Annotated in this window: 50 protein-coding genes (2 of these 50 running past the window's edge); 23 read left to right on the plus strand and 27 right to left on the minus strand. The window is 39.5% G+C overall.

Translation table 11 applies throughout. The annotated features are described in order from the left end of the window. The 9 genes from cmr5 to ACK4EX_RS03795 form a co-directional block, all read right to left on the minus strand. A protein-coding gene (gene cmr5 / locus ACK4EX_RS03755; protein WP_409769853.1) for a type III-B CRISPR module-associated protein Cmr5 crosses the window boundary here: on the minus strand, positions 1 to 176 show its start. It extends 238 nt beyond the left edge of the window; the window shows 176 of its 414 coding nt (coding positions 1-176); the start codon lies at positions 174 to 176; its stop codon lies beyond the left edge, outside the window. Between the two features lie 18 nt (positions 177 to 194). Then, positions 195 to 1,172 (minus strand): type III-B CRISPR module RAMP protein Cmr4, encoded by a 978-nt coding sequence (gene cmr4 / locus ACK4EX_RS03760; RefSeq protein ID WP_409769855.1) that lies wholly within the window; start codon positions 1,170 to 1,172, stop codon positions 195 to 197. Between the two features lie 4 nt (positions 1,173 to 1,176). Then, entirely contained in the window at positions 1,177 to 1,821 is a 645-nt protein-coding gene (locus ACK4EX_RS03765; RefSeq protein ID WP_409769857.1) for a nucleotidyl transferase AbiEii/AbiGii toxin family protein, read from the minus strand. Beyond that, a complete protein-coding gene (locus ACK4EX_RS03770; protein ID WP_409769859.1) occupies positions 1,793 to 2,119 on the minus strand; it encodes a hypothetical protein in 327 nt (108 codons plus the stop codon). Before ACK4EX_RS03770 ends, ACK4EX_RS03765 begins: the two co-directional genes overlap by 29 nt. 39 nt (positions 2,120 to 2,158) lie before the next feature. Continuing rightward, entirely contained in the window at positions 2,159 to 3,580 is a 1,422-nt protein-coding gene (locus tag ACK4EX_RS03775) for a hypothetical protein (RefSeq protein WP_409769861.1), read from the minus strand. A 5-nt stretch (positions 3,581 to 3,585) separates the two neighbouring features. After that, positions 3,586 to 4,662 (minus strand): type III-B CRISPR module-associated protein Cmr3, encoded by a 1,077-nt coding sequence (gene cmr3 / locus ACK4EX_RS03780; RefSeq protein WP_409769863.1) that lies wholly within the window; start codon positions 4,660 to 4,662, stop codon positions 3,586 to 3,588. Then, a complete protein-coding gene (cas10, locus tag ACK4EX_RS03785) occupies positions 4,655 to 6,490 on the minus strand; it encodes a type III-B CRISPR-associated protein Cas10/Cmr2 (RefSeq protein WP_409769865.1) in 1,836 nt (611 codons plus the stop codon). Before cas10 ends, cmr3 begins: the two co-directional genes overlap by 8 nt. Continuing rightward, positions 6,487 to 7,536, minus strand: coding sequence for a type III-B CRISPR module RAMP protein Cmr1 (cmr1, locus tag ACK4EX_RS03790; RefSeq protein ID WP_409769867.1), 1,050 nt, complete (start codon positions 7,534 to 7,536; stop codon positions 6,487 to 6,489). The genes cas10 and cmr1 overlap by 4 nt, the downstream gene beginning before the upstream one ends. 79 nt (positions 7,537 to 7,615) lie before the next feature. Further along, positions 7,616 to 8,656 (minus strand): helix-turn-helix transcriptional regulator, encoded by a 1,041-nt coding sequence (locus ACK4EX_RS03795; RefSeq protein WP_409769869.1) that lies wholly within the window; start codon positions 8,654 to 8,656, stop codon positions 7,616 to 7,618. Between the two features lie 203 nt (positions 8,657 to 8,859). On the opposite strand from ACK4EX_RS03795, the gene ACK4EX_RS03800 reads away from it, so the two are divergent. The 3 genes from ACK4EX_RS03800 to ACK4EX_RS03810 are packed head-to-tail and all read left to right on the plus strand — an operon-like array spanning position 8,860 to position 10,926. Continuing rightward, entirely contained in the window at positions 8,860 to 9,219 is a 360-nt protein-coding gene (locus tag ACK4EX_RS03800; RefSeq protein WP_409769871.1) for an HNH endonuclease, read from the plus strand. Positions 9,220 to 9,251: 32 nt separating this feature from the next. Continuing rightward, complete coding sequence (locus ACK4EX_RS03805) at positions 9,252 to 9,863, plus strand: hypothetical protein (protein WP_409769873.1); 612 nt, start codon at positions 9,252 to 9,254, stop codon at positions 9,861 to 9,863. Positions 9,864 to 9,918: 55 nt separating this feature from the next. After that, positions 9,919 to 10,926, plus strand: a complete 1,008-nt coding sequence (locus tag ACK4EX_RS03810; RefSeq protein ID WP_409769875.1) for a DUF4407 domain-containing protein — start codon at positions 9,919 to 9,921, stop codon at positions 10,924 to 10,926. 44 nt (positions 10,927 to 10,970) lie between these two features. On the opposite strand, the gene ACK4EX_RS03815 is transcribed toward ACK4EX_RS03810, so the two are convergent. The 12 genes from ACK4EX_RS03815 to ACK4EX_RS03870 form a co-directional block, all read right to left on the minus strand. Continuing rightward, positions 10,971 to 13,433, minus strand: coding sequence for an ATP-dependent RecD-like DNA helicase (locus ACK4EX_RS03815; protein WP_409769877.1), 2,463 nt, complete (start codon positions 13,431 to 13,433; stop codon positions 10,971 to 10,973). After that, positions 13,426 to 13,836 carry a hypothetical protein gene (locus tag ACK4EX_RS03820; RefSeq protein ID WP_409769879.1) on the minus strand — a complete coding sequence of 137 codons (411 nt, stop codon included), beginning with the start codon at positions 13,834 to 13,836 and terminating at the stop codon, positions 13,426 to 13,428. The genes ACK4EX_RS03815 and ACK4EX_RS03820 overlap by 8 nt, the downstream gene beginning before the upstream one ends. 3 nt (positions 13,837 to 13,839) lie before the next feature. Further along, complete coding sequence (locus tag ACK4EX_RS03825; protein WP_409769881.1) at positions 13,840 to 15,201, minus strand: TM1812 family CRISPR-associated protein; 1,362 nt, start codon at positions 15,199 to 15,201, stop codon at positions 13,840 to 13,842. A 3-nt stretch (positions 15,202 to 15,204) separates the two neighbouring features. After that, entirely contained in the window at positions 15,205 to 16,239 is a 1,035-nt protein-coding gene (locus tag ACK4EX_RS03830; protein WP_409769883.1) for a Card1-like endonuclease domain-containing protein, read from the minus strand. A 447-nt stretch (positions 16,240 to 16,686) separates the two neighbouring features. Further along, positions 16,687 to 17,988 (minus strand): cryptochrome/photolyase family protein, encoded by a 1,302-nt coding sequence (locus ACK4EX_RS03835; protein ID WP_409770379.1) that lies wholly within the window; start codon positions 17,986 to 17,988, stop codon positions 16,687 to 16,689. Positions 17,989 to 18,050: 62 nt separating this feature from the next. Further along, a complete protein-coding gene (gene truB, locus ACK4EX_RS03840; protein WP_409769885.1) occupies positions 18,051 to 18,737 on the minus strand; it encodes a tRNA pseudouridine(55) synthase TruB in 687 nt (228 codons plus the stop codon). 10 nt (positions 18,738 to 18,747) lie between these two features. Continuing rightward, a complete protein-coding gene (locus ACK4EX_RS03845) occupies positions 18,748 to 19,560 on the minus strand; it encodes an undecaprenyl-diphosphate phosphatase (RefSeq protein WP_409769887.1) in 813 nt (270 codons plus the stop codon). After that, entirely contained in the window at positions 19,557 to 19,805 is a 249-nt protein-coding gene (locus ACK4EX_RS03850) for a DUF3098 domain-containing protein (RefSeq protein ID WP_409769889.1), read from the minus strand. Before ACK4EX_RS03850 ends, ACK4EX_RS03845 begins: the two co-directional genes overlap by 4 nt. Then, positions 19,802 to 20,671: a cell division protein FtsX gene (locus ACK4EX_RS03855; protein WP_409769891.1), complete on the minus strand. Its 870-nt coding sequence runs from the start codon at positions 20,669 to 20,671 to the stop codon at positions 19,802 to 19,804. The genes ACK4EX_RS03850 and ACK4EX_RS03855 overlap by 4 nt, the downstream gene beginning before the upstream one ends. A gap of 7 nt (positions 20,672 to 20,678) precedes the next feature. Next, a complete protein-coding gene (locus tag ACK4EX_RS03860; protein ID WP_409769893.1) occupies positions 20,679 to 22,949 on the minus strand; it encodes a penicillin-binding protein 1A in 2,271 nt (756 codons plus the stop codon). Positions 22,950 to 22,960: 11 nt separating this feature from the next. Continuing rightward, the gene (locus ACK4EX_RS03865) at positions 22,961 to 23,512 is read right to left on the minus strand and encodes a gliding motility lipoprotein GldH (protein WP_409769894.1); all 552 of its coding nucleotides are present in this window, start codon (positions 23,510 to 23,512) and stop codon (positions 22,961 to 22,963) included. After that, entirely contained in the window at positions 23,509 to 24,675 is a 1,167-nt protein-coding gene (locus ACK4EX_RS03870; RefSeq protein ID WP_409769896.1) for a stage 0 sporulation family protein, read from the minus strand. Before ACK4EX_RS03870 ends, ACK4EX_RS03865 begins: the two co-directional genes overlap by 4 nt. A 174-nt stretch (positions 24,676 to 24,849) precedes the next feature. Between ACK4EX_RS03870 and ACK4EX_RS03875 the strand changes: the two genes are divergently transcribed. The 10 genes from ACK4EX_RS03875 to ACK4EX_RS03920 all read left to right on the plus strand — a co-directional run bounded on the left by ACK4EX_RS03875 (position 24,850) and on the right by ACK4EX_RS03920 (position 36,395). After that, the gene (locus tag ACK4EX_RS03875; RefSeq protein WP_409769898.1) at positions 24,850 to 26,088 is read left to right on the plus strand and encodes a Glu/Leu/Phe/Val dehydrogenase dimerization domain-containing protein; all 1,239 of its coding nucleotides are present in this window, start codon (positions 24,850 to 24,852) and stop codon (positions 26,086 to 26,088) included. Further along, positions 26,085 to 27,470, plus strand: coding sequence for a sodium:proton antiporter NhaD (nhaD, locus tag ACK4EX_RS03880; protein WP_409769900.1), 1,386 nt, complete (start codon positions 26,085 to 26,087; stop codon positions 27,468 to 27,470). Before ACK4EX_RS03875 ends, nhaD begins: the two co-directional genes overlap by 4 nt. A 105-nt stretch (positions 27,471 to 27,575) precedes the next feature. Beyond that, complete coding sequence (locus ACK4EX_RS03885) at positions 27,576 to 28,271, plus strand: MotA/TolQ/ExbB proton channel family protein (RefSeq protein WP_409769902.1); 696 nt, start codon at positions 27,576 to 27,578, stop codon at positions 28,269 to 28,271. Positions 28,272 to 28,283: 12 nt separating this feature from the next. Continuing rightward, positions 28,284 to 28,676 carry an ExbD/TolR family protein gene (locus tag ACK4EX_RS03890; protein ID WP_409769904.1) on the plus strand — a complete coding sequence of 131 codons (393 nt, stop codon included), beginning with the start codon at positions 28,284 to 28,286 and terminating at the stop codon, positions 28,674 to 28,676. A 5-nt stretch (positions 28,677 to 28,681) separates the two neighbouring features. Further along, positions 28,682 to 29,488 carry a hypothetical protein gene (locus ACK4EX_RS03895; RefSeq protein WP_409769906.1) on the plus strand — a complete coding sequence of 269 codons (807 nt, stop codon included), beginning with the start codon at positions 28,682 to 28,684 and terminating at the stop codon, positions 29,486 to 29,488. Positions 29,489 to 29,601: 113 nt separating this feature from the next. After that, the gene (locus ACK4EX_RS03900; RefSeq protein ID WP_409769908.1) at positions 29,602 to 32,403 is read left to right on the plus strand and encodes a TonB-dependent receptor domain-containing protein; all 2,802 of its coding nucleotides are present in this window, start codon (positions 29,602 to 29,604) and stop codon (positions 32,401 to 32,403) included. A gap of 37 nt (positions 32,404 to 32,440) precedes the next feature. After that, entirely contained in the window at positions 32,441 to 33,868 is a 1,428-nt protein-coding gene (locus tag ACK4EX_RS03905; protein WP_409769910.1) for a hypothetical protein, read from the plus strand. A gap of 73 nt (positions 33,869 to 33,941) precedes the next feature. Continuing rightward, entirely contained in the window at positions 33,942 to 34,601 is a 660-nt protein-coding gene (locus tag ACK4EX_RS03910; protein ID WP_409769912.1) for a hypothetical protein, read from the plus strand. Between the two features lie 12 nt (positions 34,602 to 34,613). Next, positions 34,614 to 35,321, plus strand: a complete 708-nt coding sequence (locus tag ACK4EX_RS03915) for a response regulator transcription factor (RefSeq protein WP_409769914.1) — start codon at positions 34,614 to 34,616, stop codon at positions 35,319 to 35,321. Further along, complete coding sequence (locus tag ACK4EX_RS03920) at positions 35,322 to 36,395, plus strand: sensor histidine kinase (protein ID WP_409769916.1); 1,074 nt, start codon at positions 35,322 to 35,324, stop codon at positions 36,393 to 36,395. Positions 36,396 to 36,401: 6 nt separating this feature from the next. Here the strand turns inward: ACK4EX_RS03920 and ACK4EX_RS03925 are convergent, their stop codons facing one another. From ACK4EX_RS03925 to ACK4EX_RS03935, 3 genes are read right to left on the minus strand one after another with little or no spacing between them, the layout of a single operon-like run. Continuing rightward, positions 36,402 to 37,094, minus strand: a complete 693-nt coding sequence (locus ACK4EX_RS03925) for an NUDIX hydrolase (RefSeq protein ID WP_409769917.1) — start codon at positions 37,092 to 37,094, stop codon at positions 36,402 to 36,404. A gap of 11 nt (positions 37,095 to 37,105) precedes the next feature. After that, on the minus strand, positions 37,106 to 37,465 hold the full coding sequence (locus ACK4EX_RS03930; RefSeq protein ID WP_409769919.1) for a MerR family transcriptional regulator: 360 nt from the start codon (positions 37,463 to 37,465) through the stop codon (positions 37,106 to 37,108). After that, positions 37,465 to 38,442 (minus strand): M23 family metallopeptidase, encoded by a 978-nt coding sequence (locus ACK4EX_RS03935; RefSeq protein WP_409769921.1) that lies wholly within the window; start codon positions 38,440 to 38,442, stop codon positions 37,465 to 37,467. The genes ACK4EX_RS03930 and ACK4EX_RS03935 overlap by 1 nt, the downstream gene beginning before the upstream one ends. Positions 38,443 to 38,574: 132 nt before the next feature. On the opposite strand from ACK4EX_RS03935, the gene alaS reads away from it, so the two are divergent. The 3 genes from alaS to ACK4EX_RS03950 are packed head-to-tail and all read left to right on the plus strand — an operon-like array spanning position 38,575 to position 44,451. After that, complete coding sequence (gene alaS / locus ACK4EX_RS03940; RefSeq protein WP_409769923.1) at positions 38,575 to 41,190, plus strand: alanine--tRNA ligase; 2,616 nt, start codon at positions 38,575 to 38,577, stop codon at positions 41,188 to 41,190. Positions 41,191 to 41,227: 37 nt separating this feature from the next. Then, entirely contained in the window at positions 41,228 to 43,036 is a 1,809-nt protein-coding gene (locus ACK4EX_RS03945) for a lysophospholipid acyltransferase family protein (RefSeq protein WP_409769926.1), read from the plus strand. Then, complete coding sequence (locus ACK4EX_RS03950) at positions 43,033 to 44,451, plus strand: hypothetical protein (protein ID WP_409769928.1); 1,419 nt, start codon at positions 43,033 to 43,035, stop codon at positions 44,449 to 44,451. The genes ACK4EX_RS03945 and ACK4EX_RS03950 overlap by 4 nt, the downstream gene beginning before the upstream one ends. A 1-nt stretch (position 44,452) precedes the next feature. On the opposite strand, the gene ACK4EX_RS03955 is transcribed toward ACK4EX_RS03950, so the two are convergent. Both ACK4EX_RS03955 and ACK4EX_RS03960 read right to left on the minus strand, forming a co-directional pair. Continuing rightward, complete coding sequence (locus ACK4EX_RS03955; RefSeq protein ID WP_409769929.1) at positions 44,453 to 45,247, minus strand: LamG domain-containing protein; 795 nt, start codon at positions 45,245 to 45,247, stop codon at positions 44,453 to 44,455. A gap of 71 nt (positions 45,248 to 45,318) precedes the next feature. After that, a complete protein-coding gene (locus tag ACK4EX_RS03960) occupies positions 45,319 to 46,443 on the minus strand; it encodes a glycosyltransferase (protein ID WP_409769931.1) in 1,125 nt (374 codons plus the stop codon). 32 nt (positions 46,444 to 46,475) lie between these two features. On the opposite strand from ACK4EX_RS03960, the gene ACK4EX_RS03965 reads away from it, so the two are divergent. Continuing rightward, a complete protein-coding gene (locus tag ACK4EX_RS03965) occupies positions 46,476 to 47,720 on the plus strand; it encodes an S-adenosylmethionine:tRNA ribosyltransferase-isomerase (RefSeq protein WP_409769933.1) in 1,245 nt (414 codons plus the stop codon). A gap of 73 nt (positions 47,721 to 47,793) precedes the next feature. Continuing rightward, positions 47,794 to 48,588 carry a hypothetical protein gene (locus tag ACK4EX_RS03970; RefSeq protein ID WP_409769935.1) on the plus strand — a complete coding sequence of 265 codons (795 nt, stop codon included), beginning with the start codon at positions 47,794 to 47,796 and terminating at the stop codon, positions 48,586 to 48,588. Here ACK4EX_RS03970 and ACK4EX_RS03975 read toward each other — a convergent pair. Further along, positions 48,585 to 48,830 (minus strand): hypothetical protein, encoded by a 246-nt coding sequence (locus ACK4EX_RS03975; RefSeq protein WP_409769938.1) that lies wholly within the window; start codon positions 48,828 to 48,830, stop codon positions 48,585 to 48,587. The two genes, ACK4EX_RS03970 and ACK4EX_RS03975, sit on opposite strands and share 4 nt — an antisense overlap. 268 nt (positions 48,831 to 49,098) lie before the next feature. Here ACK4EX_RS03975 and uvrB point away from each other — a divergent pair, with 268 nt between their 5' ends. The 5 genes from uvrB to ACK4EX_RS04000 all read left to right on the plus strand — a co-directional run. Next, positions 49,099 to 51,111: an excinuclease ABC subunit UvrB gene (gene uvrB / locus ACK4EX_RS03980; protein WP_409769940.1), complete on the plus strand. Its 2,013-nt coding sequence runs from the start codon at positions 49,099 to 49,101 to the stop codon at positions 51,109 to 51,111. After that, positions 51,111 to 52,202, plus strand: a complete 1,092-nt coding sequence (gene ribD, locus ACK4EX_RS03985; RefSeq protein ID WP_409769941.1) for a bifunctional diaminohydroxyphosphoribosylaminopyrimidine deaminase/5-amino-6-(5-phosphoribosylamino)uracil reductase RibD — start codon at positions 51,111 to 51,113, stop codon at positions 52,200 to 52,202. The genes uvrB and ribD overlap by 1 nt, the downstream gene beginning before the upstream one ends. A 110-nt stretch (positions 52,203 to 52,312) precedes the next feature. Then, positions 52,313 to 54,955: a T9SS type A sorting domain-containing protein gene (locus ACK4EX_RS03990; protein ID WP_409769943.1), complete on the plus strand. Its 2,643-nt coding sequence runs from the start codon at positions 52,313 to 52,315 to the stop codon at positions 54,953 to 54,955. A 284-nt stretch (positions 54,956 to 55,239) separates the two neighbouring features. Further along, positions 55,240 to 56,679, plus strand: coding sequence for a polysaccharide deacetylase family protein (locus ACK4EX_RS03995; RefSeq protein WP_409769944.1), 1,440 nt, complete (start codon positions 55,240 to 55,242; stop codon positions 56,677 to 56,679). Between the two features lie 216 nt (positions 56,680 to 56,895). Further along, positions 56,896 to 57,671, plus strand: partial view of a T9SS type A sorting domain-containing protein gene (locus tag ACK4EX_RS04000; protein ID WP_409769947.1) — the 5' end (the start) only. 3,175 nt of this gene lie beyond the right edge of the window; only the first 776 of its 3,951 coding nucleotides appear in the window; it begins with the start codon at positions 56,896 to 56,898; its stop codon lies off the right edge, out of view.

Raw genomic sequence — 57,671 nt, forward strand, 5'->3', positions numbered from 1 at the left:
TTTTTACTTTTTGAATACAAAAAAGCAAGTGTATTCAAAAGTCCGTTGGTTTTGATGTATGTAGGGATTTTATTGACCAAACTGCCGTATTCCTTGTCTTTTCCGTATGCACATTCCCACGCAAACTTTGCTCTTGCCTGGGCGATGCTTTTCAATGTTGAGACTCCGTTAGCCATGTTGAACCTCCTTCTTTTTTAAGTTAATAATTTTGTTCTCACAATCCCTTTTCCTAAGGTAGCATTGCCGCCGATTTGGACGATTGATGGCAAGCCATTATTGAAAAAATCTAAAACGCCTTCTGCTGTCATTTTATCCTCCTTGGCTGAAAATTCATCAGCAAACATCACCAGAGAATATAGAATACTTTCGGCGGGCAGGTATTCTTCGCTGAAAAGTGCCCCTTGTTGTACTGTGCCCGTCTCGTTGTTAATCTTGGTGCGGGTGATGACTTCGGTTGCAAGGGTTACAAAGTCGCGAAAATCGTCGTCGTCAAGGACTACTATGTCGGTTTTGATTTTTTCTTGCCAATACTTATCTAAACCAACAAAAACATTAGTAGCGAGCCATTCGCCCAATTTGTCTATTTCTTGTTTTTTGTCAGGATTTTGAAAAACAAATTCCTCTAAATAGATTTTGTTTCCGTTTACAATGGTAGATTTTTGTCCTATTGAAACCTTTGCAACATTTATTTCAGGCACATCACTTTTCATTCCCGCTAACTCCAAATCCGCAATAAACTTCTTAATCACTCTTGGACAAGTAATCCACGCAAATACGCCGTACAAAGACTTAACGGGAAACAACAACAAACGGGCATCACTAATCGAAATACAACCGGAAAATTGCGAATTATCTTTGAATATTTCTTTTAAATAGTCTTTGGCTGAAAAGCGATTTTTAACATTGATTCCTAATTCAGCATCGTCAAACCCAAATGTTGTATTAATTTTTATAAGATTTCTTTTCGCTTTATCGTCATCAGTTTTTGATATAACCAATTCACTCTCAAAAGCCTCTCTCAATGCCCCTTTGAGCGATGAAGCTTCTATTTTGGGGAAATTGGTGTGCCTTTCGCGCTGGATAGGCAAGTCTACGATACCTAAGTCAGAACCGCTGCCTACATGCAGGGGCGTTTCGCAGATAAGAAACAAAGGTTTGGCATTTTTGAACATAGTTTTATAATTTTAGTTTGTTCCAATGCTTAATTTGTTTTTGAAAGTGTTTTGAAATTTGCGATAAAGAAATATGCTGTGAAGGATTTAAATGTGCAATATTTTCATCAGCAATGTCATCCGTAAAAATCAAAGCTCTTTGAAATAAAGTTTTACTTAGATTTTTCATTTTTACTGAGGTCATTTCAAAGAGTTCTTCAAGTGAAAAATGTTCTTGATTTAGAACATACAAGTCGTAGTAATCTCTGTATTTTGCCCTTAGAAACAAGGTGTTTACTTTCATTACCGCCAAAGTAGGCAGTTGGGCGATATATAGATAGTCGAATAAATGTATTCGGTTTTTAAGTTCATCCCACCCGTTGGCAAAAAAAGTAACCTTTGTGCCATCTACTACAAAATCGGCTTGCTGTGGCGATAGATTGACAATTCTGACAGATTCAAAACCGCTGTTTTGCAAAGTATTTTGAATTGGCAAGGCTTGCAAATCGGCATGCCAGGATAACAAATCAAGGTATTCGCTTAGGCGATGCCCCAAATAAACTGCCAAAGCCGAGCCGCCCACAAAAGTGAAGCTTTGTAGGAGTGGCAAAGTGGCTAATTTTTGCAGCACTTTTTTGGTATCAGGCAATAAATTGTTTAAGCCTTTCACAGCGGTTATATTTTTTTTGAAATATTGATATATATCTTTTTGGGTTTTTTATATTGAAAAATATAATAGCCAAATAAAAATTATGTCTGTAAATCTGCTCATCGGGCAACATTTTTTCGCGCCAAACCATTTTTATTTTTCTGGTATCAAATATTTTAAATAAAATTTTTAGTTCTTCTACATTTCCCCATCGCAAAGCTTCTTCTATCAATACTTCGTCAGGAATATCGGCGCTGGGGGCATAACTCCAAAATGCTCCAAGTTGGCGTAGAAGAGAGATATAGCATTTTTTTTCCATTTTTTTGCTTTTTGACAGGATTTCAGGATTTACAGGATTTTAGGTAATAGCAATATCTATCACTTGATTGTCTTTAATATCCGATTTAAAAAAGTCTTGATAGATATGTCGTTCCTGGCTTAGTCTACTTTTTTGTACTTTTAGAAACTTACAATTGAAGGTAATATTCGTATCAAACTTTTCTTTTAGTTGCCTAACGGTTTCTACATTCACACTGTTTTGGTTATCCCCGTATAGAATTAACCAAATTTCTCTGATATTTTCTAAGAATTGAATCCTTTTGGGAAATTTCTCTAACAACTGTGTCCAACTATTAAAAGGGTTTTCTAATACGGAAACAGGTTTTACTTCTATCGCTATTTTAGAATTATTCTCCTGCTCAATTAACAAATCGATATCACCGCCATCTTGGGTTTTTACACTTACACTATGTTTTACTTTATAGCAATCAAATTTTGTTTGATAATATTTGAATAGTTTATGCTCTACCAAGTAGCCCATTATTGTACCTGTTAAGGGACTTTCTCTGTCTTTAAGATACTCTCTTAAAATTATACCTAGAGGCGTTAAGTTGGTATTATCCTTAAATACCAAATTAAGTTCACGCATTTCTGCAACTTCTTCTTGTCGTTTTGGATTTGTTCTTTGGTTATCGTTAAACAACAAAATTGTATATTTTTCAATTAACTCCCAATCAAAACCAACAGGCATTGGGGATAAATGAATTATATCAGTGCTATCTTCATACAAATAATAAATGGCCAAATGATATAGTTGTGCCAAAATTGTAATTGGCGGAATAAAGGCTTTGTACCCACCTGTAATATTGAGCAAGGAGTTTTCTGTACCCGTTTTGGCAATAATATTTTTAATTTGTTCAATTAGGTTCAGTAAACCTTGTTCAGAGTAGCCCTTTAAATTTAGGCCTTTGATGATATGATTTGATGAAAAGTTTTGTTCTTTTATTTTCTCAATGATGGTTGTTTGCCCTTCATTTGGCTTGTCAAAAACAACTGTTCTTTTGATGATGACCTTATCACCATCTTTCTCTTCTTTATTTTCTTGATTTTCTTGATTTTCAAAATACCCCGCTATCACCTCTGCACACAAAACCGACAAAATAGTGTCGGTACAAAAAAGATGAATGGTTATATATAAGGCTTTGTCCGCTTTCAGGGACTTTTTTAGTTCCTTTTCAATGGCAAAAATGCTGCTGATTTCTGCGCAGTTAGATGTTTCACTTAAAAATTCAGTAAGCAGTTTAAGAATGCCTTTTTCGCCATATTCGCCTTTTACATAGTTGATATAACTATCTGCAGTAGTAGCTGAATTTTCAAAAAAAGAGCATTTTTCAAGTTCTTTTAATTGTTCTTTAATTTCTTTGGTAAGCCCATAGCTATTAGTTTCTTTCCAGTTGGAAATTAGGGAAGTACCAACTGTGGTAATAATAGTTTTGTTCATAGAATTTAACTGTTTAGAGTTGTGCCGATATAAAATTTACCAAAACCTTGTTCGGCGAAACCTTTCACTTCGTCGAAAGGATTGTTTTGATACAAATACTCAAATACGTGATGGGGATTACGAGCTTTCAGGTAATAAACACTTCCTGCCGGGACAGCTTTATACATCGTTTTTGGGGTTCGATTTGCCATGTCAAATCCTCCTGCATACACTGGTTTTCCTATTGCATAAGTCAATAGTTCAAAATCGTTAGAGTTGAGAAATGCTTTGGGGCAATAGCCATTTTCTAATATCGCAGGCGTGCTCAGATAAACCCTTAGCACATCAGATTTTAATTTCTCTGGTCTTAAATGAAGATCAGGTATTTGATTTTGGTCGATATGTTCATAAAATGCTGATTTATTCTCACCCCCTAAGCGAATGATACCTTTCTCTTCGAGTTCTAAATTTTCATATTCAATTGCTATTCTTATTTTATTTCCTTTATTGTTTTCAAGTCTTTGCATGTTCACCCGGTACATTTTGCCTTCTGCCTCACCAGATGTTGTACGGCTGAAATTGTCCCGGGCTATACCAATTTTAGGCTCAGAAGTTATAAAATTATTTAATGAATCAGCATAAATCTGGCTTTCGTTATAATTCAAATAGTGGACAAAGCGATTTCTTGCTAAAATTCCTTTGCTTAGTTCATCTACTTTTTTTCGCAGTGGAGCATATAAAACTTCCTTTTTTTCATTGGAACCAGTAGTTAATGCTTCTCGTTTAAGAAAATAGATTTTTTTGGCTTCTTCATCATTTTTGTCTTTGAATTTTACCAAATCCAAAGGCATTGTAAAATAGGATGTTTCGTTTATCAAAAGATAGATATTGTGAATTTTAAAATCACGTGTGTTTTCGATTGCTTTTTTAGGATCTGTTATACCTTTTTGAAACATAAAAGCCGTTCGAATTGCCCCATAAATTACAGATGGATATGGTGGAAAAATGCCATCAGCCCAAACTTCTTCGCCCATAGAAAAAGGCTTGCCGTCTCTGAAAAAGAGTGTATCAATTGCCTCAATATGTATCGTTTTCTTAGTCATTTCCTTGCAGTTTACGGTTGATAAAGTCGCAAATGCTTAGTGAAGCATTGAAGTTTTTGATATTGCGTTTATTGGGCTCATAAACTTGCTTCACTTTTTTTGCCATTTCCAGAGCCTCTTCTTTGGTAGCTTTGTTTTTTGCCCGCAATACAAGCCTTTCAATCTCATGATTCAGAATTTGAATTATCGTTGAATCTATTTCTCCGTCAAGCAGCATCGTTTCTCTTTGTAAAACAGTGATGAAATTGCTGCTGAAAAGTGCATCCAACCCTTCTCTAACTTCCTGCAAAAGTTCGGTATACCAAACATCCTCACTGTTTTTAATTGTTTTAAATGGCAAGACCACCTTATGGATCTCCCCCGATTTTTTGAGTACAGCGATGCCAAAACTGTCTTTATTTTCGGTGTCTTTGGCTTCCTCTTCCATTTTTCTTGCCCAATTCAGTACTTCGGAAAGGGGCGTTTTGTAGTGGGCTATGGCAATGCCTGCTGAGAAGGTCATTTCTTTGTTTTCTTTAATTTGAAATCTGCCATCAGAAATTTTATCGCTGACTTGTGCTTTAAATTGCTCTCGCAGGTGCTTTATTACTTCAAACAAGTAATGTAGATTTACAAAACCCAAATAGTCATCACCGCCTGCATACACGGTACGACCTTTTTTAGTTTTATCAGTACCTGAGCCATCTACATAGTTGCTGGCATATCTGGCAAATCCGGATAACAAGTCTGAAAGATGGGTATGGAAATCGTGCAATTTTATTTCTCTTTCGATCAGGTATTCGCCCGAAAGCCAGGCACCCATACTGTCGGCATCAAAAAGCAGAATTGCATAATACTTAGTAAAATACAGGTTATTCTCTTTAGCTTTTTTGTAAATATTTTTGAGTTTTGATTTTGCGACTTCGAGAAAGCCAATGTTGATGTTGTGTTTTTCAAAATATTTTTTAGTGAAATTTTCTTCAAAAAACAATTGACCATCTACTTCATCAATATTTTGGGTCTGATTTTCACTCACACAATATGCAAATTCATTTAAAAACAGGTTTTGTCCTTGCTGGTCTTGTATTTTTTTCAGTTCGGTAAGTGTATGCAGCAATGCAATATCTGCTGTTGAGTCAAATTCTTTTCTTTCTCGGTCACTTCGGAAAGGATAAAAACGCTTGATGAAAGTTATGGCTGAAAGTCCCTCCCCTTCGTTTATGTTGGGATTATCAAATTGAGCGACAAGGGGTATTATTGTTTTTCCATCTTGAGATATTGCGTAAGTATATGCTGGTAAAACGTCAGATTTGTAAAACACCAAAGCATTTTGCTCACCGCTGAGTGAACATTTACGACCTTGTTCGGGATATTGGGTGAAAATACGTGAATTTTTGACCGCACCGAGCAGCCGGTCGGCATTATCGTAAGCGGCCGCATAGTTGTCGTTTTTAACCGGTACAAATACCCAAAAAGAAGAAAAATAGTCTTTGAGTTGGGCTTCAAAGGCATCTTTGATTTTGGCATACTCGGTTGTGCCGATTTTTTCTGCGGCTTTTTTAGTCAGTCTTTGAAGTTCAACAGCTACTTCATTAGCTATTTTTTTACCTAAGTCTTTTAGCTCCTGGTCTGTTTTGTTAAAATTAAAAGAAGCCAAAATGCGATTGGGCATGGATTCGGAATTTTTGGAAGGGAATATCACCGTTCCGCCCTCATCTTTTATTGCCAAATAAACCTTTCGGATAAAATCGGAAAGCATCCGACTCCCCGCCCACAAATCTTGTGTCTTGCGTGCCTGCGAGATAAAACTCTGCACGGGCGTGATGGTAAAAAGGAATAGGTGGGTCATAGGGTGATGAGATTTAATTTTTCTTGAAGTTTTGTGTTGAATTTTTGGGTGGCGTCATTAAATTTAATTATCGCATCTGGCGGAACAGACTTGCCTTTTTTCAAATTTTCATTGCTTATACCAGAAACATACTCGTAGGGAACAAATAAGATGTAGCCCGTGTACCCCCCATTTTCTTCATCTAAAAATAAAAAATATGATTTTGAGTGTCTTTCTAAAAAAGCATTTCTGTCTTGAACAATTGGTGCGGCTATATATCTCCTTGTGTCGTAAGTGTGTCCATCTCCCATATTTTTTCTTGCATGAATATAAGCATCGCCAATTACTTTTAGAGCATTATCGTAAGTACCATTGATTACATCTCTTGCTTTAAAGAGTAGTACTGAACTTGAAAGACTTGTAAACTTTGATTTTGGATTAGTAGTTTTTAGTAAATCTTTCCATTTGGGTAAATTTTGAGTAATGTCTGTTGCAGTATTATCTTCACTTTCTATTGCCTTGATAATTTTTATTTTGCCAAAACCATTTCTACTCTTTGAGCCTAACCCGCCTACGTAACACATCAGTACAAAAGCCTTAATTACCTCATCTACTTTTTTTTCATCAGTAAATCTCAGGCAGATGTTAAACTGTTGCCCTTCATCAAAAAAAGCGTGTGTAAATCCTTCACGATAATCATAAGCACCATAAGCAAGATAATTCAAGATATTAACAGGTGTATTTCTTGAAAGTGGATAGTTTCCTCTATGCTGAGGGAATCTATCTTTTGTGCTTGGTTTTAAAAAGTTTTTATCTCTTGGGCAAGTAATTATCACCTTACTCCTCTGCGCAGGCTCTGTCCCCCCAAAAATCTCACTTTCTTGTTTTTTTAATTCTTCAAGGCTCAGATGTCCATTCAGCGCCCGCCACCAAAAGCGCAAAGCCCCTTTGATGCTGGGTGGACGTAGTTCAGGAATGCTCTGGTCTGCACCCGAGAGAAACATGGGTGTTATGGTTTCGCAGGTGAAGGTGATTGTTTTCATATCTTCTGAGGCTTCTTCTAACATTTATCAAATTGCCTTAATTTAAGGTATTATTCAAATTACATTTAACAAATTTTATATAAAAATATTAATTTTTCAATACCTAACTTCTAGAATTTTCTGGAATTTTAGTGTAGCGATTAAGCATTTTCATGCTTTCTAGCATCATTGTTTGTCGCAGGTGCTCAGGGCTGAGTACCTCAATCTGACCGCCAAAAGATAATAATAGGTTTTTCAACTCTTGATTGATGATGACTTGGAGTTGTATCTCAGCACCGTTTTCATTTTCTGATTTTTGAATGATCTTTTGGCTCTGATGCATAGGCTTGGTCCGAATGTAGGGCAATACATTTTTATCTACCCAAATTCGTATTTTTTCAGGAGTTGCACCTTCAGGGCGCGTCACGCCCACGATGTCTTCGAAATATTCCGTAAAATCGATTTCCGTATTTGGCATAGCTTCTTTTGTAGTCAGTTCATAAGATTCAATGCGGTCTACTGCCAGATTCATTACTTTGAGTTCCGGTCGGTGCATGGCTTTGCCAAATACAAACCAGCGACTGTTGAAATGGCGCATATGCCAGGGATGGAATTCAAAATGTTGCTTTTCGTCGGTGAAGGGTGCATAGAGAACATGTACTGTCAATCCTTTCAGCACTGAATACACGATTCTTGGTATTAGTTTTACATTGTGGTAATCCACATTTAGGTCGTACGTGATTTTGTTGTATTGTTTTGCAACGCGTTCTTCGCGTAACTCGGTCAGGGCAGTAAGTTTTTCAAAGATGTCGGGATCTATTATGGCTTTGTAATCGCCCAAAGTACTGAAGTAGAGTCTAAAGAGCTCTTTGTCGCGCTCGCTGAGATGTCGTGTCCAGGAATCGAATTCCTGAATGTCAGGACTTGTTATTTTGTAGATGATTCTTCGGCCTTTTCGTATTTTATCTAACACGATTTCACCGCTGTTTTCGATTTCTTCTATGTCATTATAAAAAGTCCGCCGAGTGATGGGTTGATAGCCGTTTCGCGTGAGCCAGGTATTGATTTGTTCAACTACTTCATCTACGCTGTATTCGTGAAAAGGATGCCGAAGAATTTCGATGATCTTCTGCTGTCGCTTAAACGCTGGATAAGTATCTGCCATAGGAGTTGTTTTAATGTTTTTATTTTCATTAATGAAACAAAAGTAATTTTGAAGTATTTATTAGAGAGTTAATATAATTCACTGTAAAAGAATTAAAATAATTAAATTTTCTATTATATGTGAAATTTAATTTCATATATTTATAGTATTTTTGCCATGGGTTTTAAGCCTAAAGGGGTTTGATCACTAAAAATGCTAAAAATATGAATAACGGAAGAGAAACATTCAGAAATGGAGCGTATGGAGCTTACAATTCTTTTACTGAACAAGGTAAGCCGATATACGAGGAAGAAGCTACTCACGGAAGTTATGGAGCGCTTCTGTTGCATCCGGAGTGGAAAAAGTGCCGTGAACGCATACTGGTTCGCGACTTTCGCAAGTGTAGAAACTGTGGTTCCCCTGAGGAATTAGAAGTTCACCACCGTCAGTATCACTTCTATGTAAGGCAAAATAAGTATGCCGAGCCTTGGAACTATCCTGATCATCTGATGATTACGCTCTGCAAGCGCTGCCATGCACGAGGACACCAGCTGTATCAGGTTCCTACTTTTTACATCGATTAAGCGGATGTTTAACCTCTTAAATTCTAAATACGATGAAATCTTTTTTTGACTTTTTTAAAAGAAAACCGGATGATTCAAACAATCAAAATCAAGATGACAAAGGATCACAGGATTCGCGTATTACCAGCAATGGTGTCTACGATGTACCCCGCGAAATGTTTATCGAGGAAAATCCACCAAAAGGTGTTCAAACTTCCAATAGTAATGATCAGCAAAAACAAAGTGAAATGAATCAAAGTTATACCGTGCTGAAAGGCATAAGAGCAGTTATTGCTTCTTTTAGTGAAGATTTTGAGAAAAAAGGGTTCGATGATGCTCTAGTGATTCAGGATAGAAACTTCATGAATAAAGGTATCGAACTCCTAAAGCTTAAGTTACATTCAGTGATCGAACAGTTTCTGCTGGATATTTCTAACGAAATAATTTCTCTGGAAAGTCGGATTCAACAGTTAAGAGATTTTAATTTAAATGATTATGCAAATTCTTTATTGAGTAATTTGAACAATTTAAAAAAAGAATTAGAGCACATAAAAGAGTATCAAAAAGACTTTCAAGAAGAAGGGAATCTGACGCAAAAGTGCTTGCTTTCATATGAAAGAGGTTTTATGAAGGGAATCGTTCATTTATATAAAAATAATAACTAAAAATAATTAAATATTTAACTAAAAAATACCGTTTAACTTTTAAATTATTTCTGCCATGAGAAACTTATTACTAGCAATATCTTGCATTCTTACTGGTTACAACTATGATGTAGTAAAAGAGTGTTCACCGGCAATGTCACGGAAGATTTATACGTATGCAATTATCCTAATATTAATCACCGGAATCTGGTTTTTTGTGGGCAAAAATTTTTATATTATGTATGTGAATCAACATGAGACTCCTGAGAGACACATATTTTCAATTTACGTGGGAGCTTTTGCAGCTTTTATGGTATTTGTGATAGAGAGAATAATTTTGTCGACGGAAAAAACTAATGGATGGAATTTTACAATAAGATTTATTATTGGAGTTGTTATTGCTATCATAGGAGCTTTGGTTGTAGATCAGTACATTTTTAAAGGTGATATTGAAATAGAAAGGAATAAGGTTAAAGGAGAACGAATAGATGAATTAGTAGCGTCTCGTTCTAAGGATTTAAAAGATCAACTGATCGCATTAGAAGAAGAAAAAAGTGCTCTGGTAATAAAATCAGACTCTACCAGGTATGAGGTAATGAAAAAACCTTATACAAAAGAAGTAACATTTAAAGAGGAATCAAATGAAAAAAATAATATCGAAAAAAATGATCAAAATCAAACTGAAAAAATAAAGAGAATACAAGTTACTTTGGTTCCACACCCAGGATATAAATTTATTGATGAATTAAATGAAAAAATTGATTTGATAAATTCCCAAATTCAAGAAAAACAAAAGAACATCCAACAATTAAGAGAAAATGTAACCTTGGAAGTAGAAAAATCCTTTGGATTAATTGATGATTTAAAACTTTTATGGAATTTAATTTTTGGCTCTATTATTGCTGGTTTAGTCTATTTTTTGTTCTTTATTTTATTCTTATTTGTTGAGCTTTTAGTTTTGTATTTGAAATGGGAAAATTACAAAAATGGGGGTGAAAATGAATATTCCGATATCGTACAAGAGAAGAGGAATATCAATCGAATGAACCGAACAATAAATTCATTGAATCGAATATTGAATTAAAAAGTTAATGGCCGGCGATCATAGAAATGATCCCGGCCTTTTTTTTAATTAAAGAGATTGTTTACATTCTGATCAAAAATGTCATAAGCAATAGATTGTCCATCCCGGTTTGACTGACCAAATCTAATAGTTGGTATTCGGCTATTCAACCGTAATATTTCAAATTTTTTCAATACTTCAGGACTGATTCGATCTTTTTCTATTAGTACGACATTATCACCAGAGTAAAGTGCCAGATATTCTGTGTTCAGATTCTTTCTGATTGCCTCCGGTAAATGGTATTCTATCGGCAGATCATCAGGAGTCTTGATCAATATTTTGAGCAATTTTACCAGAGTGTCGGAATAATACATCCCAGTGTTGGATACATAACCATTGAAATTTCTGCCAAGCATGAAGATAAGTGGCATTTTGTGTCCTGAAGAGCTTACAACTGCTTTTGGATAAATGTATAAATGTTCCTTTGCCCTTGTGGTGGCGGTATAGAGCCATCTCAGGTCTTTGTTGTTTAAATTGGTCAGGATTACATTTTCCCATTCGCTGCCCTGAGCTTTGTGACACGTAAAGGCATAAGCATATTTTATATACAATGCATTCAGATAAGGATCTATGGCTGCTTTGACGTTTACATAGTTTATAAAATCTTCTTTATTTGAACGGATGATTTCAATTTGTTTTTTGATGTCAAAAACTTTTTCATTCGTTATCTCTTCGCAGAATTTAAACTTTACCCTGTTGTAAAAGTATTTGTAATTAGCCAGACGTTGATTTATTTTAAATTCTTGCCTTACACCTTTTTTCGGGATGCTAAAAAATTTATATACTTCCGTTTCTACATTTGTTTCCATTTGGGTCTTTACTTCCATGTACTTATCATCGCTATTTAAAATTCGGATATTGAGGTCGAAATAAGGAATTAGCACACCAATGTTTAACTGAAAGTACTGTGCGAGCGATATTTCACATTTTTTAATTTCATTCACAAATAATATGTCTCCGTTATAAATTTCGTAATTGTAATTATTTTGTACACATATTAAGCGATCATTTTTTTCGATAATATCTTCATAGTTCAAACTTTTTCTGATATTGTAATTGCAGAAGTCGGCTGCATTATTGCTCCAGGTTACCACAGCCACATCCTTATTTTTTTGATAGATTTCTATAAATTTTTTTACTAGATCATTCAGGTCATTGTAGTTGATTGTAATATTTTTTTCCAATCTGATTGAGTTTTTATCTCGGAAGTCATTTACCAAATATTTTATCGAAAAATTTTTATTTTTTGCTTCCTGAATTTTATCCCTCAGATATAGTGAAAATTCAAGGATACTGTTGTCCTGCTTAAAGCGATGTGGCATAGATAATTCATACATCATTGTATGTATTTCATACTTCTGTGTGATGAATTCAGGTGAGAGTCCAAATGGCTCTCCGGTTTCGATCGGGGGCAGCTGGTAAATATCACCAATCAAGATAATTTTTACGTTATCTTTTATACACAATCCTATTAGATCCCGTAGTGTAAAACCGGTACAATTTTTATAAATGCGCCCCTTTTTTTTCTCTTCAAATATTTTTCTTTTTATCTCATCGTCATTTATCAGATCGCTGAGCATACTTGCCTCATCTACGATGCCTACATGACTACCGAAATTCTGATTGAGAGTCGTAATCTGAATCAATGATAATTCATCCTCATCTGTGTTTTGATCATCAATTGGTTTATTGTCAGATTCTGTTATAGATACACCCACTTTCATCGAATAGATTTTTTTATGAATTGTGTTAGCAGGTTTTCCTGTCTTTTCTGAAATGTTCCGGCTTGCTTTTCCAGTAGGGGCCATAAGGGAGACTGTATTTTCCTTAAATATTTCGCCAATCATTTCCAGGATGTATCTGGCAAGAGTCGTTTTACCGGTACCGGCAGCACCTCTGAGTATGAATATCCTGTGCTCTGGTGAATTCATGAATTTGAAAATCAGCCCGAGAGCCTCTCTTTGCTCTTCGCTGAGCTTAGCCGATATCCTTGTTATGAAGTCATTAAATTGCTGGTCATTTATTTCTTCCCGTACAGATTCGACCAGAATTTTGAGATTATAAACATTTGCGATCTGAAACATCATGTCCAGAATATCACTTTCAGTGCTTAGTTCTGGTTCCTGAGAGCTTTTGTTTAGCTTTTGGTAGAGTATCTTCAGAAGTTTGGCAGTAGGTGTAAGCTCGGGTTGATATGACACTTTAAAATGTCGCAGAATTCTAATGTCTTTCAGATTTATTACAAACTTCCCATCGAGAAGCTTGTCGGCCTGTGGATTGTCAGACCCGTCGCAGGCGTAATAAATAAGGTCTGCCTGAGGAATCTGTCCGACGATAAGGGTCTTAACTAAGGACTCACCGAGTTGATTGCTTAAAAAAAGTCCAGTCAGATTTTGACCATCGTATATGGCTGCATTTAGCGATCTCTTGTCAGATCCGGCTATTTCATATATAAAAAGTTTACTCATGGTTATGGTATTGAGATATAGGTTTCAATACGTATTTTCTGAATTGAACAAATTCGAAGATCGTGACTTTTCTCTTAATATCACCTTGCATTTCTTCGCTCACATGTCTTTCGGTAGTAGAGGCATATACATCGGCACCTGCTTGAATGAGATATGACACAAGAGCGAAACAAAAATTGAATTCACCCATTACGTGAAATGAATAATGCTGCAGAGGTGTATATTTTTCTGAGAGTTCTGCTAGGAAACTGTCTAATTTCTCCAGCAATTCTGATGGCGTCCAGCTAGGATCAATGCTCGGAAAAGCCACATCGATGACGCCTCCAAACATTTTTTCGGCAGCTTTCATTTGTTGTGTACTCCACAGCGAAGAGGGGTGATTTGATATATTTATCAGAGCCATTATTTAGTTTTTAACTGACATTAAAATATTTAAGACTTTCTCTTGCATATGCATGAGGTTTTCTTTATAATCTCCAGGATTATTTCTTCCAAAATGGGCATGGTTTAGTGCATTGCGTATTTGGCTCAGATCTCTCGTGATATTAACCAGTTCTTCGAAGTTAGTGAATTTGTTCTTTACAGCCTGACCAATATGAACGTTGTTTCCCAGGTGGCCTGTCCATTCATGTGGCGGCCTATCGCCTACATTTAGTAGTGAAGAGATGATAGCATAGCGTACTAAATATTTTTTGTGATTAGAATTGGTGTCATTAGGATAATTTACGCTTTCATGATTTTCGATCATTTCAAGTAGATGTGCTATAATACCTTCATTCAGGAGAGTAGCAGCTTGCTGGATGAGATTTTTATTCAGGCAGAAGCCGGCTGAATATAGGCAATTCATGGTGTTTTCCTGAGCATTATATGTGCCTGTGGGAAAAATGTTTTGGATTTCATTGACTATAGGTTTAAAGAGGTCTGTTATTATCTGAATTATGTTGTTATCTGTAGAGGGATTATCAAAAGAAAATTTAAGTATTTTGTCTAAATGATTTCCCTTATTTATACCTTCTCCGTTGCATAAGAATATGTCTTCCGAAAAGCTTTGAAGATTTTTAATCAGCTGGTTAAGCTTGTTAAGTGCTTCGTTTTGTCCTCTAAAGAGTTTTCCGAGTTCGCTGGTTATGTCTTTTGTGAAATCTCTGGCATCAACGGCATATCCAAACTTTCGAAGTTGATAGGCGAAGTCGCTCAGCTCCATGAAAAAACTGTAAACCGTCAAATCGATAATAGGGGCAATTTCAGTACTCTGGTCGCGTGCTTCAAAATTCCCATACGTGATGGATTTAATGTGAATATTCAATCGATGGCGTGCGTACTGACTCAGCACGGTGAAGAGAATCGGTATATAGCGAAAAGCATGCGTCACATCGATGTACACTTCGTCGTCTTCTTGCAGTTGGCTGATCATTATCGAAAACAACTGCCAGATTTCCTGTTCGTTGCGGCCATCGATCGGGAAGATAACCGGCATAATTTGAGCCTTAGTACCGAAGTGGTTTAACCTCTTTTCAAGTCCGTCATTAAGGATAATTTGTTTTGTAGTTTTATCCTGGTGTCCATTGTCAAGCCAGTTTCGATTTTTGGAATCTTCTGTCATAAAGATGACAATCGAATCGGCCTCATTCCACTCCTGGGCATTGAGCATTCTCAAAGTGGACATTTGAATGTATTTTTCTGGTTCGCTGTCGGTGTAAGTCATATTTCTGTACTTGCAAGGTACATAGTCGCTGGTACCGAGAAAAGAGAAAAACTTCTTTGCCAAAGTTTATGAGTTTTTTATTATTTCAACTATCTTATTTTCCTGTAATTCTTTATTGCCCATAAGCTCAATATTGCCCATCAGTCTGGCTTTTAGAAATAAATTATTTCTCGATTCTTCATTTAGAGTTTCGAGTTTTGCCATTGTAAGCAAAATGGAGCGCGATGAAAGACCAAATCTTTTGTTCAAACTCGCTACTTTATACATTTGGTTTAGTAGCGTTGCAGTATTTATTCTACAAGGGTCATGTACTGTTTTACATTCGATCGCAAAGGGCTGATTTTTGTAAAGGACCAGAACGTCAATTTCATTGTCATTCATGGCGTTTTCGACGGTGTGAGAGGGATTTTTTTCTTTTAGTTTAATACCTATTTTAATAAATTTATCTCCTAATCTGAGTTCTCTTTTTATGGTTCGGTAGATAAATTCTTCAAACCATTCACCAAATAAATTTCCATTAAAAGTACCATCATTATTTATAAATTCTTTTGGTAATTTTTGAGTGTTAAAATCGTTTTTCAAAAGATTTTGCCATACATCATTGCACCAGGTACCTGATCTAATTTTAGTTTTACAATCGCATTTCATCCCATGTAGGTTCAGATACTCTTCGGCACCTATGAAATAAGTGAATTCTATAAACTCAGCAGCAGTATTTAAATACACTTTTTCGTAGCCTTTTGAGCTGAAAGGCACGTAGTAAAATTCCGCATTTTTTCGACCAGAGAAATAATGCCACATGCCTATCGACATGAGCTTAGTTCCGCCAGTTACATTTACTAAATAAGTGCAGTTTTCTTTGTTTAAGATGTCAGCTTCAGCATATTTTGAAGTGTTCTGGAATAGTTCATTTTCCGATACAATTATCTTAGTGTATCGATCTGATTCAATTCCCGCTGTTGTAGCCAAGGTTTCACACTTGCCTTTGGTTTCCATCTTTTGAGTTGTGATAAATACATAGTGATCCACCTCTTTCAGTTCTTTGATCAGCAGATAGTTAGGCATTGGTTGGTCAGAGATTGCCGAGACGAGTATGCGCATACGCTTTTATTTATAATTTATGGCGCTCCTCCGGCTACCTGTCGCGATAAAGCCTCACAGGTAGTACCGTCGCTGTTTTACCATCACAGAATTTCACCAGCAGACTGTGAACATAACGACAGCAATATTACGTAATTTTATTCTGAAAAAAAGAAATCAAATTAAAAATCAGCAAAGTGCTAACATGTATCGAAAGAACATAATAAACAGTCGATTATCAGTTCTTCATTTCAATACCGGATGAGGATGGATTTCATCCGGCTGTTTTAAAATTTTACTCTTTAGTTTTTATGAATTCAGATTGATAAGAAATCAGACCGAAGAAAACCTGCTCCGCTTTGGATTGCTTTTGTCTAAGATTTATTGAAGCAAGATTAATTAATTGAGATACGGTGTGAAATGTCATAAAATTCAAATCCTAGCAGAAAATTATCGGAAAAAAACTGTTTATTCCAGAGCTTTCTTGTACCGCTGGATAGCACGGTTGCGTGCGAAAGTGTGTTCAATGATCGGCTTGGGATAGGCTGGGGTGTTTAACTCCGGCACCCATTTTTTTACGTAGCTCAAATTTTTGTCAAACTTCTCAGTTTGCAGTGCCGGATTAAAAATTCGGAAATAAGGTGCTGCATCGTTGCCACTACCGGCTGCCCATTGCCAACCGCCTACATTGGAGGCCATTTCGTAGTCGAGCAATTTGGCGGCAAAGTATTGTTCTCCCCAGCGCCAGTCGATCAATAAGTGTTTGGTCAGAAAGCTGGAGACGATCATGCGCACGCGGTTGTGCATAAAGCCGGTGGCGTTTAATTCGCGCATACCAGCATCTACAATAGGGTAACCGGTCAGCCCTTCGCACCATGCTTTGAAGTGCTCTTCGTTGTTTTCCCACTCGATGCGGTCATATTCGGGTTTAAAGGCTTTTTCAGGAATGTGGGGGAAGTGATACAGAATCATTTGATAAAAATCTCTCCAAATCAGCTCGTTGAGGTACTTTTCATTTGTAGCAGCGGCTATGCGGGCGAGGGATCGGATGCTTATGGTGCCAAATCGCAGGTGAACACTTAGGCGCGACGTGCCCTGTGTGGCCGGAAAGTCTCTTTTTTGGTGATAGTTTTGGATAATGCCTATTGGAATTTCTCTCGATGGATATGAGTAAGAAGTCGTCACAAAACCCATTTCTTCAAGGGTAGGTATGGGCCTTGATGCGGTTTTGTAAAAATTCGAAAAATAGGCCTCAGTAGGATACGATTTTAAGTAAAAATCGTTGAGCTTCTCCTTCCATTTTCGGCTGTAAGGCGTGTACACCGTGTATGGTTGTCCATTGTCTTTTAAAACCTCGTTTTTTTCAAAAATTACATGGTCTTTGGCCCCTGTGAATTTGATACCTTTTGATTGAAGCAGTTCATATATCTGTTTATCGCGCTTATGAGCGTAGGGCTCGTAATCGCGGTTGGCAAATACTTGACCTATGGGGAGCTCTTCGGTGAGTTGAGGCCACACTTCCTCAGGAAATCCATACTTCACCAAAAGGGTCGATCCCAGCTTTTCTAATTCAGCCATTAGTCTTTTAACCTCCTGATAGATGAAATTTACTCTGCGATCGGTTTTATCCTGTAGTTTATCGAGTATATGCCGGTCGAAAATAAAGAGTCCAAGGACAGGCAAGCCGGATTTTAAAGCGTGATAGAGGGCTGCGTTATCTTCGAGTCTCAAGTCTCTTCTGAACCAGTGTATGGCAATTTTTTCCATAATTTATGTGTTTAAAAACATTTTTAAAACAGGTATAAAAAGCTGCTGTTCAGATGTTCTGAGTATTAAAGAACCTCTTCTAGGGATTCAAATTTTATGGAATCTTCAACGCGAAAATCTCCGGATTGAACTCTTCTCAGCTCGGTTAGGTAGGCACCACAGCTGAGTTTTTGACCGAAATCGTGTACAAGGCTGCGTATGTAAGTACCCTTAGAACAGTGCACCTTAAAGTAAAAAAACGGTGGAGAGTAGTTGGTAATTTCGAATTTGTAGATCTGAACCGGACGGGCTTTCAACTCCTTCTGCTTTCCAGCACGAGCCAGTTCATATGCCCGCAATCCGTCAACTTTAATGGCGGAAAAGAGTGGGGGAGTTTGAAGGATCTCTCCTTCGAAAGCCGATGCAACCGTTTGAAGCTCTGCGATGTCGGTCGGCAAAGGGAGGTTGGTGGGTATTTCTTGGGTTTCGCGGTCGTAGCTGGGTGTAATATAGCCCAGCTTTCCTTGTCCCGTGTAAGTTTTTGAGTCGTTGATTAGGCGATCTATTTTTTTTGTAGCCTTACCTGTACAAATAACTAATAGCCCGCTGGCCAATGGATCGAGTGTACCTGTATGACCTACTTTAATTTCTTTGAGGTGATATTTTTTTTTGATAATACCCCTGATTCGCCTTACTACATCAAAAGATGTAATGCCAAATGGTTTATCAATAAGCAAAATAATGCCATTGAGGTAATAATCGGCGGACTTCACGCACGATGAATTAATAATAGTAGTATGACACAATGGATATGAAACCGACTACAAAACAATAAAATGAAAAATACTTCAGTTGAGCGCGTTTAACCATTGAAATCATAAGATTGCACGCGAAGATGCCCACCAAAAATGATGTGGCAAAACCAGCTAAAAGCACCGAGAAAGGCACTTGTGTAGGGTTTTCAACGGCTGAGACTTCCTGAATCATCTCTCCAGCATCGAGAATGATTTTTCCAAATATTACAGGTATTACCATCAAGAAGGAAAACCGGGCAGCTTTTTCGCGATCTATTCCGAGTATTACTGAAGTGCTGATGGTGGCGCCCGATCGAGAAATCCCGGGCAAAATGGCTATAGCCTGAGCTACACCAATGAAAAAGGCATTTAATGGAGTAATAGACTTATTCGTAGCTTTTGACTTATCAGCAATAAATAGGAGCAATCCCGTAATAATAAGCATGACCCCAACAAAGGCGATTTTGCCTTCGAAAAGCGCTTCGATTTGTTCTTCAAACAAAAGGCCTATAACTCCTGCTGGAATCATAGAAAGTATAATAAGGCCGGCAAATTGAGTTTCTTCGTTGTTTTTGAATTGAAGTAAACCGTTGATGAGCTTACCTACGTCTCGGCGATAAACTACAAGGGTAGCAGCAGCTGTGGCAAAATGTACTATTACGGTAAAAAGAAGGCTTTCTTCACCTTTCATGTGTAGACCGAGCAGAGCTTTGCCGATTTCGAGATGGCCACTGGAGCTCACGGGTAAAAATTCAGTTAGCCCCTGTAGTATTCCCAATATTATTGCATCAATCAGGTTCATTTTTCTTGGTCTTTTGGCTGGTACATGATGGCAAAGATCTGCGTAATGAATCCGAGTATGATTAATGCAGGAGCGACTCGTATTCTTCTAGGACTAAAAATTTCTTCGTTAAATACATTAGGATCATCACTACCACCACCTTTCATCAGAAGATATCCAATAGCCATAAGTAAAATACCTCCTATCATAATCAGATAGTTGGTTTTTCCAAATATTAAGGGCTTTTGAGAAGGATTGTGTTTCATGCGTACAACTGTTCTATGTCTAACTGAAGATATTTATTAAGGGCAAATAAAGTACAGACAGATGAAACAACCACGCCCAAAATGCTCAGCATGGGAATATTTGCGTAGAGAATGGATTCATCGAGCTGAATAAACATTTCCGACGTCCAGCGCAGTGAGTATTTGTACAAAGCCAACAGGAGTCCTGAAGCGAATAGACCTGAGATAAACCCTTGTAGGACAGCGTTTAACATAAACGGGCGGATGATAAACCAATGCGTAGCTCCTACCAGCTGCATGGTTCGAATGATGAATCGTGAAGAATAGATCGATAGCCGTATGGAAGAATTGATCAATGCGATAGAAACCAACAACAAGATAACTACCATGCCTAAAGCTACATAAGTGAGTTTTTTTAGATTAGAATTCATTAAATAAATTAAATCTTTATCGATTACAACTTCATCGACGATGGGCTCAGATTTTAAAAGTTTTTCAATGGAGGCAATTTCTTGCTCGTTGGCAAACTGTTCATAAACATTGAGCTCTATGACATCCGACAGAGGATTAAAACCTAAAAATTCGATGAAGTCTTCATTTAGGTCTTTTTTGAGCATTTCAGCAGCTTCTTCCCGCGTGATAAGCTCGGTACGACGAATACGTTCGTCGGTTTCTAAAATCTTTTGCAGTCTTCGCGCATCTGCCGGATTAACTTCAGGTTTTAAAACAACTAGTAAGGTAAGGTTTTCTTTGAGGTTTTTGGCAATTATGCGAGCATTAAAAACGATCGATCCAAAAACACCCAGAACAAAGAGAACGAGTGTTTGAGAGATGATTACACTTACAAAATTTGCTCTAAGCCTGTTTTTCAAGTAGGTACGGGCCATAGCCTTGTTATCTTATCCAATCTGGTAAATCGTCACTGCTTTGCTTTTGTCGGTACAAGTTGCAGTCAGTAATAATGGTGATAGGTTCCTGAGGAGGCTCAAAGTCGGATCGACTAACCTTTAAATTTGGGTCAGCATAACACTTTTTCATAAAAAGTGCCCAAACGGGCATTGCAGCTGTGGCACCTTGTCCAAAATAGGTAGAGCGGAAGTGTGCCGAGCGGTCTTCGCAGCCAACCCATGCTCCGGCCACAAGGTTGGGCACCATACCTACAAACCATCCATCGCTGTTGTTTTGAGTAGTTCCTGTTTTGCCGGCTATGGGATTATCGAATCCCCAGGGAAAACCCGTAACGACATTTTCGAGATATGAGCCCCCTTTGCTGCGTAGGCGTGCACCTGTACCATACTGTGTTACAGCTTTAAGGATGTCGAGCATCACGTAGGCCACCTCTTCGCTCATCACCTCGCGGGTTTCTGGTTCAAATTCGGCCAGCACTAAGCCGTTTTTATCTTCTATGCGCAGTATTACAATGGGTTCTGTGTAAGTGCCTTTATTAGCAAAGGTGGTGTAAGCCCCAATAAGTTCATACACGCTTAAGTCCATAGTACCTAAGGCGATGGAGGGAGCTTCCGGCACTTCGCTTTTAATGCCTAAGTCTTTACACAGTTGTACTACGCTGGCCGGCCCTATTTGCTTCATCAGGAAGGTACTAACCGTATTTTTACTTTCGGCTAATGCCCGCTTGAGGGTCATCATTCCTTCGTATTTATCGTCTGAGTTTGAGGGGCACCAGTCCTTTAGAAGGCCATACATTCCTGCTTCTATGCAAATACGCGCATCGGGCACTTCGAAGCACGGACTGTATTTTTTTTCTTTAATGGCTGTGGCGTACAAAAACGGTTTGAAAGTAGAACCCACTTGACGTTTGGCTTGAAAGACGTTGTCGTACTTAAAGTGCTTGAAATTAATGCCTCCAACCCAGGCTTTAATGAAGCCAGTTTGCGGCTCGACTGCCATAAATCCACTTTGGTAAAACGACTTGTAGTAGCGTATGGAATCTAGAGGCGACATGAGTGTATCGATCTCCCCGCTCCATGAAAAGATTTGCATGGGCATAGGAGTTTTGAAATTTTTCATAATAGAATCTTCACTCACGCCTGTGGCTTTCAGTTCCTTATATCGTCCGCTACGCTTTACGGCACGCATCAGGAGGTCTTCGATTTCAGCTTGGGTAAGCTTTACAAAGGGAAAGTCTTTTCGACCTTTTTCTTTGGCAAAGAATACTCTTTGGTAATTTGATAAGTGTTCTGCCACGGCTTCTTCGGCATACTGCTGCATGCGCGAATCGATGGTGGTGTAAACCTTTAATCCATCGGTGTAAATGTTGTACATCGATCCGTCGGGCTTTCTATGTTCTTTTACCCACTCGCTTAAAAACAGTCTGATGTGTTCTCTCAGATAAGAGGCCAGTCCTTCGTTGTGGCTTTGTTTTCTGAAATTTAAACTTAATGGCTTGTTTTTGAGCTCTTCGAACTGTTCAGCCGTTATAAATTTGTTTCGAAGCATTTGATTCAATACGACATTTCTTCTCTGCAAGGCTCTTTCAGGAAATCGAATCGGGTTAAAAAATGAAGGGTTTTTAGCCATCCCCACCAGCAATGCTGCTTCGTGGATTTCTAAGTCTTTTGGGCTCTTGTTAAAATAGATTTGAGCTGCTGATTCGATGCCTACGGCTTGGTAGAGAAAGTCAAACTGATTAAGATACATTGCCAGGATCTCTTGCTTCGAATACTGGCGCTCAAGACGTAAGGCGATGATCCATTCCTTGACTTTTTGGATGATGCGTGTAAAGATGTTGCTCGGTGGCTCGTGAAAGAGCATTTTGGCAAGCTGCTGTGTGATGGTGCTGCCACCACCTGCCTGACCAAGCAGAAATACAGCACGCATCAAAGCTTTGACATCGATGCCCGAATGGCTGTAAAATCGCTCATCTTCTGTAGCTACTAAGGCATTCACCAGATGAGGACTGAGATCTTCAAACTCTGCATGTGTTCTGTTTTCTTTGTAAAATTTACCGAGCACTACACCATCTTGTGATATAATTTGAGTTGCGAGATTGCTTTTGGGATTTTCAATTTCTTCAAATCCTGGTAACGGTCCGAAAGCTCCAATAGCAACACTTGTAATAAAAAGCAAAAACAAAGCTGCCACAGCACCTACTGTGTACCAAAAAAGCCTGACGTAATTTGGTTGATTTTTTGTGCTATTTGCCATTTCACAGGTATTTATTTTACTTCTTTTATTACAATGCCTACTTTCTCTATTCCGGGTAGGGAATCGATGCGCATTAAGTGATTAAAATCTACGTAATAATATCCAATGTTACCGAAACGAAGAGGTCCTTTTCCGATGGTATTTTCTAATACTTTTGTATATGAAAATCCCTTACCAGTCATCTTTCCCATTTCGTCGAAGAGCACATAGTTAGCGGTATCTGCGTACTCGCGATTGTCTTCAAAAAAAATTTCTCTTTTAACGTATAGATTGGCAAAAGGATATTCACTTGTGTAGTGTAAAATAGATTTTATTAAATATACTTTTGTTGTATCTTCAATAAAGAATTGGAACGAAAGTGTAGTGTCTTTATGCCAAGGTTTTTTTATTTCTATAATTTCAATGTGGTAAACATTGTTATTACATGATTGAAGTGACCAAATTGCTAAAAATAATAGTAATGCAATTGAAAAAAAAATTATTTTGTTTACACTTAAATATTTAAATCTATTCAGAACATTATGTATGAATAATGGGGAAGAAAATTTTTTAAAAAACATCATTTTTTGGTAGATTTATTTTGGCTGTATTTTGCCTTTTTCTTTTTGTTTCTTTTCTTCTTTTGTGTCTCCTTTTCACTATTATCTGTAGTGTCGAGATTAGAAGTTAGCAAAGGAGTAACAGGAATTTCAGTGCTATGAGGTTGCTGTTCTACGAGTGATTCAAGGTTTTCAGCCAGTATATTATTTTTATTATCTTCAATGGTTTTGAGTACATTGTTAAGAGGTATTCCATGCCAATTAGTCGTATTATCGGTGTAGGCATACCATAGTATGCGTCTGAAGATATCCACTTTTTGCAGCACAGCCTCTCCGGCTTTGGTTTTTAGCACTTGATTGAAGTCGGGAAATTCTTTAATGGCCTCCATGTAGGAGTCGAGTTCATAGTTTAGGCAGCATTTAAGTTTTCCACATTGGCCTGCAAGTTTTTGGGGATTAAGGGAGAGTTGTTGATAGCGTGCTGCTGAGGTGTTCACTGCTCTGAAGTCGGTGAGCCAGGTAGAGCAGCACAACTCTCTGCCGCACGAACCGATGCCTCCAAGACGGGCGGCCTCCTGGCGAAAGCCTATCTGGCGCATTTCGATCCGAATGCCGAAAGAGGCGGCCATGTCTTTTATGAGGTTTCTGAAATCTACCCGCTCATCAGCTGTGTAATAAAAGGTGGCTTTGGTACCATCTGCCTGAAATTCTACATCGGATATTTTCATGCGCAGATTGTGTTTTTTGGCCAGTTCACGGGTTTTTAGTTTTAAGTCCTCCTCCCGTTGTTGATTTCTAGTCCATATAGATATGTCTTTTTGGGTAGCCTTGCGTAGGATTCGCTGTTTTATTTCTACTATATCACTTTTTTGCTTTTTGCGCATTTGTAGCCTTACAAGTTCACCAGCAAGGGATACAACCCCTACATCCCAGCCTTGAGCGGCCTCTACCACCACTACATCGCCGATGTGTAAACTCAATTTGTCTGGATTATGGTAAAATTCCTTACGTGTTCCTTTGAAGCGAACCTCTACATAAGGGCAAGGATTCAGAGCATTTTGCTCTGTCATGTTTGCCAGCCAATCAAAAATGGGCAGTTTATCGCATCCACCAGTGGAGCAACTCCCGTTGTTTCTGCACCCTTTAGGCAATCCCTTGTCTGACTTACTGCATGATGCACATCCCATTTTTGAAGAAATTATGACCGCAAAGGTAAACATTTCAATATCCAACGGCCGAATGGACTGCTGAGCGTCGATCAAGTAGGCGTTAAGGATATCTAAAAATCTGAAAACAAAACAAATAAGAGAAAATGGCTAAAGTCTCTAAATAATTTTGCCGGTCGAATTTTAATTATTTGAATGGAACTGATTAAAAAATTTGAAGCACAGGCACCTGAAATTGTTTTTGAATGGAACGATAGCGAGAGCGAAGCTCGCGGTTGGGTAGTGATCAATTCGCTTAAGGGCGGTGCTGCGGGCGGTGGCACACGCATGCGGAAGGGTCTCACAAAAGAAGAAGTGCTTTCGTTGGCAAAAACGATGGAAATTAAGTTTGCTATTGCAGGCCCTCCCATTGGCGGAGCAAAATCAGGCATTGATTTCGACCCAACCGATCCCCGTAAAGTCGAGGTGTTGACTCGTTGGTATAAAGCCATAAAACCCTTGCTGAAAAATTATTATGGAACTGGTGGAGATTTAAATGTTGACGAAAAAGAAGAAGTAATCCCAATCACCCACAGTCTAGGTATTGAGCATCCCCAGGAAGGAGTATTAGTAGGTCACTATGCACCTGACGAAGCCACCAAAGCTCAGAAGATAAATAATTTGCAGAGAGGAGTTGTGTTGCCTGTGACATCAGAGAGCATAGCACCAAAAATTAAAAATACACTTACAGTATCTGATTTAATTACAGGATATGGTGTAGCAGAGGCGGTAAAACATTATTACTCAGTTTTTAGAGGCTCAGATTTAGACGGTAAAAGAGCTATCATACAGGGATGGGGAAATGTGGGTGCTTCAGCTGCCTACTATTTAGCCCTCAATGGCGTAAAAATTGTTGGAATCATAGATCGCAATGGAGGAGTCTTAAATGCAGAAGGTTTTGGTTTTCAAACAATAAGAGAATTTTTTGAGAACAAATCCCAAAATTCGTTAGTAGCAACTGATATGATGGATTACGCTGAGGTAAATGAGAAAATATGGAGTATCGGTGCCGAAATTTTTGTGCCGGCAGCTGCTTCCAGATTGGTAACAGAACAGCACTTGGACCAAATGGTTGCCACTGGGTTAGAGGTAATTTCCTCCGGAGCTAATGTGCCCTTTGCCGATGAAGAAATTTTTTTCGGTCCGATAGCTACTAAAGCAGATTCACTCGTGAGCATTATACCTGATTTTATAGCTAATTGCGGCATGGCTCGAACATTTGCTTACCTTATGAGCGATGAGGCCCAGGTGAATGATCAAGCAATTTTTTCAGATGTTTCTAACAGGATTTTAATGGCTATTAAAAAGTGCTTTGAGGTGAATCAATCACTCGTGGGTATTATGAGGTCTGCATATCAGCTGGCATTGTCATCACATAAATCCCTGTTCTTATGATGGAGTACATCATAGTTTTGGTCTTTGTCGTCGGATATGTGGCCATAGCCCTCGAACACAAAATTCACATAAACAAGGCAGCTTCAGCATTGGTCACTGGTGTGATTTGCTGGGCTTTGTATGCACTTTCGTCTTCACAACTTGTAAATTGGAACGACGTAGCGCATCACCTGGGCATCTCATTTTCAAATCCAGATAAAGAAAAAGTTTTAGAATACATATCCGATCACCAGTTGCTCGAGCATCTTTCAGAGATTGCGAGTATCTTGTTCTTTTTAATCGGTGCTATGACGATAGTAGAAACTATCGATGCACACGGAGGCTTCTCAATTATTACTAATCGCATAAACACTACGAGCCGGTTGTCGCTTATGTGGCTGGTGTGTGGCTTGACCTTTTTTATGAGTGCAGCACTTGATAACCTAACTACTACCATAGTGATGGCTTCACTCGTACGGAAAATGGTAGCTAACTACAAAGATCGTTGGCTTTTTGCTGGCATGATCGTAATAGCAGCCAACGCTGGCGGGGCGTGGTCGCCTATCGGCGATGTAACCACCACCATGCTTTGGATTGGCAAGCAGATTACTACTGTGAGAATCATAACGATGGTCTTCATTCCCAGCTTAGTTTGTATTGTAGTGCCATTGTTGCTCTTGACACGCAGCTTAAAAGGAAATATCAGTCACCCTGTCATCAAGGTATCATCAGGCCACAGTTATCCGGCCGTTACACCCAAAGAGAAGAAAATAATATTTGTCGGTGGTATTCTGTTGTTGCTATTTGTGCCTGTTTTTAAGGCAGTTACACATCTACCGCCCTTTATGGGTATGATGCTTAGTCTTGGAATCATGTGGATAGCCACAGAAATGCTCCACCGCAAGAAGCCCTTTGCTGTGCAAAGGGAATTATCGGTAATCGGTGTAATTCGCAAAATCGATATGGCCTCTGTGCTGTTTTTCCTGGGAATTCTTCTGGCAGTGGGCAGTTTACAGAGCATGGGTACCTTAAAGCACCTGGCTACATTTCTTGATCATACGATCGGAATAGAGCACAAATCGGGAATCATTCTGTTGGCTTTATCCATAGGTTTGTTTTCGAGTGTAGTAGATAATGTACCTTTAGTAGCCGCAGCAATGGGCATGTACCCCATTCAACCGGGTACTTATTTTGAACAAGATGGATTGTTTTGGGAGTTTTTGGCTTATGCAGCCGGTACAGGAGGAAGTGCCCTTATAATAGGCTCGGCGGCCGGAGTAGCGGTGATGGGAATTGAACGCATTACGTTTGGTTGGTATTTTCGAAAAATCGCCCCACTTGCTTTGATTGGCTACCTTTCAGGAGCACTTATTTACGTGTTGCAATACAATATTTTTCATTGACTATAAGTTACAACTTTCAGTGATCCTTGTAAGATAAAAAGCAATCACTTTCATGATTGAGGTCATGACTTTATGTTTGCCACTATAAAAAATGTGATAAAAACAATGTTCCTACAGATTCAAACAGGTGTAAATCCAGGTTTTGAACCCACACAAGAACCAGTTCAGAAGACTCTTTCGATTATGGAATTGATCACAAGCGGGGGAGTTGGCGGTATTATTATCATGTCCGTTCTGTTTTTATTGTTTTCAATTGCTATATACATATTCTTTGAGCGCTATCAATCTATTTCAAAAGCTGGTAAGCTTGACCAAAACTTTATTAATTCTATTAAAGCACAAGTATCTGCAGGTAAGCTCGATGCGGCCAAAGCCATGTGTGCCTCAGCTAATACCCCGGTGGCTCGAATGATCGAAAAAGGCATCAGCCGAATAGGACGCCCGCTAAAAGACATAGCAGCAGCTATTGAAAACACAGGAAAAATTGAAGTTTTACAGTTAGAGAAAAATTTAGCCCTACTTGCCACCATTTCAGGTGCTGCACCTATGATCGGATTTTTAGGCACCGTTATCGGTATGATTCTCGCCTTTCATGAGATGGCTGCCGCTGGTGGACAAATTCGAGTTGATATGCTGGCGGAAGGTATTTACACGGCTATGACTACTACGGTTGCCGGACTGCTTGTAGGTATAGTTTCATACATGAGTTATAATATTTTGGTTACTAAAGTGAACAATGTGGTGTACAAAATGGAGGTAAGCGCTACGGAATTTCTCGACCTTTTGAATGAAGCTGTTTAAAAAAACACGGCTATGGACCTGAGAGGAAGAAATAAAGTAAGTGCAGAATTTAGCATGGCTAGCATGACTGATATTGTCTTTCTGCTGCTCATCTTTTTCATGCTTACTTCTACACTCGTCACCACCAGTGCATTAGATCTGATTTTACCAAAAAGCAAAGCCGAAACTGTTAAGAAACAAGATGTATCGGTAGCTATAAAAAAGGATTTAAAAATCACCGTAAACGACAGACCTGTAACAGAAGATGCTCTCGAAGCTGAGTTGATTTCTCTAACAGCCGGTAAAGAAGCACCGGTCATTATCTTATTTGCTGACGAAAGTGTACCCACCGGCAAGGTAGTGAAGGTGATGGATATAGCTTACCGAAACCGAATGAAAATGGTACTGGCAACCGACCCAAAATAATCAAAATGGATTGGCCAAAAACAAAAGAAGAGAAAAATGCCTTAGTACTTACGATTTTGATCAACCTCGTGTTGTTCATCTTTTTTCTTTTTTTTGGCCTCACTTATCTCGATCCAAAACCTGAAGAGGGCATTGCCATTCAATTCGGATTCAATGCAGATGCTGGAGGTCCGCAAAACATTACAAATCAGCTACCTCAACCCTCGCAGACTTCATCTTCCTCCTCAAATACATCAAAAACTGAATTCACTTCGCCTACTCAAGATATAGAAGACGCTCCTGCTGTAAGTCAAAACAAAGTCCCTAAAACCACGCAAAAACCACAGGAAAACAAAAAACCTGAAGATCCGCAACCTCAGGAAAATAAACCTCAGATCGACCAACGCTTGCAAAATATTATCAACAATCCGAACCGAGGTACAGGCGGACAAAGCGGGAGCGGTTCACAAGCCGGTACACAGGGTTCGCCCACAGGAACAAACGAAAGCGGTACCTCTGGAGGCGGAGGTTCAGGAGCAGGCTCCAGCGGCACCGGGTATTTTCTCGGAGGTCGAACCGCACAAGTAAAACCCAAACCCGATTACAATTGCCAGGAATTCGGAAGAGTAGTCGTACGCATAAAAGTAGATCAAAACGGTAATGTTATCGAAGCTATACCAGGCGTTAGCTTTCAGAACTACTCAACAAACGTTTTTTCTGAATGTCTCAATCAGAGGGCTCGCGACGCTGCTATGCGTACCAAGTGGAGTGCTGATCCCGATGCCCCGGAAGAACAAGTAGGTTACATTATTTACGAGTTTAGAAAAAACTAATTGTTTATCAACTAGTTATCCCTATTTTTTTGCCCTCCACTTAACACACATTTAATATTGTAATTAATGTTACTTAACCTTATGCGGATTGCTTTGCAGTCAGTAAAAAACGCATGAGGAAAATCTTTTATTCCACCATTTTAACTATTCTATTAATACCTTTCATAAGCGCACAAAACGCCACAATCAGAGGAAGAGTAATTGACAAGCAAACCAAGGAAAGTTTAGTAGGTGTAAATATTATTCTCAAGGGTACCTCAATCGGTGTTTCCACTGATATTGATGGTTTCTATGAATTTAAAGTACCTGCGGGTAAGCATACTTTGGTTTGCTCATACGTAGGATATAACCAACAGAGTGCAGCCATTGAAGTAGTTGGAGGCAGAGTTTACACACAAAATTTTCAAATCGAAGAATCCACCCAGCTGCTAAACGATGTCCAGGTAGTATCTACTAAGGTAACAAATACTCAGAGCGCCGTAATTCTTGAAGTGAAAGAGGCCAAACAAGTGGTTTCAGGTATATCAAAGCAGCAAATAGCTATTTCACAAGATAACAATGCCGCCCAGGTAATGCAGCGAATTCCCGGTATTACGATTGTAGACGGCAGATTTGTAATGGTTCGCGGACTGAACGAGCGTTATAACAACGTAATTATCAATAACACCCTTGCACCGAGTACCGAGGTAGATCGCAGAACTTTCTCTTTTGATCTGATTCCAAGTGGAGCGCTTGACCGAATGCTCATTTTTAAATCAGCCACTCCGGAATTGCCAGCCGATATGGCAGGAGGCATCATTAAACTGTTTACCAACAACACCGTAGAATCGAATTTTGATCAGATTCAGTATGGTATAGGTTATCGCACGCAAACAACTTTTCAGCCATTTTACAGGACTAAAGGTTCTTCAACCGATTTATTAGGATTTGACACCTATCGCAGGTTGCCTTCCGACTTCCCGTCTACCGACCGCTTTGAAAGCCTTCCCACTTTATCACCCGAGCGTGCAAGGTTTGCTCATATGCTTCCAAATAATTTTACAACTCAAGAATACACAGCTTTGCCAGATTTCAGTATAGGCTATACTCTTGGACGCGTTGTGAATTACGGAAAAAATCAATTTTCAAATATTACAGCATTCTCGATATCACAATCTTACGTTCATGCCACAAGAAGTTTCAATCGCTTTCTAGAATACGATACCACCCGCCCAAACGAGGTTTTACCTCGATTTGAATTTATCGACAACATTTATGAAAAGAACAACAGAATTTCTCTAATGTCAAATTTCTCCTGGCTTAGAGGTTCAAAATTCAAGATTCAATGGAGTAATCTCTTTAATCAAATTGGCGAAAACGAGACCAACATTCGGGTAGGTGAAGATTATATACAGGACATTGGCATGCGCAGACATTATCTGCTCGGATATCGCAGTCGCTCTATTTACATTACACAAGGTGAACTAAACTATCACATGGACGACCACCAATCTCTTAATTTCACCGTTGGCTTTAACTTTCTCAATGAATCAGAGCCCGATTTAAGGCGTTTTAGAACCTTTCTCCCAAATAACTCATCTGATGGAAAATATGTAATGATTACTCCGCCATCTTCAAATCTATTTGATGCCTCTAGATACTACGGCACTTTGAATGAGGTCTCATCATCACAAGCTCTTAACTATGTGTACAAGTGGAATAAGCCAGGGTTCTTCCAGGTGCTAAAAGCTGGTGTTTTTTCTGATATAAAAGTTAGAACTTTTGAATCTAGATACTTCTCATATTTAATTCCAGGTTCCGTACCCTCAGATCGAAAAGCAGAACTCGAGCGTTTGCCACTTGATGAAATTTTCTCTAATGAAAATGTAAATCCTGTTAATGGATTTGTTTTGAGAGAGGGTACGCGCCCTGTTGACTCATACGACGCAAGTAATCTGCTAACAGCTGCCTACCTCGGTGTAAATTCCGAATATCGACGCTTTAACTTTGATTATGGATTTAGATATGAGTACAATATTCAGCGCCTCGACGGTTATCAAGGATTAGTTCCGGTGCGTGTAAATAATCCGTTTGGCAATTTCTTGCCAATGCTCAACATAAGCTATTATTTGAACGAAAAAACACAGCTTCGCATCGCATATTCACGTACTGTTAACAGACCTGAATTCCGTGAATTAGCTCCTTTCCTATTTTACGATTATAAACTCGATGCCAATAAGGTGGGTGAACCTTCATTGACCAATGCAGTAATCGATAACCTCGACTTCCGTTACGAATACTATCCCCGACTGGGCGAAGTGATTAGCCTTGCAGCGTTTTACAAATATTTTGATAATCCTATAGAGCAACGAAACATTGTAACATCTGAATTACCACAGTTTACCTTCATTAATGCTGACTATGCCCGAAACTATGGCTTGGAGCTTGAATTCAGAAAGAGTCTTAAAAATGTTGTAGTAAATCCTATTCTAGAGCGATTGAGCTTTAACATTAACGCCTCTTACATTTATTCAGTAGTTGATTTAGGTGTTCAGGCTTCTGCACAGACCCGTGTTCGTCCGCTTCAAGGTCAGTCACCATACATCTTTAATGCTATTACAGCTTATACCAATGAAAAGCGAAAAGAAATCATCTCCCTTGCATACAACATCTTCGGTGAAAGACTTTTCGCTATTGGCGATGTAAACTTCCCTGATATTTACGAGCTTCCAAGACACAGTATAGATTTAACTCTTTCAAAATCTTTTAACAAGTCTCAAATTAAGTTCGGGATTCAAGATCTCCTAAACTTCAAATACAGATTTTATCAAGATACCGATCGCAATGGATCACCGTATGACGCATTAGATCGAAACATCTTCAGCTTTCGTCGAGGTACTTTGATAAACCTTCAATTCACTTATGACCTGCGATAAAATATTGAAAAGTAACTTAAACCTAAACCCAACAACAATGAGAAACTCCCTAAAAGCAGCTTTAATGTTTTCTGCTGCCCTTGTCATCTCATCTTGTTCGAAGAAAGATGATGACAATAACAATAACAACAACAACCAACCCACACTAGTGGAGTTGACAGGTGACCTTACAACCCGCACCCTCACAGCTGACAAAAAGTATTTGCTGAAGGGTCAGGTATTTGTGAGAAATGGCCAAACACTGACTATAGAGCCAGGTACAGTGATATTCGGTGACCGCAGAACAAGAGGTACCCTCATCATCGATCGCGGGGGAAGAATAATAGCACTTGGTACAGCTACTAAGCCTATTGTATTTACTTCAGGAGTAGAAGAAGGTCTTCGCGACCGCGGTGACTGGGGTGGTCTTGTAATCCTCGGTAATGCTGCTTGTAACCAAGTGGATCCCACTATCGAAGGTATCGATCCTCCAGTATATTTCGGTGCTAACCCTGCTAACAACAACTCAGCTAAAACTGCCAACAACACAGAATCATCAGGTGAGCTCCGCTATGTACGTGTAGAATTTGCTGGTATCGAGCTTTCACCCAACAACGAAACTAACTCTATCACTATGGGTGGAGTTGGTAGTGGTACCATCATGGAGTACTGCATGGTATCTTTTGGTGGCGACGATGGTTTCGAATGGTTCGGTGGTACAAATAATGGTAAGTACCTCATCTCATTCGCTATGTGGGATGACGACTTCGACATCGATTTTGGTTGGTCCGGTAACGTTCAGTTTGGTATTGCCGTTCGCTATCCTGGCTATGCTGACCAGTCTGGTTCAAACGGTATTGAAACTGATAATGGACCCAATGATAACGATGTACAACCATACACTAATGGTGTATTGAGCAACATTACAATTGTTGGCCCTATCAAATCAGGTTCATCAATCAGCAACGCCAACTTCCAGCACTGCATCGACGCCCGTCGCCGTACGGCTCTTTCAATATTTAACTCAGTTTTTACCGGCTTCCCGAGAGGTCTTCGTTACAACCAACCTTCAGTACTTACCAACTATCAGAATGGTACAGGTGTATTGGCTAATAATATCCTGATTGCTCCGGGTAATGCCAACAGATACTTCGCTGGCACTGGAATGAGTGCTGATTCAGTGCGTACTAACTGGGAAGCTAACAACCAAACCTTTAACGTTATCTCTGACTCTACTCATAATCACTGGGGTCTGAATCCGAACGTATTCTTCGGTAACCGTCTTCCAAACCAGTACTCTGGTGCTACATTCACAATTGCTACTGGTAAGCCTCTCTTGACAGGTGCTTCTTTCAGCAATGCTAAGTTCAACGAAGCTACTCGTACAAACTTCTTCGATAAGAATGTGACCTTCCGCGGTGCATTTGGTACAACTGACTGGACAGCCGGCTGGGCTGAATTCAACCCTATTGATAAAAAATATTAATATTTAAATGTACATTAGCCGGGACAGAAGTCCCGGCTTTTTTTTAAAAAAGCTAATAAGTTTACTAAAACACATGAGTTTAAAAACACTATCGAAAATTCTATTCGTAATAATCATTTTTAAGTTTGTTTCATGCAGTACATCTTCCTTTGATTTTACACCTGACAATCATCTAAACTCCTACGAAGATTCCGTCTTTAAATATTCTATTATTCGCTATGCCGGTAAACTACCTCCTAAAGCCACTCACCGCATAAAATTCGACCCATCTTTTGATGAATATTACATTCAATTAGCTCGGCGTCATAAAATTGATTTTTACTATCCATCAGAAGATGGTTTTATTTATTTTCAAATCAGTCGAATAGCGCCAAGTCTTCACGAAAAGTACGTGGGAATAGGTGGTAAATTGAAAAAAGACTTAGAAGGAAACATTACTTATTACGAAGAAGTGTATAGAACATGGAAAATGCCATACGATGATTTGATAAAGGTATCCAGACAGGTATTTATCGATATGGTAAATGGTAAAAAACTCGATAAATATTATACAAAAAATACACCTGACAACGTCTTTATTATTGAATTTCCTGACGAAGAAACGTATTTTGATACCGAAAAACGTATCTGGGTATCAAAGAGAGAAAGTCCATTGATTGAATTTGAAAATGAACGTCAGGAATTGTATGAAAAAAAATTCTTCGAAACTAAGAAATCGGACAGTTTGAATTAATTAAAAAAACATATGTCTGTGAGCGAAATTAAATACAAAATCCTCGTTGTAGATGACGAGCCCGATATTTTAGAGATATTGAGCTATAATCTGAAACGGGAAGGCTATATCGTCATTACAGCAAATAATGGCGAAGAAGCGATAAAACTTGCAAAGGCTGAAAAGCCGGATTTAATAGTGCTCGATGTGATGATGCCCGGAATGGATGGCATGGAAACATGTGATAAAATTCGAAACATTCCTGAACTTTCAAATGTAATCATCGCCTTTCTCACTGCACGCAGCGAAGATTATTCTCAAATTGCTGGCTTCGAGGCGGGTGCCGATGATTACATCACAAAACCTATCAAACCAAAAGTATTTGTTAGTCGTATTAAAGCACTTTTACGCAGAATTGCAAGAGAAGAAAACCAAGAAAAAAGTCTTGTTTTCGGCGATTTGCGCATTGATATCGAAAAATATGAAGTTTTAAAAAACAATAAAAAAGTAGTACTTCCACGTAAAGAATTCGAGCTGCTTTCACTCCTAGCTTCGAAACCAAATAAAGTATTTACACGCGAAGAAATACTCGATATGGTTTGGGGTAGCGATGTTGTAGTAGGAGGACGCACCATCGATGTACATGTGCGTAAATTGCGTGAAAAGCTTGGAGATGAAATCATTTCAACAATAAAGGGTGTAGGATATAAATTTGAATATTCGGATAAAAATTCATACTGATTGCAGCAATTAGACGATCTACTTGATAGGTTGAACTTAGACGATCCCAATCGTTTGAGTTTTTTATTATCAGTCATAGCGTCAGTCGTTTCTTTTTTGTCAATTCTTTATTTTTACGATAAGAGCCTCACTTATCCAGCCCTTTCACTTTTTACATACTTGGTGGGTAGCATTATCTTTTTTTATCTCATTTTTTATGTGCTTATTCGTTTTTTTGTTTATAGGAAAGTACTGTTGATTTTTAAGGCCATAAATCAGTTAAAAAGTCTTGAGAAAACTGAAGAAGAAGTAGCTAAAAATGTTTCTCTAAAAAGTGCACAGGTGGCAGTTTTCGATTGGGCTGAAGATAAAGTAAATCAAATCGAAATTCTTAAGGAGCGTGAAAAATATCGGAGGGAATATTTAGGAAACATTAGTCATGAATTAAAAACGCCAATATTTAATATTCAAGGCTATATTTTGACACTGCTTGATGGCGCAATGAACGATCCTGATCTATGTGAAAAGTATTTAAAACGCACCAATAAATCCATTGATCGAATGATCAATATTGTGAATGACCTTGATTTGATTGCCCAACTCGAAAGTGGTGTATTAAAATTAAAAATTTCAAAGTTTGATCTACACGAACTTGTAAGGGATGTTTTTGACCAACTTGCCGATAAGGCGAAAGCTCGAAATGTAAAATTAAAATTTAAGAAAAACTACGATAGACCAATACTTGTAAAAGCAGATCAAAAACGTATTGAGCAGCTGTTAGTTAATCTTATTATCAACGCTATTAAATATTCAAAGCCTGATGGGGGTCTTGTCGAGGTTGCATTTTATGAATTACCTGATCAAATAATGACAGAAATTTCAGATGATGGGGTTGGTATTCCGCAAGAAGATTTACCAAGAATTTTTGAGCGCTTCTATCGGGTTGATAAAAGCAGATCGAGAGATGCTGGCGGCAGCGGATTGGGTCTTGCGATTGTGAAACACATAATAGAGTCTCACAGGCAGTCAATCAACGTTCGTTCTGCAGAGGGAATTGGCAGTGCATTTTCCTTTACTCTCAACAAAGCTGATTAACTGCTATCAGAATAAAAAGTCGTATCCTTTCAGCGACATTTTCTCATATTTTTCTTCGTCAAATTTGTATAGTTTACTTTCTTTTCCTTGGGGAGTAATAATGGTTTTTCCTGTATCCACGAGTAATTGGCTATTGAATATTTTTTTTCGAAAATTTCGCTTGTCAAATGTTTTATTGAGGGCCTGCTCGTAGAGTGTTTGAAGTTGTGTAAGTGTAAACTCTTTTGGTAGAGAATTAAAACCTACAGGTCGTCTTTTCACGCGCCTTTTTAATCGTTCTTTCGCATAATCAATGATCTCATTGTGATCAAAAGCCATTGGAGGAATATCGTGGTAATTTATCCACTTACAACCGTTTTTTTCTGCGTTTTTTTGTTCTTTTTCGGTGAGTTGCATTAATCCATAAAAAGGAATATTTACTACACGCCCTATCGGATTCCTGTACACTTTCGCAAAGGCGTTTAGCTGCTCTAGGTACACATCTTCATGTTCGATGGTCTGTAAGAGCAAAATTTTTATGTTTTCTTCCAAACTTTCATCAGCTTTTACATATCGGCTCGGAATGACCCAGGCTCCTTTATAGGGGTCATCTTTTTTACGGGTGAGCATGATTTTAAGATTTTCTAAGTCAAAGCCAAATAAGACTATTCCGGTAGCCAGTGCTACGTTGAAATACTCTGCTTTGTTTGCCTGATTCATGTTTTTCAAGGTTATAAGATGTCTTTTAAATGCAGTAATTCGCTGCGTATTTTTAGTAGTTTCTCGCGAATTTCCTCTTTAGATAATTGAAAGATATTATCGTTTGAAGATTTATCTGATTTATTGTTGTAAAGTTCTTTCTTGGCTCCTTCTAAGGTGTACCCTTTTTCTCTAACCAGGTGATAAATTTTTTGGAGGGTTTCTACGTCTTTAGGAGTAAAAAGTCTATTGCCTTTTTTATTGGTTTTTGGATGTAAAAATTCGCTAAACTCTTTGTGCCAAAATCGTATTAGAGAAGCATTTACATTAAGCATCTCAGTTACTTCTCCCATTGTGAAATAACGTTTGTATTTCAGCACTTTTTCATCCATTAGTCAAAGGATTGATTTTCCTGTCGGGCCAGTCGCAGCATCAAATCAAATTCTTCTGGTGTGAGGTCGTTAAAAAAGTAGTTTATTGGATCGACTTTAATGCCGTTTTTGATCACTTCGTAGTGCAGATGTGGACCGGTAGATGACCCTGTATTGCCTACATATCCGATGATATCGCCTCTTTTTACTTTCTGTCCCGGTTTTACAATAGCTTTTGACATGTGAGCATAAAGTGTATGATAGCCAAAGCCGTGAGAAATGATTACGTAAAGTCCATAGCCTGAGCCGCCGATTCCGTTGTCTTGAATGACTACGCCGTCGCCTGTGGCGTAAATGGGAGTACCTACAGGAGCGGTAAAGTCAATACCCGTGTGCATTTTAAGTACTTTGTAAATGGGATGTATGCGCATGCCAAAACCTGATGCCACGGCTGTAAGGTTTTTGTTGGCTATGGGTTGGATGGCTGGAATGGAAGCTAAGAGTTTGTTTTTGTTTTTGATTAAATCTAAAACTTCGTCGTATGATCTGCTTTGAATGTAGGCTTGCTTTCTAAGTTTGTCGAGGCGTTGTGTAGTTTCTTTGACCAGCTCCGATGTAGCGTAGCCGTCTAAATTTTTATACCGATTGATACCGGCCAGCGAGCTTCGGCGAAGATTGGCAGGTATGGGTTCAGCTTCGAAGATTACGCGGTAGATGTTGTCGTCTCGATTTTCAAGGTCGAGCAGAGCTTGTTCGAGTGTATTGAGCTTGTTTTTCAGCAGTTCGTAGTTCAAGGTCAAATAGTCTATTTCGCGCATCAGTTCCTTTTCGCGTGGAGTTACGAGAAATGACTTTGAGAAAAACAAGAATAAAAAGGCAAAGAGGCCGGATGAAAGTAGAAAAAGCAGCACATTACCTACCTGCTTCCATATGGAGGGCTCCAGCCGCTTATACGATAGGGTTACGGGATCGTAAATGTATTTGTGCTTCTTGGCCAAAGAGTCAAATGTTAGAAACCGGATCTTATTTCTCGCAAAAATACCAAATCACAGTAAGCCTAGGGCATATTTTTGCCGGTCTGAAATCTGCGAGATTGATTTAGCAACTCATTTTTCTTAATTAGTACGAATATGCTTACATCTAAAGAGATACGTTCACTTTTTCTTCAATTTTTTGAATCCAAAGGTCATAAAATAGTACCCTCAGCCCCGCTTGTTATAAAAAATGATCCTACGCTCATGTTTACTAATGCTGGTATGAATCAGTTTAAAGACCTCTTTCTCGGTAATGCGCCGGTAAAATATCCCCGTATCGCAAACTCGCAAAAATGCTTGCGCGTAAGTGGCAAGCACAACGACCTGGAGGAAGTAGGCATTGACACGTATCACCACACTATGTTCGAAATGCTTGGCAATTGGTCGTTTGGCGACTACTTTAAAAAGGAGGCGATCGAATGGGCGTGGGAATTATTGACGGATGTCTATAAACTGCCAAAAGATCGGCTATATGTCACCGTATTTGGGGGCGATGAGGCCGAAGGCTTAGCCTTTGACCATGAAGCGGCTGAGTACTGGAGCGCACACATTTCAAAAGATCGTATTCTTTCGGGCAGCAAAAGAGATAACTTCTGGGAAATGGGCGATACCGGGCCTTGCGGTCCATGTAGCGAGATACACATTGACTTGCGACCCGATGATGAGCGCGAAATAAAAGATGGTAAAGAGCTCGTGAATGCCGGTCACCCGCAAGTGATTGAGATATGGAACCTCGTATTTATGGAGTTTAATCGCAAGGCCAACGGTTCACTGGAAAAACTACCTGCCCGGCATGTAGATACGGGTATGGGTTTCGAGCGTCTTACAATGGCTTTGCAGGGGAAAACTTCGAATTACGACACTGACATTTTTCAACCTCTCATTAAAAAAATCGAACAACACACAGGCATAGCTTATAAAAGCAATGAGAATACCGACATTGCTATGCGCGTGATTGCTGACCACGTGCGGGCAGTAGCCTTTGCCATAGCTGACGGTCAATTGCCGTCTAATACCGGGGCCGGATACGTCATACGCAGAATCCTTCGCAGAGCTATTCGCTACGCATACTCTTCTTTAAATATACAGTCTCCCTTCATTTACACTTTGGTTGAGGTACTGGCAGCCGAAATGGGCGACTTCTTCCCTGAGATCAGAGAGTCAGCTCAGTTTGTAGCCAGAGTAATACGCGAAGAAGAGCAAACCTTTATCAAAACCATTGACAGTGGATTGAACCGTTTGGAAGAAGTTATACGAAACACTCAGGGCAAAGTAGTAGATGGTGAAAAGCTCTTCGAATTGTACGATACTTATGGCTTTCCACTTGACCTTACGACACTCATTCTACGCGAACGCGGGTACAGTGCTGATCAAGAGGGTTTTAACCGCGAAATGCAGCGACAGAAAGAAAGGTCACGCGCTGCAGCTGAGCTACTGGCAGGCGATTGGGTTGAAATACGCAACGGTGGTGATCGCTTTGTAGGCTATGACACTACTGAGCTTGAAACAGAAGTAGCTCGTTTTAGAAAAGTAGAAACAAAAGACAAGACCTTTTTTCAAATTGCTCTGGTAGATACGCCCTTTTATCCCGAGGGTGGTGGACAGGTGGGTGATACGGGAATGCTCATTTTTGGCGATGAGTGCATTGAAGTGTACGATACCAAAAAGGAAAACGGCATTATTCTTCACTTAACGCACAGCTTGCCAGAAGACATCACTCTTCCCGTCAAGGCCATAGTAAACGTTGAAAAGCGAAAAGCAACTGCCCGTAATCACTCAGCTACACACTTGCTGCACTACGCGCTACGACAAGTACTAGGAACGCATGTGGAGCAAAAGGGTTCATTGGTAGCTCCAGACTATCTGCGATTTGATTTTTCCCACTTTGCCAAAATGACAGACGACGAGCTCGTAAAGGTAGAAAATCTTGTAAATCAGTTAATCTTAGACAACATTCCCCTCAACGAATATAGGGAAATAGATATGGAAGCTGCTCTCGAGATGGGAGCCATCGCACTCTTTGGCGAAAAATACGGCGAACGTGTTAGGGCCATCAAATTTGGACCTTCAATAGAGCTGTGCGGGGGAACCCATGTAGCATCAACTGGTGCTATCGGTTTATTAAAAATTACTCAAGAATCGGCTATAGCTGCTGGTGTACGTCGTATTGAGGCTGTTACTGGACTTGGGTTTTTAAAAGTGTTTCGCGAGCAAAATGATCTTTTAACAGCTTTAAAGGGCCTATTGAAAAATCCCAAAGACCCCATATCTGCCCTTCAAAATGTTATTGAAGATCGTCAAACCCTTCAGAAAAAAGTAGAAAACTACGCGCGACAGGAGGTAGAGCTCCTATTTGAAAAACTCTCAGACGAAGTAAAACGATCAGATACTCCCATATTGGCAGAAAGAGTTCCAATAGACGCGGCTCAAGTAAAAGATTTAGCCTTCAGGCTTAAACAGAGATTCCCCAAAGGATGCTTTGCTCTTGGATATGTTACTGCCGACAAGCCAGGCATTGCTATAGCCGTAGGAGATGAAGCACTTAAAATGGGCATTAATGCCGGTGCAATTGTAAAGGAGGTAGCCTCTTTCATACGAGGTGGTGGCGGTGGTCAGCCGCACTTTGCTACGGCGGGTGGTTCTGACCTGAATGGATTGGAAACTGCTCTTAAAGTTGCCCGCGAAAAGCTAGCTGAAGGCTTGGTTCAGTGAAATATTTATCTTTGAACTTTCTGAACTCAACACACCCATGAAACTGGTAGAAAAGGACGATTTTGCCAAGGCCACCAATTTGGACAAAATAGGTCTGAAGCGAATGGCCGGCCTGATGATGAAAATACTCAAAATCGACGACATCAATCAGATATACGAAAAGCTTTCAGATCACAAAGGAGTTGAGTTCATCGACCGCTTGTTTGAAGAGATTGATGTTCAATTTGACTACTATCAGGAGGAACTAAGCCGTTTTCCGAAGACAGGTCCATTTATCGTTATTGCCAATCATCCTTTAGGGGGAATTGATGGAGTGATTCTGATTAAACTTGTTTCGCTTGTTAGGCCTGATTTTAAGGTAATTGCCAATTTCCTGCTCAAAAAAATTGAGCCGATAAGCGATTTTATCATGCCTGTTAATCCCTTTGATGCCGAAGTGGTAGGCAAGAGCAGCGTACCAGGCATTAAAGACGCAATAAATCACCTGAAGAACGGGCATCCTTTGGGTATGTTTCCGGCGGGTGAGGTCAGTACTTATCATTTCGATGCCGGAAAGATTTTAGACAAAGAATGGGAAGAGGGAGCTATTAAACTCATTAAGAAAATGAAGGTTCCCGTGGTGCCGGTATACTTTAAGGCTCGGAATTCACTTTGGTTTTATCTATTGGCCTCCATCCATCCGATGCTGCGCACAGCCAAGTTGCCAAGCGAACTTTTTACTCAGAAGAAGAAGCCAATTATGGTGCGCATCGGCAAGCCTATTCAGCCAGCTGAAATCGATGAGTATCCTGATATCGAATCATTGAGTTCTTTCTTGCGAACTCGCACCTACATGCTTGCGAGCACACTGCCGCCTAAAAAATCAATTATTAAACTGCCAGTAAATCCTCTTGTTAAAAAAGGAATAAAACCCATCGTGGCACCTGCGCCCCTCTCAAAAGTGCTGGAAGAGATCGAATACCTGCGCTCTAAGGGCAAAAAACTCACTGAAACAAAAAATTACGAAGTATTTGAATTTTTGGGAGATGAATGTCCCTATCTCTTACATGAGATTGGCCGGCTCCGAGAAGTGACCTTCCGCGAGGTAGGGGAGGGTAGCAATGCCGAGATCGATCTCGATGAGTTTGATCAATATTACACACATTTGATATTGTGGGACAGTGAGGCAAAGCAACTTGTAGGTGCATACAGATTGGGCATAGGTCAAAACATTTATCCGAAGTTTGGATTAAAAGGTTTTTATGTGCCAACGCTTTTCAAAATCGAGCCACAAGCTGAGCACCTTTTTTCGCAAGGTATAGAGATGGGGCGAGCATTTGTTATTAAAGAGTACCAGGCTAAGCCTTTACCGCTCTTTTTGCTGTGGAAAGGTATCGTACATATAATTCTGCGCAATCCCGGTCATCGCTATCTCACAGGCTGTGTAAGCATCAGTAATTCCTACAGCAAATTCTCAAAAACGCTGATGATTGAATTTATCAAACTCAATTATCTCGATAAAAAACTCGCCAGATTTATCAAACCACGCAAAGCTTATAAAGTAAAAATTGACGAACGGGAAAAGGAATTTGTGCTTTCAAAGGCAAAAGACGATCTTAACAAGCTCGATAAGTTCATCGAAGACCTCGAACCCGGGAATACCCGTGTGCCTGTGCTCTTGAAAAAATACATCAAGCAAAATGCAAAGGTCGTAGCTTTTAATGTGGATCCAAAGTTCAATAATTCGCTGGATGGCTTTATGTATATTGATATTAACGATCTTCCTTCACAAACCATTCAGCCGGTGCTCGAAGAGCTGGAAGCAGCCGCTAATCGTGCACAGAACAATCCGGAAGCTACTGAATGAAGCTGAAGCTCAAAATTTTCACGACTTACATCTCTTCACTAACTCAAGAAGAGATAGAGTATGTAGCTCAAAAAATTAAAACAGCAGATACCGATGTTCAAAAAATTCTTTTGCAGGCTCGGCAGGGACTTCAACAGGGTTACTTTTCTTTTGACCCAACAATAGATAAGCGAAAGTACAGCCTCCTTAAGAAAAAAATTGATCAATTATTACAATTGAGCGATATCGATCATCAGATTGTTGTAATTCATCATTTTACTCAAAAGATTTTAAAAGACGATGTTACTCCAGCGGATGAGAGTAAACTCTTAGCCTTACTTGATGAGGCTCACCCTGAAACGTATTATTTCAGAGAATTCTACCGAATGTTTCAAAAACTGAGGGACTTTCTGCTTATACGGTTCAGAAAAAAGGTGTTACCCGATGTAGAGAAGTACCTTAAAGAGTATGAAACAAATTACAAGCTTAACACAGAAGTAGAAACTACCCTTCCACAGCTTACAGAAAAAATCATTGGAGAATATGAGCTGAAAGAAGTAGCAGATAGCTCAATGGCCGACACCTTGCTCAAAATTTCACAAGATAACCGACTCGATGGGCACAATCGCTATTCGGCGTCGGTACGGCTGTGGTTTTATTACTTGAACAAAGGCCAATATCAGAAAATGCTTGAGCACATGGATTACTTTAGGGAGGCCTTTTTAATTCCACACTATCCCGGTAGACGTGTACTGTCTAATTACTACGCAAATCGATTGCTTTTACACTCAAGGCTCAATCAGATCGATGAGGCTTTGAAATTTGGATGGCTTTCGCTCAAGCAAAAGACCTCTGATTATTTGTTTTATGTTACAAACATGAGTGCTGTACTGTCGCGTGCCGGTCGTTATCAAGAGGCACACAAGCTGATGCTCTCTGCCTTTGATGAGATGCGCCACACCACACAGATGTACAATAAAATTAGCTTTATTGCTCAATATATCCACATTCTAATTGATCTAAAAAGATACAAGCAGGCAGAAGAATTTGCCGAAAATTATCTAAATACAGCAATCAAAGAAGTTATGGCCACCCGTTGGCATTTGTTTTTTGCGGGATTTTTCAGGTCTCTGGTAATGCAGGAAAAATTCGGACGCTTGTTATATGTGGTCAGCAAGTATAAAATCAAGCAATTGGAAGCTCAATACCGACAGAAGCCAAACTATCTGCCTACTATGAGCTGGTACATCACTTTGGCTGAGTTTATGGAAGGCTACATCAGTGAAGAAAAAGCATTAGATGCTATGCAGTCAGCTGCTACTCAACTCCTTGACGATCCCATACGAAGCCAGCGAATAGCTGAGCAATGTAGGGTACTCGAAAAGTTTCAGCCTCAGATGATTTCTAAGCTCAGGAGGAGATTGGGATTCCTATAGTTCAGGGAAGTTTGAACGTATTTTCATACAAATCCCGCACCTGCTGCGGACTTACTGCCCCCTTCAGAATAACCACATCATCGATAATGCCTTCAAAATATTGATCAAAACTTGATTCACTGGCCCCTATCATAAACGGATGGCTTGGTGTAGGGTCGAAGCCCAATTGAGTAATGTTGAGCTCTGTATCCTGATTTTGCAGGAAGCCACCTCCAGCAATTTTTACCAGCTGACGCATCTGACCGTCCACATAAATCCGGATACGTTCTGCTGCCCTGTCAACAGTGATGGCGAGATGATGCCATTGGTCATCGTTAAAGGTTGACTCCTTGGTTCGAATGAGTACAGCATTTTTTGAATCCATTGATTTAGTACCACCAATTCCGAAAGCTATACATCCTTTTTTCCCACCAAAGGCATAGTTTACTGCAGTAAAGATACCCGGCTTAAAAATTTGAACCCCCGTGGCAAGCGGAAACATGTACTTTTTTTTACCTGCGGTTTTAAACCACAGACAGATAGCAAAGCTTTCGTGTTCCTGAAAATTGACAACTGAATTATCAGAAAACAGAATAACATCCGACTTCCCATTAAAAGAGTAGGCACTGTTGGGATTGCCAAATCGGTCAGTAGTCAGGATGGCTCCTTTTACTGTTCCTGCACTTGAAGAACTGACACGGTTATCCGCGTTTCCGTTGAATGGGTAATACGCCACGACAGTCTGGGCATAAATGCATGTATTAAACATAAAGAATACGGAAATCACAGCAGTAAAAAATGAAATTTGATTATTCATTTTTCCAAAGATTTTCAACAAATTAATTATGTGTATCACCTTTCATTTAATACTGCATATGCAGTAGGAAGTCAGTTTTCAAAAACATTTGATATGAAATTGCGCAGCTTGATTGCTTCGGTTTCCCAGCGAAGTACAGCGGAAGCTTTTATTAATCCGGGGAGATAAAAGTCTCTACCATTGCTTATGACTTTCAGAATTGCAGCTGCAATGTCATCAGCAGCATGGCTTGCAATGACCTCGCCGATGTTGTAATGCTCGATTATTTGCATGACTTCTTCAGCGCGGCTTCCGATGATGGGAATCTGGCAGTGTATAAAATCAAATATTTTGTTTGGCAAACTGTATAGGTAATTTGGTGCATCTGTTTTATCCAGCGAGACACCTGCATTGGCTATTCTGGTATATCCAAGCATATCGGCATATGACATCGGTGGAAGATACTTCACCCGATGGTCTAAATTTAACAATCGAACTTTTTCCAGAATCTGATTGAGGGCATTTCCCGACCCGATGATCAGAAGTTTAACGTGACCGGGAAGCATTGAAAACGCATCGAGCAGCTCTTCCAGTCCTCTGCCGACATTTAGACCGCGGCCTTGTGAGATAAGTACAAAATCGCTGTCCGTATATCCCAGAGAAGCTCTGTCAATTTTTGGAACAGTTTCAGGAATCAGGCTGATATTTCGCACATAAGTCACCTCAATGCCGTACTCTTTTCTGTACAATTTGGCTATGGAGGCGTTTACTGTCAGCATTTTTGAGAGCCTTGGAAGTAAGAAATTTTCCAGCGTCTTCCAGACTTTATAGCGAAGGGGTCTGTATAGTACTTCGGGGCTGCCGCAGAAGTACTCATGGCTGTCGTAGGCCAGTGGAATATCCTTGAGTTTGGAAGTGAGCCAGTTTGGCAGCAGGGTGTCGAGATCATTTGCCCACAGACCGTCAGCACGGTGTGTGAGCAGATATATGAATAGCCAAATCTGATAGCTTGCGTAAAAGAAAATTCCCTGCTCGGCTGGTAATTTGAACCGCACTGTTTTGTAATCTCTTGAGATGGCCGGACTGTTTTTCAGCCGCCGTCCTATGCATATCACCTGATATCCTGCTTTTATTAATTCTGAGCAGGTTTTGTGTACACGTTGGTCAGTGGCCAGATCGCTTGTGGCCGATACAATGATGGTCTTCTGGCGGGTCATACTTTTGCGATTGCAAGTTTACGCGTATACGGATGAGTTTACTACCTGAAATTCGTATTTCTGATTTTGACTATGAACTGCCGGCCGACCGCATAGCAGCTTATCCACTCGAAGAAAGAGATCAATCTAAGTTGCTCATTTACAGAGATGGCTCAATTACCGATACTGTTTTCACCCAGCTCAGCGAATTTTTGCCTAGTGGTTCGGCCATGTACTTCAACCAGTCAAAGGTGGTATTTACGAGATTGTTTTTTAAAATACATGAATCGGATAAAAAGCATATTGAAATTTTTTGTTTGGAGCCGGCTGATGGGCTTGAGCTTTCTTCGGCACTTACCAGCAAAAACTCCGTTGTGATGAAGTGCATGGTAGGCCGTGCAAAACGATGGAAGGAACAGAAACTGACAATGCGCATCCCGCACGCTCTTGGCGATATTTTGCTTCACGCCGAAAAAGTCGGCAGGCAAGTCGATGTGTTTTTGGTGCACTTTACGTGGAGTGCCGATATCACCTTTGCTGAGATACTCGAATTAGCAGGCCATGTTCCTCTGCCTCCTTATATCAAGCGAGATGATGAGGCCATTGACCGCAATCGATATCAGACTATCTATGCTCGCAGAGAGGGTTCAGTGGCTGCGCCAACCGCCGGTCTCCACTTCACCGAGCGTGTTTTTGAGTCGCTAAAGAAAAAAGATGTAGCGCTAAACTTTCTAACCTTGCATGTAGGTGCAGGCACATTTGCTCCGGTCAAATCAGAGTATATCGCCCAGCACCAGATGCACGGCGAGTACATCGAAATTACCCGCGAACTTTTGGAGTCGTTGTTACAAAGTAAGCAGCGCATAGCCGTAGGTACCACAAGTCTTCGAACGTTAGAAAGTATCTATCACCTTGGCATACGCACGATGCTTGAAGGCGATCTCTCCATACACGATCTCGATCAATGGTGTGGCTTTACACACCCGAAAGACATCACGTTTGAGCAAGCAATTGAACATTTGCTAAAGGTTTTTGATCGCCATAAAATCGATGCTGGTATTAAATTAAAAACCCATATAATCATAGCCCCAGGCTATGAAATCCGTTCGGTAGATGCATTGGTCACCAACTTTCACCAGCCTTCTAGCACTTTGCTACTCTTAGTTTCAGCTGTTACCGGCGGTGAGTGGCGCAAGATTTACGACCATGCATTAGCGCATAATTATCGTTTTCTTAGCTACGGCGACAGCAGTTTATTGTTTGTTAAAAAGAAACAACATGCCCATTCTGCAATTTAAAAATTTGCTCCTTCAGATATTTCTAACCTTAGCTGCACTTTCAGGTCTAAGTCAGCGCGTAGAGTTAGAGCCTGTGTGTAAACTTCCCAAAGCGCTCAACGAAAATTCCGGAATGGTCGCCTGGGGCGATACTCTTTTATGGCTTATTAATGATAGTGGCAATGATCCAATACTTTATGCAATAAATACAAAGTGTGAAATTCTAAAAGAAATTTGGATAAAAGGAGCGGAAAATATCGATTGGGAAGAGCTAGCTGAAGACCTTGAAGGAAATATTTTTATCGGTGATATTGGCAATAATTCCAATAAACGAGAAACTTTATCCATATATAAAATTTCAAAGAGGGACCTTATTCAGTTTCCCGATTCTGTTCAGCCCATAGAAACCATTTGCTTTTTTTATAGCAATCAGCAAGATTTTCCACCCGAAAAATCTAAAAGATATTTCGATGCTGAGGCTCTTTTTTATTACAACGATTCACTCACTTTGGTTACAAAAAATCGTACAGAACCCTTTGATGGTAAAGCTTATGTATATCGAATACCGATCAAAGGAGGAAATCATCGGTTGTTTCCAGCTGATTCGCTTTTTACAGGGTTGGGATTAATGGAGTTACATTGGATAGCTGGAGGAGACCTATTAAAAGATGATAAAATTCTCTTGTTAGGTTATGACAAAGTATTTCTAACGATCATAAAAGAATTAAAAAAAATAAAATCTATTGACCTTGGAATGTGGAAACAATTTGAGTCGATCGCTGTAGGTGAAAAATTTATTTTTATTTCAAATGAGAAAAATCGAAAAAATAAACCGGTTTTATATAAAATTTCGGTGAAAGATATTGAACAATTATTTGATGAATTTTAAGATTTTTTGCTTCTATTTTTTGCTCTTTCGAGTGTCATATTTCGATAATTTTCATCTTCATGATAGCGCTTTTTAGCGCGTTTCAAAACTTTTTCTCTGTATTCTTCGTTTGTATGATATAATTCTCTGTATTTAGCTTTAATTTTTTCGCGATAGTTCTCGTCGTTTTGATATTTTTCTTTCAGTTTCGACAGAATCTTTTCTTTGTTTTTTTGATAATATGACTCTTTTTGTTGACTCATTTTGACAAGTCTTTGACACAAAATACGCTATTAATGCTTTTTTATAAACGTGTTAATTAGTGAAGTGGAAATCAAATCTTATGAAAACCGTTAAAATTCTTTCTAAAAATGTTTAAAATTTGATTTAAAACAATTTCACTTAAAACCTTGTGTAAGTAGCGAGTGTTTGAAAAATTGGTTTTTTACTTAATGACAACTTACACAAGTTTAAGCTCATTTTTACCTTTAGTTTAATCGTAGTTTTGCATACTTTTACCTGTCGAGACGTATGAATTTTCAATTAGAGGCGCCATATAAGCCCACAGGAGATCAACCTGAGGCCATTCGTCAACTGGTCGAAGGTGTAATGCGGGGCGAAAGGGCTCAGACCTTACTTGGCGTCACAGGCTCTGGTAAAACCTTTACGATGGCCAACGTAATCGAGCAAGTACAGAGGCCGACCTTAGTGCTCAGCCATAATAAAACCCTTGCGGCTCAACTCTTTGGAGAGTTCAAGCAATTCTTTCCTAAAAATGCGGTGGAATACTTCGTATCATATTACGATTACTATCAACCTGAAGCATATATTCCTACAACGAATACCTACATTGAAAAGGATTTATCGATTAACGAAGAAATAGAAAAACTGAGGCTAAGCACCACTTCAGCCTTGCTCAGCGGGCGAAGGGATGTGTTAGTAGTAGCGTCGGTGAGCTGTCTGTATGGTATTGGAAATCCCGAAGAATTCAGCAAAGGGGTTATTGAATTGCATAAGGGGCAAGCAATATCCCGCACAAAACTCTTGCATCTCTTTGTCAGCTCTTTATACAGCCGCACAACCCATGAATTTGGAAGAGGGAGATTTCGCGTAAAAGGCGATGTTGTTGATATTTTTCCGGCTTACAGCGACTATGCCATTCGGATCCACTTTTGGGGTAATGAAATTGAACTCCTCGAGGAGATTGATCCTGTGGATGGAACTATTCTATCGGAGTTTGAAAGGGTGCGCATTTATCCGGCCAATATTTTTATGACCTCTCCAGTCAGGTTGCAAGAGGCCATTCGCCAAATACAAGATGACCTCGTGAAACAAATAGATTTCTTTTTAAGACAAGGCAAGCCATTGGAAGCCAAACGATTAGAGGAACGCACCAACTTTGATCTAGAGATGATCAAAGAGCTGGGCTACTGCAGTGGTATTGAGAACTACTCACGTTACCTCGATGGCCGGGCTCCGGGTACACGACCTTTCTGTTTGATCGATTACTTCCCGAAAGATTGGCTGTTGATCGTAGACGAAAGTCACGTTACGGTGCCGCAAGTGCGCGCCATGTACGGAGGTGACCGAAGTCGTAAGGAAACTTTGGTAGAATATGGATTTCGGCTACCAGCTGCCCTTGACAACCGTCCCTTGCGATTTGAGGAGTTTGAATCGCTGATCAATCAAGTCATCTTCGTTAGTGCTACACCGGGAGAATATGAATTAAAAGCCTCGGGCGGTGTGATCGTGGAGCAACTCATTCGCCCCACAGGCATGCTCGATCCAATCATCGAGGTTCGACCAACGGCCAATCAGATCGACGATCTGATGGATGAAATTCAAAAACGCGTCGAATTAGACGAGCGTGTACTTGTAACTACCCTGACTAAGCGGATGGCCGAGGAATTATATAAATATTTTTCGCGCTATGGAATACGGTGTCGGTATATACATTCCGATGTAGATACGCTCGAGCGGGTTGAAATATTACGTGACTTGCGAATGGGCCTTTTTGATGTACTCATAGGCGTTAACCTTTTGCGTGAAGGTCTTGATTTGCCAGAGGTCTCTTTGGTTGCCATATTAGATGCTGATAAAGAAGGGTTCCTTCGCAATGAGCGCTCGCTGGTCCAAACCATTGGACGCGCTGCTCGGCATCCCAACGGCATGGCCATTATGTATGCCGACACCATAACAGAGAGCATGCAGCGCACCATTGACGAAACCAACCGACGAAGGGCCTATCAAAGCGAATATAACGCTCGTCACGGTATCACGCCTAAGGTGCTGCAGAAGTCATTTGATACGCACCTGCCTATTGCTTCTCGCTCATCTAAGGCTGCTGAATCAGAAAGTGTTTTTACCGTGGCTGAACCCGAAGCTGAGTTTCTGATGTCGCCTGAATCCTTGCGCAAGCAGATTGATAAAACCCGCAAAGAAATGGAGCAGGCGGCTAAAGCGCTTGATTTTATTACTGCTGCCCAATTGCGCGATAAAATGCTATCGCTTGAGGCTAAACTTAAAGAAATGTCGCGAGCCTGATGGATGAGCATTCGATCTACATGCATCGATGTTTCCAACTTGCCTTACATGGCATTTATACAGCTCGACCCAATCCTATGGTTGGGGCAGTAATTGTAAAGGACGGGCGAATTATAGGTGAAGGCTGGCATCGTCAGCCTGGTGAGCCTCACGCCGAGGTGATGGCCATTCGTTCGGTAAAAGATGAAAATCTGTTATCCAAATCTACCCTCTACGTCAATCTTGAGCCATGCTCACACTACGGCCGTACACCGCCGTGTTCGCTTCTGATCATAGAGAAAAAAATCCCCAAAGTTGTCATTTCCAACACCGACCCAAACCCTCTGGTTTCAGGAAATGGTATTCGAATGCTTCAGGCTAATGGGGTGGACGTGATTTCCGGCATTGAGGAAGACATTGGATGGGAACTAAACAGACATTTCTTTACGTATCATACACATAAGCGTCCATATATTCACCTTAAATGGGCGGAATCCGCTGATGGATTTATTGCACCGGAAAGTAAAGACTTGGCTGAGCCCTTTGTGATCAGCAGTGCACAGTCACTTAGGCTTGCTCATCATCTTAGGGCTTCTAATCAGGCTATATTAATTGGCTCTGCTACCGCGGCAGCCGACAATCCTTCATTGACTACACGGTATGTGGCGGGGCCCGATCCGCTGCGTTTTGTCATAGACCGATACCGCAAATTGCCTGATACTTTACAACTCTTCCAATCAGAAACTCCTGCGGTCAGAATTGTGGATAAAAAATATGCTCAATCGAACGATATAGCCTTGAAAATGGATTCGGAGTGGGGTTGGTTGCATGACCTTATGAAAATCTTATACGAACAATATATCCAAAGTCTGCAAGTAGAGGGAGGTACATCTGTGCTACATGCCTTTATCCGGCATAAATTATGGGATGAAGCATGGCTTATAAAACCCCCGACCATATTGTCAAAGGGAATTTCAGGGCCGGACATTGGGCCTCTTTGGCATAGTTTCAACTACAAATTTTGCGCAGGCCAAGATATTGTTTTTGTTTTTAAAAATAGAACATATTCCCAAAAAAGAATAGTTTCCAATCCCACATTTAGGGAATATTAAACTATGTAAGTGATTTATATACAGTATTTAAGTGGGATTAATTGTTTCGTTCAAAACAAGTTTACCAAGAGAGGAATATTTTTTGATAAATTTGTTAAAAATTCATTTAAATGAAAAAAAATGTTTGGGCGTGGATTGTAGTCGGAATCTTTGCTAGTGAGAATTTAAGCGCTCAGATGATTGAGGGCTATGTACGCAATAAGTGGGCACAGCCTGTACCGAACGCAAGTCTTCAATTTACATCCCTTTCATCGGGAAAGACTTTTACAGCCCGGTCCGATGCGAATGGCTTCTATCGATTGAATTTGCCTTTTTTTGAAAAAGAATCTGAAAACCGGCCTTTTGTGGTCTTTGATGTATTTCCCAATCCATTCAGCCGTGAGACCAATTATATCATTTATGCTTTAAGGCCAGTGCGGGCCAATGTGTCAGTAATCAATCGCATTGGGCAGGTTGTGCGCCAACTTCACAACGGTCCGCTAAAGGAGGAGTACAATTATTTCACCTGGGATGGCCGCGACCAGACCGGTGCAGAAGTGCCGGAGGGCATGTACATTATTCAAATTACATCTGGTAAGACTATCATAGCTAAGAAAGTGCTGAAATTATCCAATGCCCCGTCAGGTGGTTCAGGTGCTGGTAATCTCGATCCCGAAGTATTGTTTGAGAATGTAATGGCTTCTTATCAAGTGACTATAGAGGCACAGGGATACAAAAAACATCAGCATCCGCGCCTTGTACCTCAAGGTAAGACTACTCATAATTGGGTACTTTTCAAAGAAGATACTTTGCCCTTTAAAACAGTGGATCATTACCTGGCAATTCGTCAGCCCGACGATCAGCATAAGCCATTCTTTATCAATGGAATAAATTTAGGAATTGCAACACCAGGTACCAATCCGGGCAATTTGGCCGCGACTAAAGAAGAATACAGACGTTGGTTACAGTTAATTTGGGAAGCCGGTTTCAACTCGATTCGTACCTATACCATCCATTTTCCAAGGTTTTATGAGGTTTTGGACGAATTTAACAGGGATCATATCGAGCGACCTCTATGGCTGGTGCAAGGTATTTGGCTTGATGATGAGGAAATCACCGGAAACTTATATGACAAAACGGAGGAATACGAAGGCGATATTGAAGAGGTAATAGACGCTATGCATGGCAACAGAACTATTCCCGAGCGCAAAGGTCGTGCAAGCGGTACTTACAGTATTGACGTATCCAACTGGATACTTGCATGGATGCTCGGACGGGAAGTATCGCCGGATGAAGTAATAATTACTGATTCATTAAATGCTCATATTCGCTTTTACAAAGGAGATTTTGTCGAAATAGAAGATTCAGCTTCCCCTTCTGAAGCTTGGTTTACACGAATGATTGATCACGCTGCAAAATGGGAAAAGGAAAAATACAACGTGGAAAGACCAATCGGAAACAGTAGCTGGCCGACCTTAGATCCTCTGCATCACCCCACGGAACTCCCCGAACTGTCTGACGAAGACATTGCTCAGATAGATTTGAAACGGCTTAAACATGTTCGATTTCAGGGGGGATATTTTGCAAGTTATCACGCATATCCATATTATCCTGATTTTATTAGTATGGAGCCGGATTTTCAGCAGTTTTCGGATAGCTACGGCCCAAATAGCTACATCGGATATCTGACTGCCCTGAAAACTCATTATGGAAATAAGCCTTTACTTCTGGGTGAGTATGGCGTGCCGTCTTCATGGGGCAATGCCTCATACGCACACAGCGGGATGAATCATGGTGGCCACACCGAATCTGAGCAAGCATTTTACAACATTCGTATGTTAAAAAACATTCATCAAACCCACTGTGCCGGTGGATTTCTTTTTGCTTGGATGGACGAGTGGTTCAAAACCATGTGGTACACCAATCCTTACGGGCCTGTAAGAGAAAGAAGAGCTCTCTGGCATAATGTGGTGAGCGCAGAAGAAAATTTTGGATTGCTGGCTTTTGAAACAGATTCGCCAACTTTTAAGACATGGCCATCCGTGTCCAACCCATGCTTTACTCTTTTGGAATTTGACTATGGTCAGAATTTTTTCTTCATTCACGCTAAACTCTCATCCCCGCTAAATGATACCGATGTAATTTGGTTTGGAATAGATACATATGATAGAAATTTAGGAGAATCCATCCTTCCAAACGGGCAAATCCTAACCAATAGTCGCGCTGAGTTCGCCTTAAAAATCACAAAAGACAAAGCAAGACTGTATGTGACTGAGGCATACAATCCCTTTGCGATTAACATCTTTCATATAGATTCCACCTTTGCCAAGCCTGAATCTGTATGGCATTCGACCAAAACAGATGGAGCGCCTTGGGACATTTTGAGATTTACAAATGGATTTCGCGAATTTGAAGTCGATACCATCGGTCATTTACATGTGCGTCAGCCTGGTGATAAGCCCGAAATCAACCACGCTGTTATTTGGCTTAATCCAGCAGAATTTCTGGTAAGACTACCTTGGACATATATTTTGGTCGCAGACCCTAGCGACCATCAGGTCGTACACGATTTTAGAGGTACTCTTCAAAATGAGCGTAGAACTACAGACGGAATATTTATTACAGCTTTTCGCAATTCGGGATGTCGCCTGTCATCTCAGGACAGAATGCTCTGGCCTCGCTGGGACAAGGCATGGCCCTATAAAGAGCGATTGAAGGAAAGCTACTTTATCACGAAAGAAGAAAATAAAACCTTGGATTTAAAACCTTTTTAAAATAATATTAACAAATCAATTAGATATTCTTATTACTTTTGAAATAATTAAAAATTTAATGGAAGATTTTCTAATCTTTTTTCTTTGTTCAAATTTGTCTTTATCTCAAATAAAAACTATTTTAATTAGATGGATTTGTCTAGGCAATTATGTAGAACCAGAATGTCTTTTTTTTAATGAGATTAATAATAAATTTTGTAATAAAGCAGATATTCATGATAATTTCTTTATTTATGATATATCTTTCTTAGATAAAGGTACTTATATATTAAAAATTACATGTGATGACCATGTCTATTTTAAAAAGATACAAAAAATATAAATCTATGAAAAAATGTGTTCAAATATCATTAACAATTTGTTTTTTGTTCTTTCAAAATCTTTGTTTATCAAACAATTTAATAATTTTAAAAATCGATTCTTACCACAACAAGCATCCACTCCGGCAAGATTCTATTAAACTTAAAAATTTAATTACCAGCAAAGACACTACAATATACTTTCCTAAAAATATTTTTGAATTACTTGTAAAATCAAAAAAAGAAAATCCTGAAGTCGTTATTCCCGAAAATAAGATAGTGGTTTCACAAAATCCTTATCGGCAAGTCACTAAGATAGGATTTAAAATACCGCGTAAGATTCGCGTATCTGTCAGTATCACTGATATGTCTGGTCGAACATTGGCAGTTGACCGTTTTATGAGTGAAAGTGGAACGCATTTCTACGAAGTTGCCGGTGGAAAAAATAATGTATATATTATCCATGTGCAGATGGGTACTCGAATCTTATCTGAAAAATTTTTGGGATTATCTGATATGAAAAATATATATCTAAAAAAAATTGAGGAAGAGGAGACTGAAGAAGATGAACCAAGAACATTTTTTGAAATAGATGAAACTGATTCACTACAGATTACAAGCTATGCTACTGATTTGGATGGTAATCCTTTTATTAATGAAAAAATCATTCATCCAAATGAAAGCCAAATCATTAGATTTGATAAATTTTCCACGTATAAATGCTTAGTATTAATGTATCATAAAATAACTCCTGGTCCTGCTAATGATACCTATGAGCGAGCAATCAGTGACTTTATAAATGATTTGAATTACATAAAAAACAAAGGGTATAAGGTGATTCCCATCGAAATGCTGGATGATATTTATAAAGGTAATTTAGGTCTTCCGGGAAATTCGATTGTCATCACCTTCGACGATGGTTTTACCTCAGATTTTACTCTGGCTGCTCCAGCTTTGAAACAACGAAATATGCCAGCAACATTTTTTATAGTACCTGGCTGGATATCAAGTGAGCCTGGATATATGACCTGGGCTCAGGTGTGGTTACTCAGTCAGGAAAAAGACAGTTCGAATCGCAATCTGTTTCACATTGGCTCACACAGTATGACACATTCCTTTTTGCTCGATATGTCAAGCCAAATGACGCCTCAGCAGTATCAGGCGTTTTTAGATTATGAGTTTGGTATTTCGGCAGCTGAAATTAAGGATGTAACAGGTCAGCAAAAGCTATTCTTTTCTCTACCATTTGGCAATGGTGCGAATAACCTCCAGATAATTAATACTGCAAAAAAGTTTAGCTACAATGGTATAAGGACTTCCATTTGGAATTCCTTCACGGAATCAGACCTTAATATTTGGGTTATTCCTTCGTTGCCTATTTTAGATTTTACTGATATAAAAATAATTGATGATTATTTTAAATAGAGTTCTCTGAAGAGACAATTACGATTAATTTGCATAAATGATTTTCCCATTATAATACTACTTTTCCAATAAATGGAATTTTGTTGAACAATTATTCATTTTAAATCCTTTGCGTTTTGCCATTTAAATCAATTAAAATGAGTTACTTGTGAAATTTTTACAAAAAATCCTAAAAAGGGACTGTCCTTTGTTTTCAAACAATTATTTAGTATGCTTATGAGGAAATTATTATCTCTCTTGGTATTATGTATTTCAATAAGTTTAGGGCATACACAGCCCATCGCCCTTGTCACTAATACCAATGACGCCGGCCCTGGCTCATTAAGACAGGCTATCATCGAAGCAAACTCCAATCCGTCGTACACGGCTATACATTTTAATATTCCAACTACAGACCCAAATTTTAATCCCGTTTTGGGAGTTTACACCATTACAGTGAGCAGTACATTGCCGCAAATCACAAGAAATAACCTATTAATAGACGGTACTACGCAGCCACAGGCAAACAACGAGCTCATTGGATCAAACCAACAGACTGGCATATGTACTCCTGCAAAATTTTCACCTGTAATAAAAAGGCCGGATATCAGCATAGTGGGAAATAATACAATCACAACTGGATTTGATGTTGCTGCATCCGGTGTTAAATTCAAAGGTCTGCATATTACCGGTTTCGGTTCGCTTTTTGACAACGCTCATCATTGTATTTACTACAGGTGGGGCTCTAACAATGGGGAAGTCTCGCACTGTCTTATAGGTGCAGATATCAGCAGTTCAGGAACAAATATCGTCCCGCCACCAGCTCCAATTCGCACCAATGGCGGTGGAATTTTTGTAATAGCTGGAAACAACCATTACATACATCACAATATTGTCGCTCATTGCGGTGGAATGGGTGTATATTTTGGATATAATTCACAAAATGGACTCGTCGAATACAACGAATTTTATGCAAATGGACGTATTCATGTAGTAACCGATGGATTTGATGT

Source organism: Thermaurantimonas sp., assembly GCF_046299575.1.
Taxonomy (GTDB): Bacteria; Bacteroidota; Bacteroidia; order Flavobacteriales; family Schleiferiaceae; genus Thermaurantimonas.

Excerpts from the sequence above, each read along its gene's own strand:
- cmr4 (WP_409769855.1), bottom strand. The coding sequence starts at position 1,172 with ATGTTCAAAAATGCCAAACCTTTGTTTCTTATCTGCGAAACGCCCCTG.
- ACK4EX_RS03770 (WP_409769859.1), bottom strand. The coding sequence starts at position 2,119 with ATGGAAAAAAAATGCTATATCTCTCTTCTACGCCAACTTGGAGCATTT.
- ACK4EX_RS03775 (WP_409769861.1), bottom strand. The coding sequence starts at position 3,580 with ATGAACAAAACTATTATTACCACAGTTGGTACTTCCCTAATTTCCAAC.
- cmr3 (WP_409769863.1), bottom strand. The coding sequence starts at position 4,662 with ATGACTAAGAAAACGATACATATTGAGGCAATTGATACACTCTTTTTC.
- cas10 (WP_409769865.1), bottom strand. The coding sequence starts at position 6,490 with ATGACCCACCTATTCCTTTTTACCATCACGCCCGTGCAGAGTTTTATC.
- cmr1 (WP_409769867.1), bottom strand. The coding sequence starts at position 7,536 with ATGTTAGAAGAAGCCTCAGAAGATATGAAAACAATCACCTTCACCTGC.
- ACK4EX_RS03795 (WP_409769869.1), bottom strand. The coding sequence starts at position 8,656 with ATGGCAGATACTTATCCAGCGTTTAAGCGACAGCAGAAGATCATCGAA.
- ACK4EX_RS03800 (WP_409769871.1), top strand. The coding sequence starts at position 8,860 with ATGAATAACGGAAGAGAAACATTCAGAAATGGAGCGTATGGAGCTTAC.
- ACK4EX_RS03805 (WP_409769873.1), top strand. The coding sequence starts at position 9,252 with ATGAAATCTTTTTTTGACTTTTTTAAAAGAAAACCGGATGATTCAAAC.
- ACK4EX_RS03810 (WP_409769875.1), top strand. The coding sequence starts at position 9,919 with ATGAGAAACTTATTACTAGCAATATCTTGCATTCTTACTGGTTACAAC.
- ACK4EX_RS03815 (WP_409769877.1), bottom strand. The coding sequence starts at position 13,433 with ATGAGTAAACTTTTTATATATGAAATAGCCGGATCTGACAAGAGATCG.
- ACK4EX_RS03820 (WP_409769879.1), bottom strand. The coding sequence starts at position 13,836 with ATGGCTCTGATAAATATATCAAATCACCCCTCTTCGCTGTGGAGTACA.
- ACK4EX_RS03830 (WP_409769883.1), bottom strand. The coding sequence starts at position 16,239 with ATGCGCATACTCGTCTCGGCAATCTCTGACCAACCAATGCCTAACTAT.
- ACK4EX_RS03845 (WP_409769887.1), bottom strand. The coding sequence starts at position 19,560 with ATGAACCTGATTGATGCAATAATATTGGGAATACTACAGGGGCTAACT.
- ACK4EX_RS03850 (WP_409769889.1), bottom strand. The coding sequence starts at position 19,805 with ATGAAACACAATCCTTCTCAAAAGCCCTTAATATTTGGAAAAACCAAC.
- ACK4EX_RS03855 (WP_409769891.1), bottom strand. The coding sequence starts at position 20,671 with ATGGCCCGTACCTACTTGAAAAACAGGCTTAGAGCAAATTTTGTAAGT.
- ACK4EX_RS03860 (WP_409769893.1), bottom strand. The coding sequence starts at position 22,949 with ATGGCAAATAGCACAAAAAATCAACCAAATTACGTCAGGCTTTTTTGG.
- ACK4EX_RS03865 (WP_409769894.1), bottom strand. The coding sequence starts at position 23,512 with ATGATGTTTTTTAAAAAATTTTCTTCCCCATTATTCATACATAATGTT.
- ACK4EX_RS03870 (WP_409769896.1), bottom strand. The coding sequence starts at position 24,675 with ATGGGATGTGCATCATGCAGTAAGTCAGACAAGGGATTGCCTAAAGGG.
- ACK4EX_RS03875 (WP_409769898.1), top strand. The coding sequence starts at position 24,850 with ATGGAACTGATTAAAAAATTTGAAGCACAGGCACCTGAAATTGTTTTT.
- nhaD (WP_409769900.1), top strand. The coding sequence starts at position 26,085 with ATGATGGAGTACATCATAGTTTTGGTCTTTGTCGTCGGATATGTGGCC.
- ACK4EX_RS03885 (WP_409769902.1), top strand. The coding sequence starts at position 27,576 with ATGTTCCTACAGATTCAAACAGGTGTAAATCCAGGTTTTGAACCCACA.
- ACK4EX_RS03890 (WP_409769904.1), top strand. The coding sequence starts at position 28,284 with ATGGACCTGAGAGGAAGAAATAAAGTAAGTGCAGAATTTAGCATGGCT.
- ACK4EX_RS03895 (WP_409769906.1), top strand. The coding sequence starts at position 28,682 with ATGGATTGGCCAAAAACAAAAGAAGAGAAAAATGCCTTAGTACTTACG.
- ACK4EX_RS03900 (WP_409769908.1), top strand. The coding sequence starts at position 29,602 with ATGAGGAAAATCTTTTATTCCACCATTTTAACTATTCTATTAATACCT.
- ACK4EX_RS03905 (WP_409769910.1), top strand. The coding sequence starts at position 32,441 with ATGAGAAACTCCCTAAAAGCAGCTTTAATGTTTTCTGCTGCCCTTGTC.
- ACK4EX_RS03910 (WP_409769912.1), top strand. The coding sequence starts at position 33,942 with ATGAGTTTAAAAACACTATCGAAAATTCTATTCGTAATAATCATTTTT.
- ACK4EX_RS03915 (WP_409769914.1), top strand. The coding sequence starts at position 34,614 with ATGTCTGTGAGCGAAATTAAATACAAAATCCTCGTTGTAGATGACGAG.
- ACK4EX_RS03925 (WP_409769917.1), bottom strand. The coding sequence starts at position 37,094 with ATGAATCAGGCAAACAAAGCAGAGTATTTCAACGTAGCACTGGCTACC.
- ACK4EX_RS03930 (WP_409769919.1), bottom strand. The coding sequence starts at position 37,465 with ATGGATGAAAAAGTGCTGAAATACAAACGTTATTTCACAATGGGAGAA.
- alaS (WP_409769923.1), top strand. The coding sequence starts at position 38,575 with ATGCTTACATCTAAAGAGATACGTTCACTTTTTCTTCAATTTTTTGAA.
- ACK4EX_RS03945 (WP_409769926.1), top strand. The coding sequence starts at position 41,228 with ATGAAACTGGTAGAAAAGGACGATTTTGCCAAGGCCACCAATTTGGAC.
- ACK4EX_RS03950 (WP_409769928.1), top strand. The coding sequence starts at position 43,033 with ATGAAGCTGAAGCTCAAAATTTTCACGACTTACATCTCTTCACTAACT.
- ACK4EX_RS03955 (WP_409769929.1), bottom strand. The coding sequence starts at position 45,247 with ATGAATAATCAAATTTCATTTTTTACTGCTGTGATTTCCGTATTCTTT.
- ACK4EX_RS03960 (WP_409769931.1), bottom strand. The coding sequence starts at position 46,443 with ATGACCCGCCAGAAGACCATCATTGTATCGGCCACAAGCGATCTGGCC.
- ACK4EX_RS03965 (WP_409769933.1), top strand. The coding sequence starts at position 46,476 with ATGAGTTTACTACCTGAAATTCGTATTTCTGATTTTGACTATGAACTG.
- ACK4EX_RS03975 (WP_409769938.1), bottom strand. The coding sequence starts at position 48,830 with ATGAGTCAACAAAAAGAGTCATATTATCAAAAAAACAAAGAAAAGATT.
- uvrB (WP_409769940.1), top strand. The coding sequence starts at position 49,099 with ATGAATTTTCAATTAGAGGCGCCATATAAGCCCACAGGAGATCAACCT.
- ribD (WP_409769941.1), top strand. The coding sequence starts at position 51,111 with ATGGATGAGCATTCGATCTACATGCATCGATGTTTCCAACTTGCCTTA.
- ACK4EX_RS03990 (WP_409769943.1), top strand. The coding sequence starts at position 52,313 with ATGAAAAAAAATGTTTGGGCGTGGATTGTAGTCGGAATCTTTGCTAGT.
- ACK4EX_RS03995 (WP_409769944.1), top strand. The coding sequence starts at position 55,240 with ATGACCATGTCTATTTTAAAAAGATACAAAAAATATAAATCTATGAAA.